At 61.7% G+C, this 57,671-nt stretch carries 40 protein-coding genes and 2 pseudogenes (2 of these 42 cut by a window edge); 17 read left to right on the top strand and 25 right to left on the bottom strand.

Annotation, left to right across the window (positions count from 1 at the left end; translation table 11 throughout):
- The 4 genes in view from cydB to ACZZZ4_RS20990 are tightly spaced (at most 27 nt apart) and all read right to left on the bottom strand, a layout consistent with a single transcriptional unit that may run on beyond the window.
- On the bottom strand, positions 1-340 hold the start of the coding sequence (cydB, locus tag ACZZZ4_RS21005) for a cytochrome d ubiquinol oxidase subunit II (RefSeq protein ID WP_463548657.1). 662 nt of this gene lie to the left of the window's left edge; 340 of the gene's 1,002 nt are visible here — the first part of the coding sequence; the start codon lies at positions 338-340; its stop codon lies off the left edge, out of view.
- A gap of 13 nt (positions 341-353) precedes the next feature.
- A complete protein-coding gene (locus ACZZZ4_RS21000; RefSeq protein ID WP_310405076.1) occupies positions 354-1,703 on the bottom strand; it encodes a cytochrome ubiquinol oxidase subunit I in 1,350 nt (449 codons plus the stop codon).
- 27 nt (positions 1,704-1,730) lie between these two features.
- Positions 1,731-2,120, bottom strand: a complete 390-nt coding sequence (locus ACZZZ4_RS20995) for a VOC family protein (protein ID WP_310405078.1) — start codon at positions 2,118-2,120, stop codon at positions 1,731-1,733.
- A 23-nt stretch (positions 2,121-2,143) separates the two neighbouring features.
- Positions 2,144-2,359 carry a hypothetical protein gene (locus ACZZZ4_RS20990; RefSeq protein ID WP_039758755.1) on the bottom strand — a complete coding sequence of 72 codons (216 nt, stop codon included), beginning with the start codon at positions 2,357-2,359 and terminating at the stop codon, positions 2,144-2,146.
- A 461-nt stretch (positions 2,360-2,820) separates the two neighbouring features.
- On the opposite strand from ACZZZ4_RS20990, the gene ACZZZ4_RS20985 reads away from it, so the two are divergent.
- The 3 genes from ACZZZ4_RS20985 (at position 2,821) to msrA (ending at position 6,623) form a co-directional block, all read left to right on the top strand.
- Positions 2,821-4,947 carry a TonB-dependent receptor family protein gene (locus ACZZZ4_RS20985; protein WP_463548656.1) on the top strand — a complete coding sequence of 709 codons (2,127 nt, stop codon included), beginning with the start codon at positions 2,821-2,823 and terminating at the stop codon, positions 4,945-4,947.
- 238 nt (positions 4,948-5,185) lie between these two features.
- Positions 5,186-6,037 carry an enhanced serine sensitivity protein SseB gene (gene sseB / locus ACZZZ4_RS20980; protein WP_463548655.1) on the top strand — a complete coding sequence of 284 codons (852 nt, stop codon included), beginning with the start codon at positions 5,186-5,188 and terminating at the stop codon, positions 6,035-6,037.
- Between the two features lie 79 nt (positions 6,038-6,116).
- Positions 6,117-6,623: a peptide-methionine (S)-S-oxide reductase MsrA gene (gene msrA / locus ACZZZ4_RS20975; protein ID WP_463548654.1), complete on the top strand. Its 507-nt coding sequence runs from the start codon at positions 6,117-6,119 to the stop codon at positions 6,621-6,623.
- Between the two features lie 18 nt (positions 6,624-6,641).
- Here the strand turns inward: msrA and ACZZZ4_RS20970 are convergent.
- Positions 6,642-7,858, bottom strand: a pseudogene (locus ACZZZ4_RS20970) (MFS transporter).
- Positions 7,859-7,988: 130 nt separating this feature from the next.
- Here ACZZZ4_RS20970 and ACZZZ4_RS20965 point away from each other — a divergent pair.
- A complete protein-coding gene (locus ACZZZ4_RS20965; protein WP_463548653.1) occupies positions 7,989-8,612 on the top strand; it encodes a TetR/AcrR family transcriptional regulator in 624 nt (207 codons plus the stop codon).
- 5 nt (positions 8,613-8,617) lie between these two features.
- Here the strand turns inward: ACZZZ4_RS20965 and ACZZZ4_RS20960 are convergent, their stop codons facing one another.
- Entirely contained in the window at positions 8,618-9,844 is a 1,227-nt protein-coding gene (locus tag ACZZZ4_RS20960; protein ID WP_463548652.1) for an MFS transporter, read from the bottom strand.
- A 62-nt stretch (positions 9,845-9,906) separates the two neighbouring features.
- On the opposite strand from ACZZZ4_RS20960, the gene ACZZZ4_RS20955 reads away from it, so the two are divergent.
- On the top strand, positions 9,907-10,905 hold the full coding sequence (locus ACZZZ4_RS20955; protein ID WP_463548651.1) for a cupin domain-containing protein: 999 nt from the start codon (positions 9,907-9,909) through the stop codon (positions 10,903-10,905).
- A gap of 40 nt (positions 10,906-10,945) precedes the next feature.
- Here the strand turns inward: ACZZZ4_RS20955 and ACZZZ4_RS20950 are convergent, their stop codons facing one another.
- The 3 genes from ACZZZ4_RS20950 to ACZZZ4_RS20940 all read right to left on the bottom strand — a co-directional run bounded on the left by ACZZZ4_RS20950 (position 10,946) and on the right by ACZZZ4_RS20940 (position 13,210).
- Positions 10,946-11,707, bottom strand: a complete 762-nt coding sequence (locus ACZZZ4_RS20950; protein WP_463548650.1) for a carboxymuconolactone decarboxylase family protein — start codon at positions 11,705-11,707, stop codon at positions 10,946-10,948.
- Positions 11,708-11,719: 12 nt separating this feature from the next.
- The gene (locus tag ACZZZ4_RS20945) at positions 11,720-12,064 is read right to left on the bottom strand and encodes a cyclophilin-like fold protein (RefSeq protein ID WP_463548649.1); all 345 of its coding nucleotides are present in this window, start codon (positions 12,062-12,064) and stop codon (positions 11,720-11,722) included.
- A gap of 117 nt (positions 12,065-12,181) precedes the next feature.
- Positions 12,182-13,210 carry an alpha/beta hydrolase gene (locus ACZZZ4_RS20940; RefSeq protein ID WP_129998527.1) on the bottom strand — a complete coding sequence of 343 codons (1,029 nt, stop codon included), beginning with the start codon at positions 13,208-13,210 and terminating at the stop codon, positions 12,182-12,184.
- Positions 13,211-13,344: 134 nt separating this feature from the next.
- On the opposite strand from ACZZZ4_RS20940, the gene ACZZZ4_RS20935 reads away from it, so the two are divergent.
- Positions 13,345-14,253 carry a LysR family transcriptional regulator gene (locus ACZZZ4_RS20935; RefSeq protein WP_463548648.1) on the top strand — a complete coding sequence of 303 codons (909 nt, stop codon included), beginning with the start codon at positions 13,345-13,347 and terminating at the stop codon, positions 14,251-14,253.
- A 1,410-nt stretch (positions 14,254-15,663) separates the two neighbouring features.
- Here the strand turns inward: ACZZZ4_RS20935 and ACZZZ4_RS20930 are convergent.
- The 4 genes from ACZZZ4_RS20930 to ACZZZ4_RS20915 all read right to left on the bottom strand — a co-directional run bounded on the left by ACZZZ4_RS20930 (position 15,664) and on the right by ACZZZ4_RS20915 (position 17,709).
- The gene (locus tag ACZZZ4_RS20930; RefSeq protein ID WP_129998524.1) at positions 15,664-15,906 is read right to left on the bottom strand and encodes a hypothetical protein; all 243 of its coding nucleotides are present in this window, start codon (positions 15,904-15,906) and stop codon (positions 15,664-15,666) included.
- The gene (locus tag ACZZZ4_RS20925; RefSeq protein WP_463548647.1) at positions 15,906-16,436 is read right to left on the bottom strand and encodes a hypothetical protein; all 531 of its coding nucleotides are present in this window, start codon (positions 16,434-16,436) and stop codon (positions 15,906-15,908) included. The genes ACZZZ4_RS20930 and ACZZZ4_RS20925 overlap by 1 nt, the downstream gene beginning before the upstream one ends.
- A 47-nt stretch (positions 16,437-16,483) precedes the next feature.
- Positions 16,484-16,708 carry a DUF2188 domain-containing protein gene (locus ACZZZ4_RS20920; RefSeq protein ID WP_016774410.1) on the bottom strand — a complete coding sequence of 75 codons (225 nt, stop codon included), beginning with the start codon at positions 16,706-16,708 and terminating at the stop codon, positions 16,484-16,486.
- 83 nt (positions 16,709-16,791) lie between these two features.
- Positions 16,792-17,709: a LysR substrate-binding domain-containing protein gene (locus ACZZZ4_RS20915; RefSeq protein ID WP_463548646.1), complete on the bottom strand. Its 918-nt coding sequence runs from the start codon at positions 17,707-17,709 to the stop codon at positions 16,792-16,794.
- 193 nt (positions 17,710-17,902) lie between these two features.
- Between ACZZZ4_RS20915 and ACZZZ4_RS20910 the strand changes: the two genes are divergently transcribed.
- From ACZZZ4_RS20910 to ACZZZ4_RS20870, 9 genes are all read left to right on the top strand, one after another.
- The gene (locus ACZZZ4_RS20910; protein WP_129998521.1) at positions 17,903-18,652 is read left to right on the top strand and encodes an SDR family NAD(P)-dependent oxidoreductase; all 750 of its coding nucleotides are present in this window, start codon (positions 17,903-17,905) and stop codon (positions 18,650-18,652) included.
- 100 nt (positions 18,653-18,752) lie between these two features.
- A complete protein-coding gene (locus ACZZZ4_RS20905) occupies positions 18,753-20,051 on the top strand; it encodes an MFS transporter (protein ID WP_039758792.1) in 1,299 nt (432 codons plus the stop codon).
- A gap of 17 nt (positions 20,052-20,068) precedes the next feature.
- Positions 20,069-20,917 carry a transketolase gene (locus ACZZZ4_RS20900; protein ID WP_463548645.1) on the top strand — a complete coding sequence of 283 codons (849 nt, stop codon included), beginning with the start codon at positions 20,069-20,071 and terminating at the stop codon, positions 20,915-20,917.
- A complete protein-coding gene (locus ACZZZ4_RS20895) occupies positions 20,914-21,942 on the top strand; it encodes a transketolase family protein (protein ID WP_463548644.1) in 1,029 nt (342 codons plus the stop codon). Before ACZZZ4_RS20900 ends, ACZZZ4_RS20895 begins: the two co-directional genes overlap by 4 nt.
- Positions 21,943-22,003: 61 nt before the next feature.
- On the top strand, positions 22,004-22,948 hold the full coding sequence (locus tag ACZZZ4_RS20890; RefSeq protein ID WP_463549298.1) for an alpha/beta hydrolase: 945 nt from the start codon (positions 22,004-22,006) through the stop codon (positions 22,946-22,948).
- Between the two features lie 421 nt (positions 22,949-23,369).
- Entirely contained in the window at positions 23,370-35,096 is an 11,727-nt protein-coding gene (locus ACZZZ4_RS20885) for a BapA/Bap/LapF family large adhesin (protein WP_463548643.1), read from the top strand.
- A gap of 43 nt (positions 35,097-35,139) precedes the next feature.
- The gene (locus ACZZZ4_RS20880; RefSeq protein WP_463548642.1) at positions 35,140-36,576 is read left to right on the top strand and encodes a TolC family outer membrane protein; all 1,437 of its coding nucleotides are present in this window, start codon (positions 35,140-35,142) and stop codon (positions 36,574-36,576) included.
- Positions 36,573-38,735, top strand: a complete 2,163-nt coding sequence (locus tag ACZZZ4_RS20875; protein WP_463548641.1) for a type I secretion system permease/ATPase — start codon at positions 36,573-36,575, stop codon at positions 38,733-38,735. Before ACZZZ4_RS20880 ends, ACZZZ4_RS20875 begins: the two co-directional genes overlap by 4 nt.
- Positions 38,736-38,740: 5 nt before the next feature.
- Positions 38,741-39,928 (top strand): HlyD family type I secretion periplasmic adaptor subunit, encoded by a 1,188-nt coding sequence (locus ACZZZ4_RS20870; RefSeq protein WP_463538797.1) that lies wholly within the window; start codon positions 38,741-38,743, stop codon positions 39,926-39,928.
- Here the strand turns inward: ACZZZ4_RS20870 and ACZZZ4_RS20865 are convergent, their stop codons facing one another.
- On the bottom strand, positions 39,929-40,408 hold the full coding sequence (locus ACZZZ4_RS20865) for a trypsin-like peptidase domain-containing protein (protein ID WP_129998515.1): 480 nt from the start codon (positions 40,406-40,408) through the stop codon (positions 39,929-39,931).
- Positions 40,409-40,763: 355 nt separating this feature from the next.
- A pseudogene (locus ACZZZ4_RS20860) lies at positions 40,764-42,652 on the bottom strand (sigma-54-dependent Fis family transcriptional regulator).
- A gap of 245 nt (positions 42,653-42,897) precedes the next feature.
- On the opposite strand from ACZZZ4_RS20860, the gene ACZZZ4_RS20855 reads away from it, so the two are divergent.
- Positions 42,898-44,721 (top strand): NAD(P)-binding domain-containing protein, encoded by a 1,824-nt coding sequence (locus ACZZZ4_RS20855; RefSeq protein ID WP_463548640.1) that lies wholly within the window; start codon positions 42,898-42,900, stop codon positions 44,719-44,721.
- A gap of 114 nt (positions 44,722-44,835) precedes the next feature.
- Positions 44,836-45,852, top strand: coding sequence for an NAD(P)-dependent oxidoreductase (locus ACZZZ4_RS20850; RefSeq protein WP_415762742.1), 1,017 nt, complete (start codon positions 44,836-44,838; stop codon positions 45,850-45,852).
- A gap of 31 nt (positions 45,853-45,883) precedes the next feature.
- Here the strand turns inward: ACZZZ4_RS20850 and ACZZZ4_RS20845 are convergent, their stop codons facing one another.
- The 10 genes from ACZZZ4_RS20845 to ACZZZ4_RS20800 all read right to left on the bottom strand — a co-directional run.
- The gene (locus ACZZZ4_RS20845) at positions 45,884-46,213 is read right to left on the bottom strand and encodes an alpha/beta fold hydrolase (RefSeq protein ID WP_463548639.1); all 330 of its coding nucleotides are present in this window, start codon (positions 46,211-46,213) and stop codon (positions 45,884-45,886) included.
- Positions 46,214-46,407: 194 nt separating this feature from the next.
- A complete protein-coding gene (locus ACZZZ4_RS20840) occupies positions 46,408-47,436 on the bottom strand; it encodes a chemotaxis protein CheB (RefSeq protein ID WP_310405132.1) in 1,029 nt (342 codons plus the stop codon).
- A 226-nt stretch (positions 47,437-47,662) separates the two neighbouring features.
- On the bottom strand, positions 47,663-48,838 hold the full coding sequence (locus ACZZZ4_RS20835; RefSeq protein ID WP_463548638.1) for a PAS domain-containing sensor histidine kinase: 1,176 nt from the start codon (positions 48,836-48,838) through the stop codon (positions 47,663-47,665).
- Entirely contained in the window at positions 48,828-49,646 is an 819-nt protein-coding gene (locus tag ACZZZ4_RS20830) for an alpha/beta fold hydrolase (protein WP_463548637.1), read from the bottom strand. Before ACZZZ4_RS20830 ends, ACZZZ4_RS20835 begins: the two co-directional genes overlap by 11 nt.
- 142 nt (positions 49,647-49,788) lie before the next feature.
- On the bottom strand, positions 49,789-52,857 hold the full coding sequence (locus tag ACZZZ4_RS20825) for an efflux RND transporter permease subunit (RefSeq protein ID WP_463548636.1): 3,069 nt from the start codon (positions 52,855-52,857) through the stop codon (positions 49,789-49,791).
- Positions 52,854-53,993, bottom strand: coding sequence for an efflux RND transporter periplasmic adaptor subunit (locus ACZZZ4_RS20820; protein WP_463548635.1), 1,140 nt, complete (start codon positions 53,991-53,993; stop codon positions 52,854-52,856). Before ACZZZ4_RS20820 ends, ACZZZ4_RS20825 begins: the two co-directional genes overlap by 4 nt.
- Positions 53,994-54,062: 69 nt before the next feature.
- Complete coding sequence (locus ACZZZ4_RS20815; RefSeq protein WP_415762748.1) at positions 54,063-55,334, bottom strand: OmpP1/FadL family transporter; 1,272 nt, start codon at positions 55,332-55,334, stop codon at positions 54,063-54,065.
- 169 nt (positions 55,335-55,503) lie between these two features.
- Positions 55,504-56,130, bottom strand: coding sequence for a TetR/AcrR family transcriptional regulator (locus tag ACZZZ4_RS20810; protein ID WP_463548634.1), 627 nt, complete (start codon positions 56,128-56,130; stop codon positions 55,504-55,506).
- A gap of 130 nt (positions 56,131-56,260) precedes the next feature.
- Positions 56,261-56,800, bottom strand: coding sequence for a DUF488 domain-containing protein (locus ACZZZ4_RS20805; RefSeq protein WP_463548633.1), 540 nt, complete (start codon positions 56,798-56,800; stop codon positions 56,261-56,263).
- Positions 56,797-57,671, bottom strand: the 3' portion of a protein-coding gene (locus ACZZZ4_RS20800; protein ID WP_463548632.1) for an APC family permease. Its footprint extends 451 nt past the window's final position; the window shows 875 of its 1,326 coding nt (coding positions 452-1,326); its start codon lies off the right edge, out of view; its stop codon occupies positions 56,797-56,799. Before ACZZZ4_RS20800 ends, ACZZZ4_RS20805 begins: the two co-directional genes overlap by 4 nt.

Here is a 57,671-nt window from a genome sequence, read left to right as displayed (position 1 = left end):
TGCGCTGTTCGTTCGCTGCGTAGTCGCGAAACTCCAGCGCCATGGCCCGTGCAATCAATGCCAGGAACATGACGATAAAGGGCACGTAAAGAGCCGGCAACAAGATCGCATAGGCCAGCGGAAACAACGCCAACAGCCCTCCGCCACCGAGCACCAGCCAGGTTTCGTTGGCATCCCACACTGGCAGAATCGTCACGGCCATCGCCCGCCGCTGCTGGCTGGATTGCGTCAGGCCCATCAGCATGCCGACGCCCAGATCAGTGCCGTCGAGCACCACGTAGTTCATCACCGAGAACGCCAGCGCCGCCGCGCACAAAAGGGTCAGCCAGTCCGTGTCCATGTCTGCGCCCTCCTCAGTGTCCGGTTTCGTCGCCAAGGGTGGGCTGCGGCCCGGGTTGATCCTGCTGTGGCGGCTCGCGCAACAGACGCAGCAATACCCACAGGCCGATGCCGAAGATCAGCAGATAAAACAGCAGAATCAACCAGGTCGACCCGACGACTTGAGCCCTCGACACTGACGACAGACTGTCTGCCGTGCGCAGCAATCCGTAAACGGTAAACGGCTGTCGCCCCACTTCGGTGACAACCCAGCCGCTGAGCATCGCCAGAAACCCGGCCGGCGCCAGCAGCACGCACGCGCCCAACCACCGACGCGCCGTGTACAGGCGATTACGCCGGCGCAGGATCAGGCTGACCACGCCCTGCCCGAGCATCAACAGGCCAAGCCCGACCATCAGCCGAAAGGCAAAAAACACCGGCGCCACGGGAGGAATGTCTTCTGGCGGGAATTCATCAAGCGCAGCGATGGTGCTGGTCAGGTCGTGATGCAAATACAGCGAACCGATTCGCGGAATAGCGACCTCCCAGTGGTTGCGGCGCTCTTGCCTATCCGGCCAGGCGAACAGCCGCAGCGGCTCTCCGGCCCCTTGCGCGGGGCGCGTCCATGAAGCTTCGATTGCCGCCACCTTCTGCGGCTGTGCTTGCAGACTGTGCCGCCCATGCAAGTCACCAATGACAATCTGCACAGGAATCAGCACCGCTATCACCCACAGCGCCATGGAAAATTGCAGGCGAGCGCGGGGGTTTGCCGAGGCCTTGCGCAACTGCCAGGCGCTGATGCCGGCAATCAGCGTCGCACTGCCGATAAACACGGCGAGCAGCATATGCGCCAGCCGATAGGGAAACGAAGGATTGAAGATGATTGCCCACCAGTCCGCGGCGAGGAAACGCCCGTCCGCGCCAATCGAATAGCCGGCGGGGGTTTGCATCCACGAGTTGGCCGAAAGTATCCAGAACGCGCTGATCAGCGAGCCCACGGCCACCGCGCAGGTGGCGAAAAAATGCAGACGCGGGCCGACCTTCTTCAGGCCGAACAGCATGATGCCGAGAAATCCCGCTTCGATGAAAAATGCCGCCATCACTTCATAGAACATCAGCGGGCCGAGGACATCACCGGCCTGCACCGACAGCCGCGACCAGTTGAGGCCGAACTGATACTCCAGAATCAATCCAGACGCCGTGCCCACCGCGACGTTGAGGGCGAACACCTTGAGCCAGTAGCGATAAACGTCCAGGTAAACCTGGCGCCCGGTCTTCAACCACAACGCTTCCAGCACCATGAGGAAATTCGCCAGACCGATGCTGAACGCCGCCAGCACGATGTGGAAGCTGATCGTGATCGCGAACTGGGCGCGGGCGGCCATCAGGGCCGAATCAACAGGCTCCATCCATCAGCCGCTGTAGAACACAGCAAGCTTGTTGCCTTCGGGGTCGCGCAGATAGGCCACGTAAAAGTCCGGCGTGTAGGCCTCGCGCGTGCCCGGCGCGCCTTCATCGCTGCCGCCATGATCGATCCCGGCCTTGTGCACTTGATCGACCTTTTGCCGCGAGTCGGCGCGAAACGCCGGCATCATGCCGTTGCCCGGTGTGGCCGGTTCGCCATTGAACGGTTGCGATATGTGCACGCTGCCGGGGCCGTTGGACTTGTCGGCGCAATCGGGCAGGTAAAAACAGTAGTGTTCTTCGCGATCATGCCGGTAGCCGAGCGGCGTCAGGATCGCCTTGTAAAAAGCCGCCGAACGCTCAACATCGTTGGCGCCGATAAACAGATAACTGAGCATGAGACGTCCTCCGATGGCAGCTGTCAGCGCTGTGGCTGTTCCTCGTTCAGGGTAAAAACGTTACCGGCGTCGCGTACCAATTGGCGCCATTCGGCACTGGTAATCAGGCCTTGCTCCTCCATCTGATCGGCGGCCTTGAGCAGTTCGTCATATTGTTGTTCCGGATCCAGATCGGCCTCGGCCTGCTCCGCCATCTTGCGCCATGCCGCCAGTGATGCCTTTTTTTGCTGATCGAACATACGGAATCTCCTGAGGGACTTACCCGGTAGAAAAATCAACGCGAAGGAGGTTCAGGGCAGACGACGGATGGACTGTTTATGCAGAAACCTTTGCAGGAGTGAGCCTGCCCGCGACGGCGGTGAATCTGCAGTGAAGGTGTTGACCGGTCTGGCCCATTCGCGGGCAAGCCCGCTCCCACAGAGATTGGGGTGTATTCAATATCAGGTGCATCACTGAACACTGTGGGAGTGGGCTTGCTCGCGAAGGTGTCCGCACATCACAGATTCATGGCTCTGATCTTCGCGCGCTTCAACAGGCCGCAGAAATTGTTTATTGACCACAAAGGCCTGATCCGCGAGGTTAGCCGACGTTCGGTTGTCTGCGATTGCCGGGCAAAAAACCCGGTTCGCCATGTGTTTCCCGCGTGTGTTCCGACGTCGCACTGTTCATTGTCCGATCCCCTGTTTGCTGGAGTTTCTCGATGCCGTCGCCCAAATCATTGCCCACTGCCCTGCTCGGTCTGGCCCTGGCCTGCCCGCTGATGGCCGAGGCCCAAGGTCTGGAACTGGGGCAAGTATTGATTTCGGCGGATCAGCGCAGTGGCGCAGATGCCTCGGTCGAAGAAGCCAGGGAACGCCTCGAACAGGTACCCGGCGCCACCAACGTGGTCGACATGCGCCAGCCGTTGCAGGGCCGCGTTGCCAGCAATCAGGATGTGCTCGCCTATCAGCCGGGGGTGTATGCACAGTCGGCGGGCAACGAAGGCGTGAAGGTTTCCATCCGTGGTTCAGGCATCAACCGCGCACCCGGCGCCCACGCCTCGGGGCTCTACACGATGCTGGATGGCTTGCCCCTCACCGGCCCCGGCGGCACGCCGTATGAATTGCTCGAGCCGTTGTGGGTCGACCATGTCGAAGTGCTGCGCGGCGCCAACGGTTTCGATCGCGGCGCGCTGGCGCTGGGCGGCGCTATCGATTACGTCAGCCACACCGGTTACACCGCGCCGAAACTGCAACTACGCTACGCCACCGGCAGCCATGGCTATCAGCAGCGCCAGGTCAGCTCCGGGCAAGTGCTGGGGGATTTTGATTACTACGTGTCGCTGACCGATGCCAATGCCGACGGCTATCAGGACCACACCGCCAGCGAGAGCAAAGGCCTGATCGCCAACTTCGGCTATCGCTTCAACCCGAATCTGGAAACCCGCTTCTACTTCCGCTATCGCGAAACCGACAACGACCTCGCCGGCCGCGTGACCAAGCATTCCATCGAACACAGCCCACGGGCAGCCAACCCGGCTTATGTGGCCCGCGATGACAGCCGCAAGCAACCCGGCAGTACCTTCATCGGCAACAAGACCACCTTCTACCTCGACGATGATTCAAGCATCCAGACCGGCCTCGTCTACCACGACTACCCGATGGATCTGCGCGAAGGCCCGAACCGGCTGAAAGTGGCATACACCGACGTCAGCGGCACCTTCGACTACAAGCGCCGCGACAGCCTGTTCGGCATGGAGAGCCGCAGCACTGTCGGCCTGCGCGTGACCAAGCATCTGCCCAACGATGGCGCCAGCGAGTTCGTGCGCATCCCGAGTGGCAACACCGCCAGCTATGCGCCCGGCACGCGGATGCGTAATTTCACTTATCAGGGCTCGGACACCGTGCTGCATTTTGGTAACGACCTGGAAATTGCCGACGACCTGTGGCTGACCACCGGCCTTGCCGCCATCTACACCCGCCGCGAAAGCGCCGTGACCTATCCGCAGGGTGGCGGCAAGACCAGTCTCAGCGATTGGGACTATGCACCGCGCATCGGCCTGCGCTACCAGATCACCCCGGACGTGCAAGTGTTCGGCAACCTCAGCCGCTCCGTCGAAGCACCGCACCCGTGGTCGCTGATCTACAGCTCCAACGTGCGCTTCCCTGCCGGCAACGGCGCTGCAACCGGCACCCAGCGCGACCCGATCGAACTACAAAACCAGACCGCAACCACTCTAGAACTCGGCGGCCGTGGCGACAGCCATTTGGGCGAATGGAGCCTGGCCTGGTACTACGCGCAAGTTCGTCACGAATTGCTCTCGGTGTTGCCGGACGCCAATGCCGTTACGCCCTACGAACTCAACGCCAGCCCGACGGTGCACCAAGGCATCGAGGCCAGCTTGAACAGCAAACTCTGGACTGCCGACGACGGGCGCCAACTGAGCTTGCGCCAAGCCTACACCTTCAGCGACTTCCACTACCGCGACGATGAGCGCTTCGGCGACAACCGCCTGCCCGGTTTGCCGATGCACTACTATCAGGGCGAACTGCGTTACGACTGGCCGCAGGGCTTCTTCGCCGCCGTGAACACGCAACTGGTGTCCAAAGTTGCCGTGGACTACGCCAACAGCTATTACGCCGACCCGTACGCCCTGTTCGGCGCCACGCTCGGCTACAACGCGCCGAAGGGCGACTGGCAAGGCTGGGTGGACATGCGCAACCTGACCGGCAAGCGCTACGCGGCAACGGTCACGCCGGGGTATGACGACAAGGGAGCGGATGCCGCGCGCTCGACGCCGGGTGAAGGGATGGGGGTTTATGTTGGGGTTTCGTGGAGTTTGCTATAACACCCAACGCGAGATTCAAATGTGGGAGCGAGCCTGCTCGCGAAAGCAGTGGATCAGTCGCGAATCATTTCGACTGACACGACGCCTTCGCGAGCAGGCTCGCTCCCACAGTTGGCTTTGTGCTTTTGGTTAGAACGGCGCAGGATTCGAAATCTTTGACGAGTATCATCGTAAGGGCATGTCTCTGCGAATCGTCCCGGTAATCATCGCTTTCCATAGAAAATAACGGATTAATCTCATGGATACTTCCCAAGAAAACCCTCTGGAAACATCACTCCGACTGGCCGCCGACGAACCCGCTCATCGCCCTGAGTTCTATCGCACGCTTCTTGATTCGACCATCTACATCCTCGGCACCGCCGGTGCAGGGCAAGGCCATGTCAATCTCGAGGCCGGCAGCAATATCAGCATCGCTCATTGGCAGAAGCCCGATGGCACGCCGGTCATTCCGTTCTTCTCCTCGCTGCCAACGCTGCAACAATCCATCGACAGCGAGCAGAGCTATGTGGAGATACCGGCCCGATCATTGTTCGAAATCACGCTGGGCGCGCTGCTCTTTCTGAATCCGAAGTCGCCGTACGGCAAGGAATTCCTTCCGGAGGAAGTGCAACGCCTGCTCTCAGGCGAAATCGGCCGGCCCGCCATGCAGCGCACCGTTGAAAAAGAGACCAACGTGTTGCTCGGACAGCCTTCGGACTACCCATCGACGATGGTCCATTCGCTCTCGCAACTGCTGGCCAAACACTCCAATGTGAAACGCGCGTTCCTGGCGCTGATGCACGACCCCTCGGTTGATGAAAAGCCGCACCTGATCGTCGGCATCGAAGCGGATGGCGATATCGAGCAGGTCATGCGCGAAGCCGGCAATGTCGCTGCGGAGACAGCTCCTGATGGCGGGCCGGTTGATTTTTGTCGCGTGCTGATGGGAGAAGCCGGGCTGAGTGATTACTTCCTCAGGGAGACCAAGCCTTTTTACGAACGCAAGTCACCGAGCAAGCTGCGTTCTTTTTTGGGTTTGGTTGAATACGTTCTGACGAAGATCGCAGTCGGCTGCATCTCGCTTGATCATCTGGCCAGTGGTCGATTCTGATGAGCGCGCCCTTGGATTCTTTTAACCCGCCCTCATAACAGTGGGTATCCCCCATCGTCTCCGAGAGGAAGCACACATCATGACCACTCATACCGAAACTGCCATTCTCGCCGGCGGCTGCTTCTGGGGCATGCAGGATCTGTTACGCCGCTACCCGGGTGTGCTGAAAACCCGCGTCGGCTACACCGGCGGCGATGTGCCGAATGCGACCTATCGCAACCACGGCAACCATGCCGAAGCCATCGAGATCGAATTCGATCCGGCGGTAATCAGCTACCGGCAGATCCTCGAATTTTTCTTCCAGATTCACGACCCGAGCACGCCCAACCGTCAGGGCAACGACCTTGGCCCGAGCTATCGCTCGGCGATCTACTACCTCAACGAAGAGCAGCGCGCCGTCGCCGAAGACACCGCTGCCGACGTCGATGCATCGCAGCTGTGGCCCGGCAAAGTGGTCACTGAAATCGAGCCGGCCGGCCCGTTCTGGGAAGCGGAACCCGAGCACCAGGATTACCTGGAGCGGATTCCGAACGGCTACACCTGCCACTTCATCCGGTCAAACTGGAAACTGCCGAAGCGCGGTTGAAGAAGCTGCGGGCTGGGTTCAATGCCCCGCCACGACCGAAGCTCCTACAGAGCGCGGACCCGACTTGAAGCCGTGGGCCCGGGCACCCCAGGCGATGGCGAAGCCGACAGCGACCAGTGCCAGCATGGCCCACGGAAATGAGGCGACGCCCCACCGATCCAGCAGCACGCCGCCGACGACACCGCTGCCAGCGATCGCGCTGTTCCAGGCCACCACGTTCAGCGACAAGGCGACATCCGCTCCGTCGCCCGCCGCGTCAGCCAGCGCCGTTTGCAACAGTGTCGCCGCACCGCCAAAGGTCAAACCCCATACCGCCACGCCGAGATAGATCACCTCTGAATTGCCTCCGCCAAAACCCAGCGCCACGCAGACGGCGGCAAAGGTCGCCAAACTCAGCAGAACCGTCGAGCGCAGCAGCGGCTCGACCAGCTTCGCCGTCAGCCATATCCCGACCAGCGCGGCGATGCCAAAGATCAGCAACACCACATCCACCCGCTTGGCCATGCCAGCCGGCGCCACGAACGGAGCGATATAGGTGTAGAGAATGTTGTGCGCCAGCATCCAGCTGATCACCACTGCCAGCACAGGACGCACGCCCGGGGTAGTCAGGACTTTGCTCAGCGATAAGCGTTGATGGGCCGGCTGCGGCGGGTAGTCAGGCACTTTCACCAGCACCCAGACGATCAGCACCAAGGTCAGCGCCGACATCAGACCGAATGTAGTGCGCCAACCGACCAGCCCACCGAGCCACGTACCCAGAGGCACGCCCAGCGACAGCGCGATCGGTGTACCAACCATCGCCAAGGCCAACGCCCTGCCCTGCTGCTCGGGCTCGACCATGCGTCGCGCATAGCCGGCCAATAGACTCCACGCCAGGCCCGCCGCTACCCCGGCGAAGAACCGCGCGACCAGCGTCACGCCGTAGTGCGACGACAGCGCGGTAATCGAATTGAACAGCAGGAAACCGACAATCGTCAGCATCAGCACGTTGCGGCGCCGCCAGCCACGGGTGGCGATAGTCATCGGGATCACTGCCAGTACGGAACCCAATGCGTACGCGGTAACCATTTGTCCGGCCATGGAGGGCGAAATCGCCAGGCCTGCACTGATCAGCGGCAACAAACCAGCCGGCAGGGTTTCGGTGACGATGCAGATGAAGCCAGTCATGGCCAGCGCCAGCAAAGCGCCGATGGGCAGGCCTTTGGCGTAGCCGTTAATGTGATTGAAGGTGTCACGGGTAGCTCCTCGAAAAAACCGATTCAGATTTAAATACCGATCGATCTAAATCCTGAGGGCGCATGTGCAGCGTTGTCAACAATTTCTGTATCGACTAGTCTGTATATGAAATCAATGAGGAGTTGGGTCATGGCGAGAACCGGTCGCCCCCGTCAGTTTGATCGCGACGACGCCGTCGATCAGGCTCTGCAACTGTTCTGGCAACACGGCTACGACGCGACATCGCTGGCCCAGTTGAAGGCAGGCCTGGGTGGCGGTATCTCTGCACCTAGCTTTTACGCAGCATTCGGTTCCAAGGAAGCGTTGTTCGATGAATGCGTGCAGCGTTATCTGACCACCTATGCGCAAGTCACCGAGTGCCTGTGGGACGACAGCCTGCCACCACGCCAGGCGATCGAGACCGCTTTGCGCCAATCGGCACGCATGCAGTGCGACGACACGCACCCCAAGGGCTGCATGGTTACTCTCGGCGTCATGAGTGCTCCGAGTCCGGAAAACGCCCATGTGGTACAAGCCCTGACCCGCTCACGGCAGCGCACCCGTGCCGGCATTCAAGCCTGCGTCGAGCGCGCTGTGAATGCCGGCGAGTTGGCCAGCGGCACGAGTACGGCGGCGATGGCGACGGTATTCGACAGTTTCCTGCAGGGCATATCCATCCTCGCCAGAGACAATACCGCGCTGGATAACATTGATGCTGCCATCACTCAGGTCATGCAAACCTGGGATATTGCCGCCACGCGTAAGGCGGATTGATCAAATCACAAATGCACCGGCACCGCTGGCGCCGAGCCCGGCTCCGGCACATCGACGTTGACCTTCAGTGCAATCAGCAGCGCGGCCAGCAACATCAGAATTCCAGCCGCTACAAACACGCCATTGATCCCGCTGAAGCTGAACACCGAACCGCCGGCGGCAGCGCCTGCGGCAATCGCCGACTGCACCGATGCGACGACCATGCCGCCTGCGCTTTCGGCCTGATCGGGTATGGAGCGCGCCACCCAATTCGACCACGCCACTGGCACGCCACCGAAGGCCATCCCCCACAGCGCCAGGAGCAATGCCTGCCCGGTGACCGACGCCGGCAACCCGACCAGCGCCAGAGCGGCAACGCCCACCAGCACCGGCATCAGCACCAGGGTTGCGCGTGGATTGCGCTGCAACAGCCAGCCGGCGAACAGCGTGCCGGCAAAGTTCGCCACGCCGAAACCCAGGAGCATCAGTGCCAAGGTCTGCGCGCCGACGCCGGTGGTGCTTTCCAGAAATGGCCGGATATAGGTGAACAACGCGAAGTGGCCGGTGTGCACCAGTACGCAGCCGAACATGCCGATGGCAATGCCCGGTCGCAGCAACACCTCGAGCACCGTGCGCAGGCGTGACGGGCGATGCGGCGCCAGACTGGGTAGCGTGAACATTTGGAAGACCAGCGTCACCACGCCCACCGCTGCTGCGGCGTAGAACGCACTGCGCCAGCCAAACTGGCCGCCGAGATAACTGCCCAGCGGCACCGCCACTACGGTACCCACGGCGATCCCGCTGAAGATGATCGACAGCGCGCGTGGCAGCAGCGCCGCCGGCACCAGGCGCATCGCCACGGCCGCCGCCATGCTCCAGAATCCGCCGAGGGCTATGCCCAAAAGAATACGCATGATCAGCAATACGGCGAGGCTGGACGACAACGCCACCAGCAGATTCGACGCGATCATCAGTGCCGAAAAGCCAAGTAATACGAGCCGCCGATCAAGGCTGCGCGTCAATCCTGGCACCAGCAATCCGGCAAACAGCGCGACCACCGCTGTCACGGTAACGGCTTGCCCCGCCAACGCTTCACTGACGCCGAGATCGAGCGCCATTGGTGTCAGCAGGCTGGCCGGCAGATATTCCGCCGTGAGCAGACCAAACACGCCCATCGCCAGTGAAAACACCGCCATCCATGCAGGCACCATCGGCGCCTCTTCAATTCGCCCATCACCTACACGTTCATTCATTTCAAGACTCCCTCGGACATTTCGAGAAGGCAGTCTATTGAGGGCAATCCGGATGATCTATGATGCGCAGTCTTGAACTTTTGATCGAAACCCCGAACATGGCGAGCATTGATCCCTTCTCTGTGTCTTCAGACCTGATCACCGAGTTGTTGCGCAGCATGCGTCTGCGTGGCGTGCAATATCGGCGGATCCATGCAGGTCCGCCGTATGGTCTGGGTTTCAGCGACAAATCGGGTCATGCGTATTTCCACTTCGTCGCCGCTGGATCGACGGTGCTGCGGCTGGAGGACGGCAGCGTTTACGAATTGTCGGCGGGCAATGCGGTATTCATTTCCCATGGGGCCGCGCACCAGTTGCTGTCACACGCAGGCGCGCAAGTGCAGGACATTGACAGCGCGGTTGCCGCGCCACTCGGCGACACGGTCTGCGCGGTGCAGGTCGGGCAAAGCAGCGATTCGCCCGACAGCGCGCTGCTCTTCAGTGGCTGTATGGAGTTCGAGCTCGGCAGCCTGCAAGGCCTCGGTCGGCTGATGCCGGGTCTTATGCTGATCGACGCCGGCGGCCAGCGCTATCCGGGCCTGATGCCGATTCTCGCCACCATGGAGCGCGAAGTCAGCGCCGCGCGCATCGGCTTCGCCGGCATTCTCGCGCGCCTGGCCGACGTAGTGGCGGCAATGATTGTTCGTGGCTGGGTCGAATGCGCTTGCGGCAATGCCTCCGGTCTCGTCGCCGCCCTGCGCGACCCTCGCCTGGCGCAGGCCTTGCTGGCCCTGCACCAACAACCGGGGCGCGACTGGAGCGTCGCCGAACTGGCAACGCTGTGCAACACCTCGCGCTCGGTCTTCGCCGAACGCTTCCAGACCACCCTCGGCACCCCGCCGCTACGCTATGCCACCGAACTGCGCATGCGCCTGGCCAGTCAGTGGCTGACCCTGGAAAGACTGCCGATCGAAGAAGTGGCGCAGCGCCTGGGCTACACCTCCCAAGCGGCGTTCAGTCGTGCCTTCAAGCGGATAACGGGAAGCTCGCCGGGAGCGAGTCGGCGCCAGCGCGCACTGTAAGAATCTGCATTAACAGCGCGGCAATGAATCCGAACCGCCCTCACCGCTGGACTTTCTCCAGCCCCGCGACCACCCGCTCCGCTGCCTGCGAATCCCCACGCACCTCCAATTCCTGCGCAACCTGGCGCAACTGCTCAACCGTCAACCCCACATTCAGACTGATCTTCAAATGCGACTCCAGCTGTGATTCCACCCCAGCCATCGCTGCCAGCGCACCAACCGTTGCCAGTTCCCGATCCGTCCATTGCAGGTTGTCGCGGGCGAAGATATCGCCGAACAAGTGCGTTTTCAGAAACTGATCGATCGCCGGGGCGAATTCGAACAGTGGGCCGGACACCGGCGCTCCGACCAGACGAGTCTGATGGTCGGTGCCGAGTTCGAACAGCGCATACCCCGATGGCACCGGACCGGGCTCACGTCCTGCTGCGTCATCGATGCCGCGTGCAGCGCGTTCCTGCGCAACCTTCATCAGCAAGGACAAGGCGTTGAGGCTGCGCGGGAATCCGGCGTAGGCGTACAGCTGCACCAGAATTTCCTTGGTCTCGCTGATGCTCAGCCCGGCATCGAGACCACGATTGAGTGCGTCGTGCAAACGCGGCATGTCGCCGATTGCAGCGTTGGCGGCAATCGGGGCGATCGCCAGTTGTTTAGGCGTCAGAGGCTGTTCTTTCATGATCGGTTTCTCCGGTGATCGGGAAGGATTGGCGCAAAGGGGATTCACGCAGGCTGCACTGGCAAGGACCGCGCAGCCGAGGGCGACGATGCGCAAAAGACGCCCTTGATTTAACGATTTCTGGTTCATCAATGACTCTCCTCACTCATGCAGAGTGAACGTCACCCGCACATCGCCGCGCCCCAAGGCTTCGGCCAAGTCCTGCGGCCGGTCGATGCGACCAAGACGCGAATAGGGGTAGGACGAATCGAAGGTCTTGTAGAAGACCACCAACGTATCGTCGCCATACAAAAGGAAATCGCCGTTGTGGATCGTGCCCGGCCGGTAGGGCTGGGTGGGCAATGGCGGCTGCACGGTGGCGTATTTTTCATTGCCGTGCAGGTCGGCCATTTCCAGGCTCAGCGGCAATCGCGTGAGCAATTGCCGGGTACTCGGGTTGTCATCCAGAGCAATGGCAAAACGCTGTTCTCCGACGGTCATCCACATCGTGCTGTCCTCCGTAGCGGTCGTTGCAGACAGAGCAAATGGCAGCCATGCCAACAGTACGAATCCCTTCCAGCCGTTGGCAAAAATCCGCATCGCTTCGCTCCGTCGCGTTGAAAGTTACTTCAGGTTGCTCTTGAAGAACTGTGTCAGCTTGGCAAAAGGAATCAGCTCGACCCGGTCGTACAGATCGACATGGCCAGCATTCGGCACGATCACCAGTTCTTTCGGCTGCCCCGCCAACCGGAACGCCTCTTCGCTGAACTCGCGGGAGTGCGCGTCGGCACCGGCAATAAACAACATTGGGCGCGGCGAGATGCTCTCGATATCGACGAATGGATAGAAGTTCATGAACTTGGTGTTGCTGCTCAGCGTCGGCCGCGTGGTCTGTTGCGGCGTCGAGCTGGCTGGGGTGAATTCGCCGCGCGGGGTGCGGTAGAAATCGAAGAATTCACGCTGGATCGGATGCGTGTCGGCCTTCAGTTCCAGCACCGTGCCGCCGGTGTATGCGACCTTGCCGCCGGTGAATTCGGCGTAACGCTGTTCGGCCGCTTGGGCGATGATCTGTTTGCGCTGTTCGAGGCTTTGCGAATGCTTGAGGCCGTCACGGTTGGCCGCCCCCATGTCGTACATGCTGACGGTGGCGATGGCTTTCATGCGTGGGTCGATTTTCGCCGCGCTGATCACGAAGCTGCCACTGCCGCAAATGCCCAGCACGCCGATGCGCTCGCGGTCGATGAATGGCCGTGTGCCGAGGTAATCGACGGCGGCGCTGAAGTCTTCGGCATACATGTCCGGCAGCACGGCATTGCGCGGCGCGCCCTCGCTTTCGCCCCAGAACGACAGATCCAGCGACAGGGTGACAAAGCCCTGCTCCGCCAGTTTCTGCGCATACAGATTGGCGCTCTGCTCCTTTACCGCGCCCATCGGATGGCCAACGATAATCGCCGCGCTGCGTGCTGCCGGGTCGAGTCCTTTGGGGACAAACAGGTTGCCGACCACGGTGAGTTGGTATTGATTTTTGAAGCTGACCTTCTGCACGGTCACCTTGTCGCTTTTGAAGAAATTATCGGCACCGTGGGACATGTCAGCTCCGAATGCAGTGAATGAACTCAGGACAAACCCGAGCAGTATGAACAGTCGTTTCATGGGGGCGTCCTTGATCGGGAACCCAGGCGAGGCCGGGATGGAGGTATTGTTGCGCAGGCTTGAGGCTTTGATTAGCTAATGAGTGCTTAATGCGGTTATAAACCACGCTAATCAATAAACCCGAGCGTTGCGCCATGGCCAAACCCAACTTCAACGACCTGCTCGCCTTCGTCACCGTGGCCCGCAGCGGCAGCTTCACCCGCGCGGCGGTGCAACTGGGCGTGACGCAATCGGCGGTGAGCCAGGTAGTCTCGGCGCTGGAAGCGCGTCTGAAAATTCGCCTGCTGACCCGCACCACGCGCAGCGTGTCGCTGACGGCGGCCGGCGAACGCTTGCTGCACGCCATCGGGCACCGCTTCGATGAAATCGAAGCCGAGCTGGACGCCCTGACCGAGTTGCGCGACAAGCCCGCCGGCACCGTGCGGATCACCTGCGGCGACAACATCATCAAGACCACTCTGCTGCCAAAGCTGACGCCGCTACTGCTGCAGTACCCGGACATCAAGCTCGAATTCGATATCAACTACGGTTTCCGCGACATCGTTGCCGACCGCTTCGATGCCGGCGTGCGCTTCAGCGACACCGTCGCCCAGGACATGATCGCCGTGCCGATCGGCCCGCCGCTGCGCATGGCCGTGGTTGCCTCGCCCGGCTACTTTGCCCGGCACCCCGCCCCGCAACACCCGCGCGATCTGTCGGCACACCGCTGCATCGATATTCGGTTTCCGACCTACGACGGTGTCGATGCCTGGGAATTCGAGCGGCAGGGCAAAAAGCTGAAAGTACGGGTCGACGGCCAATTGGTGTTCAACTCCACCGTGCACATCGCCGACGCGGCGGTGAACGGGTTAGGGATTGCCTACCTGCCCGAAGACGAATTCGGCGCGCACCTGGCTGAAGGGCGTTTGGTCAGAGTGCTGGAGGACTGGTGCGAACCGTTCGGCGGCTTCCACCTCTACTACCCCAGCCGCCGCCAACCGTCGCCGGCGTTTTCACTGGTGGTGGAAGCGTTGCGCGTGGTCAGAGATCCAGCCCCATTGTAGGAGCGAGCCTGCTCGCGATAGCGTCGGCACATCCAGGAGAGTAAGTGCCTGACCCACCGCTTTCGTGAGCAAGCTCACTCCTACAGATATGCGTCAGCCCCGGGAAATAATCGATTCACAAATACTTTGTGGGAGCGAGCTTGCTCGCGAAGGCGTCAGGCCAGTGAATTGATGGCCAGGCTGACCCAGCGCTTTCGTGAGCAAGCTCACTCCCACAGATATTTGCGTCAGCCCCCGGAAATCAATCGATTCACAAATCCTCTGTGGGAGCGAGCCTGCTCGCGAAGGCGTCAGGTCAGCGAATTGATGACCAGGCTGACCCAGCGCTTTCGTGAGCAAGCTCACTCCCACAGATATTTGCGTCAGCCCCCGGAAATCAATCGATTCACAAATCCACTGTGGGAGCGAGCTTGCTCGCGAAGGCGTCAGGTCAGCGAATTGATGACCAGGCTGACCCAGCGCTTTCGTGAGCAAGCTCACACCCAGATATTTGCGTCAGCCCCCGGAAATCAATCAATTCACAAATCCTCTGTGGGAGCGAGCCTGCTCGCGAAGGCGTCAGGCCAGTGAATTGATGGCCAGGCTGACCCACCGCTTTCGTGAGCAGGCTCACTCCCACAGGGATTTGCGTCAGACTCCGGAAATCAATCGATTCACAAATCCTCTGTGGGAGCGAGCCTGCTCGCGAAGGCGTCAGGTCAGTGAATTGATGGCCAGGCTGACCCAGCGCTTTCGCGAGCAGGCTCACTCCCACAGGGATTTGCGTCAGACCCCGGAAATCAATCGATTCACAAATCCTCTGTGGGAGCGAGCCTGCTCGCGAAGGCGTCAGGTCAGCGAATTGATGACCAGGCTGACCCAGCGCTTTCGTGAGCAAGCTCACTCCCACAGATATTTGCGTCAGCCCCCGGAAATCAATCGATTCACAAATCCACTGTGGGAGCGAGCTTGCTCGCGAAGGCGTCAGGTCAGCGAATTGATGACCAGGCTGACCCAGCGCTTTCGTGAGCAAGCTCACACCCAGATATTTGCGTCAGCCCCCGGAAATCAATCAATTCACAAATCCTCTGTGGGAGCGAGCCTGCTCGCGAAGGCGTCAGGCCAGTGAATTGATGGCCAGGCTGACCCACCGCTTTCGTGAGCAGGCTCACTCCCACAGGGATTTGCGTCAGACTCCGGAAATCAATCGATTCACAAATCCTCTGTGGGAGCGAGCCTGCTCGCGAAGGCGTCAGGTCAGTGAATTGATGGCCAGGCTGACCCAGCGCTTTCGCGAGCAGGCTCACTCCCACAGGGATTTGCGTCAGACCCCGGAAATCAATCGATTCACAAATCCTCTGTGGGAGCGAGCCTGCTCGCGAAGGCGCCAGACCAGCCACATCATCTCTGCATGCCCGCCCCGCGACACCCTCACAACTTCGGCACGTCCCCGGTAGCCTCGGCAATCGTCGCCAAGGTTTCCTCCATGCTGGCGATGTCTTCATGCAGCTTTTGAAACACCAGATCCAGTGACTCGGGGGCGTCCACGGTCTGATGGCCACGAAGCGACTCGACGCTACCGCTCTCCACGTGCTGGAGGATGTCCACGCTTTCTCGCAGTGCCAACAGCTGATCGAAGATGGCGGCAATCTGCGCTTGGCTGCGGGTGCTCATCATTTCCACCCAAGCCTGGCAATGATCTCACGCCGATACGGCGTGTCGATCTGCGCCGGTACCTGCTCGATATAGTCGCGCGCTTGTTCGTGCGCTGCGCCGCTCAACCCCGCCAGATAGGAGACCGCGTCGTCGACATTTGGCACCAAGCCTTCAATGTTCTTGAATCTGCCGGGCAGCGCCGTCCAGATCACCGCGTCCAGTTGCCGAGGGATGGCCCATTCAGCGAGCACGCCCATTGCCGAGGTACCGATGGTGAAGCTGCCGATGCCGTCCTCCCTGCCCTCAGGCACGCCCTCGCGAAGACGCAAGACTTCACGGGCCTGATCAAGGTCGGTGACATCCAGTACCGACCACAGCACTTTGCACGGCGGCGCGTTCGCGCTTATGGCGGTAGTCAACTCGCCAGTGTCACTGACGCGTACGAAGTCGATCGGTACCTGCGGCCCGTCGGCAAACCACTCGCTCGCCAGCGGCAAACCGTCCGGCTTCCAGATCACTGAGCCCCATCCCAGACATGCGATGACCATAAATCAGACCCTTCTGCAGAAACGATGAATACAGAGAAAAACGCGGCTCAGCCTTTGGTTTTTCGCGGGTCGGCAGCGCGCGGAAAGGTGCGCTCTTCCTGGATCGTCCCGTCCTCTTTATGGATTTTCAGCGAGGCGGTCTTGTCCTGCAGATAGTCGCTGGCGATCTGGGTGATTTCGGCTTTGGTCGCAGCCGTTTTCGACGCACGCTGCGCGCCCTCTTTGACCAGTTCCCAGCGCTGCTGGTTTTTGTTGATGTGGTAGTTATCCATTCCTTCACCTCTGATATGAATGACAAGATCGATAATGGATTGACCTTGAGCGGATCAGAGAGTTTGAAAGAATTGAGCTCGACTCAATACGCGAACTCGTGGCCCAACTCGCTTTCCATCCACGCCAGAAAACGCCTGACCCGTGGGAAGCTGGAATGCGCTTTGGGAAACACCAGATGATGCGCCGCCACCGCAGCACTCAATGATTCAGGCGCTACTTCAACCAGCGTGCCCGCGGCCAGATACTTCTGCGCCAGCAATGTGCTTTCCAGCGCGAAACCCAGGCCGTGACTCGCGGCTTCCAGCGACATGTACGAGCGATCGAAGCTCAATGCGTAAGGCCGCTCCGGACGCGCCAGACCATGCTGGGCAAACCATTGCGGCCATTTGAGCAGCGTGGCTTCCGACAGAATCAGATCGCATTCCAGCAGATCCGCCGCGCCGCGTACCGGGCGTTGCGCGAGCAGTTTCGGTGAGGTCAGCACGGCGAATGTCTCGTTCCTGACGGTGCGCACCTCATAGCTTGGCCAGTTCGGCAGACCGTGGCGGATATCGACGTCGATCTTGTCGCGACTGAAGTGCAGCGATTCATAGGAGCACGACAGGTTGATCTGTATGTCCGGATGACTGGCGCGAAACGCTTCCAGACGCGGCATCAGCCAGAGCAGGCCGAAGCTGGGCGACGAGTGCAAGCGCAGGCAGTCCAGGCTGACATCGCTGGTCGCACGCTCGGTGGCGACGGCGAGGCTGTGCAGAATCCCGGAGACTTCCTTGAGGTATTGCTCGCCGACCGGCGTCAGCGAGACGCCTCGAGCAGCGCGAACGAATAATTGCCGGCCGATCATCCCTTCCAGTTTCGCCAGTTGATGGCTGACTGCCGAGGGGGTCAGGCCCAGCACTTCCGCCGCTCTGGCGACGTTGCCGAAGCGCGCGGTTTGTTCGAAGGCCTGAATTGCTTTCAGCGGTGGCAGGATGATCGATGCCTCAGTGTCAGAGCGCATGGGGACTCCGTGGTGATTTCTGGTGATGTACGGACCGGTTTCATTCAAGCATTTGCGAAACGGCCTGACGAGTGCTGAATTTTTTCAGCATTGAGTGACTTCCGCGTTATTGCTCACGCTCGCCCCGGAGGACAAGCTGAGTCATCGGTTACTTACACACCGACCCAATAAAAACAATTCGAGGGAATCCTCCATGCTTCTTCAAGGCAAAGTCGCAATCATTACCGGTGCCGCATCTGCCCGTGGCATTGGCCGCGCTACCGCCAGCACATTTGCGCAACAAGGCGCTCGCGTGGTCATCCTCGATCTGGATGCCTCCGCAGCACGTGACGCCGCCGCCGCACTGGGCGAAGGTCATCTCGGCCTGGCGGCCAACGTGGCCGACGAAGCGCAGGTCCAGCAAGCTGTCGCCACCATCATCGAACACTTCGGGCGCATCGATATTCTCGTCAACAACGCCGGCATCACCCAGCCACTGAAGACCCTCGATATTCGCGGTTCGGACTACGACAAGGTGCTGGACGTCAGCCTGCGCGGCACTTTGCTCATGTCGCAGGCGGTGATTCCGCTGATGCGTCAGCAGTCCTCCGGCAGCATCGTCTGCATGTCCTCGGTGTCGGCCCAGCGCGGCGGTGGCATCTTCGGTGGCCCGCATTACAGCGCGGCCAAGGCCGGCGTTCTGGGGCTGGGCAAGGCCATGGCGCGGGAACTGGGGCCGGACAACATCCGCGTCAACTCCATAGCTCCCGGGCTGATTCACACCGACATCACCGGCGGCCTGATGCAGGATGAACGCCGCCACGCCATCATCGAAGGCATTCCGCTGGGGCGCCTGGGTCAAGCGCAGGACGTTGCCAACGCCGCGCTGTTTCTGGCCAGCGACCTGTCCGCTTATCTGACCGGCATCACCCTCGATGTGAACGGCGGCATGCTGATTCACTGAGTCACTCTGGGCGGGCCTGCGTGGCCCGTGCGGTTCTGGATCGATGACGCAGCCGGGCCTGATGGCCTGGCGGTCAATAAAAACAAGAGATCAGGCCATCATGACTACCCTGTCGCTCGAAGCGGTTTCGACCGTGCGCTCTTCTGCCTACCGCAAAACGGCCTGGCGGCTGATGCCGTTCCTGATGCTGTGCTATTTGTGCGCATATCTGGATCGGGTCAACGTCGGTTTCGCCAAGCTGCAAATGATGAACGATCTGGCCCTCAGCGAAACGGTCTACGGACTGGGTGCCGGGGTGTTTTTCATCGGCTATTTTCTCTGCGAAGTGCCCAGCAACATCATCCTGCACAAGGTCGGCGCGCGGGTGTGGATTGCGCGGATCATGATCACCTGGGGCATCGTCTCGGCGCTGTTCGCCTTCGTCGAAACCGCGTGGCAGTTCTATGCCCTGCGCTTTCTGCTGGGGATTGCCGAAGCCGGCCTGGCGCCGGGCCTGTTGCTCTATCTCACTTATTGGTTTCCGTCCTATCGGCGGGCGCGCATGACCGTGTTGTGGTTCATCGCCATTCCGCTGTCGGGCATGGTCGGCGGCCCGCTGTCGGGCTGGATCATGAACCACTTTGCCGGTGTGCACGGCTGGGCCGGCTGGCAGTGGATGTTCGTGCTCGAGGCGGTGCCCACCGTGGTCGTCGGCCTGCTGGTGCTGAGCTACCTGAAAGACGGCGTGCATCAGGCGACCTGGCTCAATGACGATGAAAAAGCCCTGATCACTCGCGAACTGGCTGAAGACGACCAGCAAAAAGTCACCCACGCCTCGATCGGCGAGTTCATCCGCGACCGGCGCTTGTGGCTGCTGGCGGCGATCTACTTCTGTGTGGTCATGGGCCAGTATGCGATCACCTTCTGGCTGCCGACACTGGTGCGCAACGCAGGGGTTTCCGACCCGCTACACATCGGTTTCCTGACCAGCCTGCCTTATCTGTGCGCCATCGCCGCGATGCTGCTGGTCGGACGCAGTGGCGACAAACATCGCGAGCGCCGCTGGCACCTGATCGTGCCGATGATCGCCGGTGCGATCGGTTTGAGCCTGGCAGCGATGATGGGCGGTAATTCGACCTTGTCGATCCTCAGTCTGTGCCTGGCCGCCTCCGGCATTCTGTCCGCCACCTCGTTGTTCTGGATGCTGCCGACCACGCTGCTCGGCGGCGTGTCTGCGGCGGCCGGCATCGCGGCGGTCAACAGCTTCGCCAACCTCGCCGGGTTCTGCTCGCCTTATCTGATCGGCTGGATCACCACCCTGACCGGTTCCAGCGCCATCGGCATGTACCTGATCACCGGCGTGCTGTTCCTCGGCGCGAGCCTGGTCCTGCGCATTCCCGCCGCTTTGGTCAATCGTTGAGTCAACGGAGTTTCATCATGACGACTAATCTCTCACACACTGCATCGCCGAGCCTGGCGGAGCGCGCGCACAACATTCGCCGCCATGCATTGCGCATGGGCCAGGTTCAGGGCCAGGGCTATGTGGGCCAGGCGCTCGGCGCGGCTGACCTGCTGGCGGTCTCCTATTTCCATGCAATGAAACATCGCCCGACAGATCCCGAATGGGAGCAGCGCGATCGCTTCTACCTTTCCATCGGCCACTACGCCATTGCGCTGTACGCAGCGCTGATCGAAGCCGAGATCATTCCGCTCGACGAGCTGGAAACCTACGGCTCGGATGACAGCCGCCTGCCGATGTCGGGCATGGCCGCCTACACCCCGGGGATGGAAATCACCGGCGGTTCGCTGGGTCAGGGCCTGGGCATCGCAGTCGGCGCCTGCCTGGGCCTCAAGCGCAAAGGCTCGGCCTCGTTCGTTTACAACCTGCTCTCCGATGGCGAACTCAATGAAGGCTCGACCTGGGAAGCAGTCATGTCGGCTTCGCACTGGCAGCTCGACAACCTGATCGCCATCGTCGACGTGAACAACCAGCAGGCCGACGGTTACTCCAGCGAGATTCTCTCGTTCGAACCGATCGTCGATCGCTGGCAAGCCTTTGGCTGGTTCACCCAGCGCGTCGACGGCAATGACCTCGACGCACTGGTCGCTGCATTCGATGCCGCGCGCAATCACCCCGGCGGCCAACCGCGCGTGATCATCTGCGACACCAAAATGGGCAAAGGCGTGCCGTTTCTGGAAACCCGGGAGAAGACCCACTTCATTCGCGTCGAAGAACACGAATGGGACCTGGCACTGAGCAACCTTGAAGAAGGAAAAGACCAATGAGCAACGCCGCCAACACTGCGCCTTCGACTGCTACGGGTGAGCCAGTGAAAAAGCGCCTGACCACCTCGGCGATGATTGCCTCGATTGCTTCCGAGGGTCAGGCGACCCGCTCGGCACCGTTCGGCCATGCGCTCGCGGCGCTGGCAGAGCAGCGCGCGGACATCGTCGGCCTTTCTGCTGACCTGTCCAAGTACACCGACCTGCACATTTTCGCCAAGGCGCACCCGGAGCGTTTCTATCAGATGGGTATGGCCGAGCAGTTGCTGATGAGCGCTGCCGCCGGCATGGCCCGCGAAGGGTTCGTGCCGTTCGCCACCACCTACGCGGTGTTCGCATCGCGCCGTGCTTACGACTTCATCTGCATGGCCATCGCCGAGGAAAACCTCAACGTCAAAATCGTCTGCGGCCTGCCCGGCCTCACTACCGGCTACGGGCCGAGCCACCAGGCCACCGATGACCTGGCCATCTTCCGCGCCATGCCCAATCTGATGATTGTCGACCCGTGCGATGCGCTGGAAATCGAACAGGCCGTGCCGGCCATCGCCGCTCACCAGGGCCCGGTCTACATGCGCTTGCTGCGCGGCAATGTGCCGTTGGTGCTGGACGAGTACGGCTATCAATTTGAGATCGGCAAGGCCAAGACCCTGCGCACGGGCAACGACGTGCTGATCATCTCTACCGGGCTGATGACCATGCGTTCGCTGGAAGCGGCCAAGCAATTGCAGGCCGACGGCATCGATGTGGCCGTGCTGCACGTGCCGACCATCAAGCCACTGGATGAGCAAACCATTCTCGCCGAAGCGCGTAAATCCGGGCGATTGGTGGTCACAGCCGAGAACAGCTCGATCATCGGCGGTTTGGGCGAAGCGGTTGCCGGGTTGTTGTTGCGCAACGGCGTGACCCCCACCTTCAGACAGATCGCGTTGCCCGATGCTTTCCTCGACGCCGGCGCCCTGCCGACGCTGCATGATCGCTATGGCATTTCGACGCCGGCTGTCTGCGCGCAGATCAAAGCCTGGCTGTAACTCCACCGTGAGCGGCGCCTCCATCCGAGGCGCTCGTTCATTCGCACACAGGAAGCAGAACGTGAAAGCACATGAACTGCTGGATCCCGACTTCAACAGCTTTTTAACCCCCGGCGCAGAAGCCTGGACATTGGAGACGCTGCCCGCGATCAGGGAGCGTGTTCACGCGACATTCAAATCCCCAGAACAAGCGCGCGGTGAAAGCCTATGGATAAAGGCCCACGACGGTGAGGATCTGCGCCTGTGTCTTTACCAGCCCGCCGGCGCGGTACTGGGTGTTCACTTTCCGGTGATCCTGTACCTCCACGGTGGAGGTTTCGTCTTGGGCTGCCCGGAAATGGCAGACGATTATCTCGCCGATCTCGCTGAAGCACTGCAGGCGATCATCGTCGCCGTCGATTACCGTCTCGCGCCTGAACACCCCTTCCCCATTCCTCTCGAGGACTGCTACACCGCCCTCGCCTGGGTTTTCGCCCACCAGCAATCGCTGAATATCGACGCCGACAAAGTAATCCTCATGGGCCACAGTGCCGGCGCCGGGCTGGCAGCAGCGCTGGCAATGGTGGCGCGGGATCGCGGCGAATTCCCCATCGCCAGCCAAGTGCTGATTTATCCGATGCTTGATGACCGTTCGGGCAGCCCGGCCGCGCCTCAGCAAAACGATACGACCGGAGTGATTGGCTGGCCGGCGCAAGCCAACCAATTCTGCTGGCAGTGCCTGCGCGCTGACCAAGCGCTGGATGATCAGCAGATCGGCTGGTTTTCTCCGGCCCTGCAGGATGATCTGCGTGACTTGCCACCGACGTTTCTGGCGGTCGGGGCCCTGGATCTGTTTCTTGAAGAGGACGTTGCATTTGCCCTGCGCCTGTCGCGCGCCGGGGTTGCCGTCGAGCTGCACGTCTACCCTGGGGCGCCACATATGTTCGATCAATACCCCGGGTGTGTTACCGATCAGTCGGCGCTGGATGTGCTTCGATCACTTCGGCGATCGATAGCTAGCGCATGAAGTATTTTGAAGGCGAAAAGTCCGCTGAAACGAAACAGCCCGATTTCTTATACAGAGCCTGTCGCGCTTCCTCTGCTTATTGATTAATACCTTCGCAGATGGACGTCTGCGGCCGGGATGGTCAACTTTTCAAAGTTCCAATATTGATTAGCCATCACTCATCGCACTTTGAATCCCGGTGTTTCTCCACGTTTTTTGCCTGTGTGAAAAACGACACATTTTGTTTCATCCAATCATGGCTTGGATCCAACGTTCCGACAAACGGTAACGAATAGATATCCCTTATTTTTCAGTCAGTTGATCGTTAGAAAAACGCCACATCGGCTACTCGCCAGAAATCAGGCATGCTCATTTCAAACTCCCTATCTATGGTTTTAAAACCATCCGTGGACGTCCGCCCAGCCATATACAGGGAGTAGTAATGGACAACATCGTCATTGCCGACAAAGCCAATTCTCAGCTCACTGCCCAGAACTGGGGCAATGTTCAGCTCAATCAGCCTTCCGTTGTACAAATGCCGGTCCGTCCCGACCAACTGGCGTCGACCAGTCGCAGCGGTCAGGATTTGATCGTCAATCTTAAGTCTGGCGAGCAAATCAAAATTTCCAATTTCTTTGTCACCAGCCCTGACGGCGTGCCCAATGACATTGTCTTTCAGGGTGACGACGCGACGCTGTGGCAGGCGCGCTACAGCGCCGAACCGTTCAATGGCTTTACCTTTGACGAAATCGATTCGCTGGACGAACTGATCGCCGGCGTCGGCGTGGTCGACGGCGCAACGCCTGCGTGGGCGATTGCCGGGCTCGGCCTGTTGGGCGCGGGTGGGGCGGCGGCCGCAACGGGTGGTGGCGGCGGGGGCGGCGGAGGTGGTAGCGGCGGCACTGGTGACGCAACGCCTCCTGCGCCTGCGACCGGATTGACCCTATCGTCCGATGGCCGCGTGCTGACTGGGTTTGGCGAAGCTGGCAGTGTCGTGCAAGTGCGCGACGCGGCGGGCAATCTCCTGGGCTCCGGAACGGTTGGCGCCGACGGCAGTTTCCAGGTCGACCTGGGTACACCGCAGAACAATGGCCAGCCGCTCGACGTGACGCTCACCGACCCTGCGGGCAACGTGTCCACGCCCGGCTCGATCACCGCGCCGGATACCACCGCGCCAACCGCCCCGGGCAACCTCAGCGTAAGCGCCGATGGCACGCAACTCGGCGGCACCGGTGAAGCCGGCGCCGCCATTGAGGTGCGCGCCGCCGATGGCACCCTGCTCGGCAGCGCCGTTGTGGCGGCAGACGGCACCTTCAGCGTCGCCCTCAGCCCCGCGCAAACCAGCGGCCAGCCGCTAACCGTGAATGCCACCGATGCGGCTGGCAACACATCCACTGGCGCAACGGTCAGCGCGCCGGCAGTCGTCGAACCGCAGACGCCAACCGATCTCGGCTTGAGCAGCGACGGCAGCCAACTGACCGGTATTGCTCGCGCAGGCACCACCATTGAAGTCCGCGCCGCCAATGGCGAATTGCTCGGACGCGCAGCGGTGGCTGCTGACGGCACCTTCCTGCTGACGCTGATCCGCGCGCAGGCCAATGGCGAAGTCATCAGTATCGTTGCGGTCAACAGCGCCGGTGCGCAATCACCGAGCGTGACCTTCAATGCGCCGGACATCACCGGCCCCGGCGCTGCAACGGATCTGGCCGTGAGCAGCGATGGCCTCTCGGTCACCGGCCGTGGCGAGCCCGGCAGCACAGTCAGCGTCACCAACGCGCAAGGTACGCTGCTCGGCACGGCTTTAGTCGCAGCTGACGGCTCGTTCACCGTGCAACTCAATGCCGCGCAAATCGATGGTGAGGCGCTGAGCGTGCTGGTCACTGACGCCGCCGGCAACCCGTCGCCAGCAACGACCGTTATCGCCATGGACCTTGATGGCCTGACTCAGCCAAGCGACGTTGTCCTGAGTGTGGACGGCCTGCTGATGAAAGGACGCGGCCAGGTCGGTTCAACGATCACGGTTCGCGATGCGAACGGCAATGTACTCGGCTCGGCAGTCGTTGCTGCGGATGGCACGTTCACGGTGCAATTGAGCAGCCCGCAAAACAATGGCGAAGCGTTGCAGATCAGTGCCAGCGATGCGGCTGGCAATACCTCTGCCCCATTGACCTATGTAACGCCTGACACGCAAGGCCCGGCGCCGCTGACGGGCGTTACGCTCGACGGCCAAGGGCAGACGCTGACCGGCACAGGCGAAATCGGCGCTTCGATTACCGTGCGCGATCCGGCCGGCAACATCATCGGCACCGGTACCGTGGGTGCCGATGGCAATTTCACGGTAAACCTCTCGACTCCACAGACCGATGCGCAACAGCTGCAAGTGATCCAGACCGACGCAGACGGCAATCCTTCGGCGCCGGTCAACGTGATCGCACCCGATCTGACCACACCGGTTGCCGTGACCGATGTAAGCATTTCCGCCAATGGCGCCGTGGTCTCCGGCGCGGGTCAGATCGGCGCCACCGTTACTGTCACTGACACCAATGGGACCGTGCTGGGAACAGCCGTCGTCGGCAGCAACGGCCGGTTCGAAGTCACCCTGTCCTCGCCACAGACCAATGGCCAGAATCTCAGCGTGGTGCAGACCGATGGCTCGCCTTCAGGCTCCCCGGCGGTACCGGTTGAAGCGCCGGATATCCAGGCCCCCACGGCCCCTTCGGATCTGACGCTGAATGCAGGCGGCACTGAACTGAGCGGTACAGGCGAGCCCGGTGCCACGGTGACGGTCAAGGATTCGGCCGGCAATACGCTGGGCACCGTGATCGTCGATGGCAGCGGGACTTTCACGGTGGCGCTGAACAGCCCGCAACTCAACGGCCAGCAACTGCAAGTCAGCCAATCGGATGGCGTGAACGTTTCTCCCAACGCGCCACTGACGGCAGCGGACACCACCGCGCCGCTGGCGCCGGACAACGTCGTGCTCGCCAGCAACGGCGTGACCTTGACCGGCACCGGACAAGCCGGCAGCACCGTCACGGTCAGCGCACCGGACGGCACGGTAATTGGCACGACAGTAGTTGCCAGCGATGGCAATTTCAGCGTCAACCTGAGCCCGGCTCAGCTCGACGGTCAGGTATTGAGTGTCATCCAGACTGATGCGAGTGCCCTGCCCTCGCCGGCCACTCCGGTTACGGCACCGGACATCACCGCGCCACCCGCACCGACCGGGTTGGTCGTCGATCCTGCAGGGGCGACGGTCACCGGCACCACGCAGCCGAACAATACCGTTGAGGTGCGAGACGCCGACGGCAACATCATCGGTACCGCAACTGCTGACGGCTCTGGCGCCTTCACGGTCAATCTCGATACCGCGCAAACCAATGGCGAAGCCTTGCAAGTCGTGGTGTCGGACGGCGCCAACAGTTCGCTTCCCGGCAGCGTCACCGCGCCGGACAGCACCCCGCCGGCAGCGGTCAGCGATCTCGCGCTCAACCCGGCGGGCACCCAAGTGTCTGGTCTTGCCGAACCGGGCACCACGGTCACCGTCAGCATTGCCGGCGGTGGCGCTGTGCTGGGCACCGCGACGGCGGACGCGGATGGCCGCTTCGTCGTGACCCTGAATCCAGCGGCCGAGCCTGGCGGCAATCTGGAAGTGATCAGCACGGATGGCGGCGGCAATGATTCGCCCATCGTGCCGCTGGCGGGTCTGGACGGTACGCAAGTTGCGACCCCGACCGATCTGGCCTTGAGTGCCGACGGTTTCACCCTGACCGGCGCCGGAACGCCCGGTTGCACCGTAACCGTGACCAACAGCAGCGGCGCTGTGCTCGGCTCCGGGCTGATCAATAGCTTTGGCCGTTTCACCCTGTTGCTCAGTGCCAAACAGATCAATGCGCAAGTACTGCAAGTCACTGCCATCAGTCCCGACGGTGACGTGTCGATTCCGGGCACGGTGACGGCGCTCGATGGCACGGCCCCGGACGCGGTGACCAATCTGGCGCTGAATGCCAACGGCACGACACTCACGGGACGCGGCGAGGCCGGGGCGACGGTCACTGTCACCGACGCCACAGGTACCGTGCTCGGTACGGCACTGGTCGCCAGCAACGGCACGTTCAGCCTGACGCTGACGCCGGCGCAGCTCAATGGCCAGGCGCTTACGGCGATCCAGAGCGACGCCGCCGGCAACCTGTCGCAACCCGCCGGCATCATTGCCAGCGATCTGCAACCGCCAGCCGCAGCGACTGGCGTTTCGATCAATGACGTCGGCACCGTGGTCAAAGGCCAGGGCGAAGCCGGCAGCACCGTGACGATCAGGGATGCCGCCGGCAATGTTCTGGCCACCGGCGTGGTCGATCAGAGCGGCAACTTCCAGGTCACCTTGCCCAACGCGCAGAACACCGGCGAGACCCTGCAGGTCAGCCTGACCGACGCCAACGGCAACACCTCGACTTCCACTGGCGTGATCACCGTCGACGGCACCCCGCCGGCCGCCGTGCAGAATCCACTGATCAGCGCCGATGGCAGCACCCTCAGCGGCACGGGTGAGGCTGGCGCGACAGTGAATGTCAGCACCGCCAACGGCACCGTGCTCGGCAGCGCTGTGGTTGCCGCGAACGGCTCGTTCACTGTGACCCTGGCGCCAGCGCCGACCAATGGCGAGGCGTTGGCGATCAGCCAGACCGACCCTGCCGGCAACGTTTCGCCCTCGACCAGCGTCAACGCACCCGACATCAGCCCACCCGCCGCACTGACCCAAGTCGCAGTGAATGCCGACGGCGTCACCGTCACCGGCCACGGCGAACCGGGCGCCACCGTGTCTGTGCGCAGCGCCGACGGCACCTTGCTCGGCACCGCGCAGGTCGGCAGCGGCGGCGCGTTCACCGTCACCCTGAACGCAGCACAACTGAATGCCGAAGTGCTGACCGTCACTCAGGAGGATCCGCCGGGCAACGTTTCGACGGCGGTTGAAGTCATCGCCGTGGATTTGACTGCGCCGGCGATTCCTAGCGCTCTGACCCTGAACGCGGCTGGCGTGCAACTGGCCGGTAATGCAGAGGCCGGCAGCACGGTGACCGTGCGCGACAGCCAGGGCAATCTTCTCGGCACCACCACGGCGACGGCGAATGGCACGTTCCAGGTAACGCTCAACAGCCCACAAACCAATGGTCAGGCGCTGAACGTGACGGCTACTGACGCGGCGGGCAATCCGTCTGCTCCGGCCATCGTCAATGCCCTCGACAGCACCGCGCCGTTGGCGGCCTTCGATCTGGCAGTCAGCGCCAACGGTGCAACCCTGACCGGTATCGGCGAAGTCGGCGCCAACGTGGAAGTGCGGGATGCCGGCGGTGTTTTGCTGGGTACCGCAACCGTTGGCAGCAACGGCAATTTCAGCGTCACGCTGTCCCCGGCGGCGGTGGCCGGATCGAATCTTTCCGTGGTGCAGATCGATGCAGCCGGCAACACCGGACCGGCGGCGCCGGTAACTGCACCGGGCAATCTGGCGGAAAGTGCACCGACCAATCTGGCCCTCAGCGCCGACGGTCTGACCCTCACCGGCTCGGCCACCGCCGGCAGCACCGTGAGCATTCGCAATGCCTCGGGCGTGTTGCTCGGCAGCGCGGTGGTGGCGGCCAACGGCACTTTCAGCGTCACCCTCAACGCCGCGCAACTCAACGGCGAACAGCTGTCTGCGGTGGCGACGTCGAGCACTGGCATCAATTCCTCTCCGACTGACTACACCGCTGCCGATATCGCTGCGCCAACCCCGCTGAGCGAACTGAGCCTGGCACCCAATGGCACCGCCCTGACCGGGCGCGGTGAAGCCGGCGCTACCGTCACTGTGCTCGGCACTGGCGGAGTGGTTCTCGGCAGCGCCGTGGTGGCGGCCAACGGCACGTTCAGCGTCACCCTCAGCCCGGCACAGACCTCGGGCCAGACTTTGAGCCTGAGCCAGGCTGACGCCGCCGGCAACGAATCCAACAGCGTCAATCTGATCGCGCCGGACCTGCTCGCGCCCAATCCACCGGCGGCGCTGGTGGCAAGCGCGGACGGCACCTTGCTCTCGGGTACCGGTGAGGCCGGCACCACGGTCAACGTGTACAACGCTGCCGGTACGCTGATCGGCAGCGGCACCGTGAGCATCGACGGCACATTTGCGATCACCCTGACCACGCCGCAAGCCAACGGCCAGGCGCTGACCGTGTCGCTGACGGATGCGGCGGGCAACACCTCGGCAGCCACGCCGTTCACTTCGGTCGACAGCACACCGCCAGCCGCTGTTTCGCAATTGAGCATCGGTGGCGACGGCGCAAGCTTGACCGGGCGCGGCGAGCCGGGGGCGCAGGTGCGGGTCATCGACAGCGACGGCAATGTGCTTGGCACCGCTGTGGTCAGCTCGACCGGTACCTTCAGCCTCGCTCTGAACCCTGCGTTGACCAACGCTGAAGTAATCACCGTGGTCCAGGCCGACGCGGCGGGTAATGACTCACCGGCAGTGAACCTGACCACACCGGATTTCACCCCGCCTGATCCACTGGACAACGTCGATATCAACTCGTCCGGCGCGTTGGTCATCGGTACTGGCGAACCCGGCGCGACCGTGACCGTGCGCGATGCCAACGGCACTTTGCTCGGCACCAGCGTGGTGCTCGGCGACGGCACGTTCAGCGTCACCCTCAATCCGCCGCAGATCAACGAACAGATCCTCAGCGTGCAGCAGGCCGATCCACCCGGCAACGTCAGCGCCCCGGTGTCGGTCACCGCACCGGATCTGACCCCGCCAGCGACACCGGCCGATCTGCAACTGAATGCCGATGGCGACACGCTCACCGGTACCGGCGAAGTCGGCGCCATTGTCCGCGTGACATCGGCGGACGGCACCGAACTGGGCACCGGCACCGTGGGCAGCGATGGCCGTTTCCAGGTGTCCGTAACCCCGGCGCAGACCGATGGCCAAGCGCTGTTCGTGGTGTTGGCGGACGCGGTAGGCAATGCCTCGCCTGCCGGCACCCTGACCGCACCGGACAGCACGCCTCCCGCAGCACTGACCGATGTCGACATCGACGCCAGCGGCAGCCTCATCACCGGCTCCGGTGCGGCTGGCGCGCAAGTGGTCGTTACCAACGCGGTGGGCACCATCGTCGGCACCGGAACCGTCGCGGCCGATGGCAGTTTCAGCGTGACCCTCGACCAGCCTCTGCTCAACGGTGAAGCCTTGTCAGTGATCCAGCGCGATGCGGCGGGGAATCCCTCGCCAATCGTGCCCGTTACTGCACCGGACACCACCGTGCCTGCTGCGCCTGCCAGTCTTGTTCTCACGCCCGATGGCGTGACGCTGACCGGTACCGGTGAAGCCGGCGCCACCGTGCGCGTGCTCAGCGCGACTGGCACGGTACTGGGCTCGGCAACCGTGGCCGGCAATGGCTCGTTCAGCGTGACCCTCAATCCGCCGCAGGTGAATGGCGAGTTGTTGAGCGTCAATCAGACCGATCTGGCGTCGAACACGTCGCCAACCGCGCCCGTACAAGCAGGCGACACCACCGCTCCGCTGGCAGTCGCTGATCTCAACGTCAGCCAGGACGGCTTGACCGTGACCGGTACCGGTGAGCCCGGGGCGATCGTCACCGTGCGCGACGGCACGGTGCTGCTCGGCACCGCGACCGTGGCCGCAGACGGCAGTTTCAGCGTCAACCTGTCAGCTGCGCAGCTGGACGGCCGCGCACTCTCTGTGGTGCAAGCCGACGCGAAAAACAACCTGTCCGAGCCAGCCTTGGTCGACGCGCCGGACAGCACCGCACCGATCGCACCGACGGTCACATCGCTGACCGGCGCCGGCACCTTGCTCGCCGGTACCGCCGAAGCGGGCAGCACCGTCACGGTATTGTCGGCTGACGGTACCGTGCTGGGCACGGCAGTGGCGCTGGGCAACGGCAGCTACACCGTCGAACTTGATCCGCCCCAGGCCAATGGCCAATTGTTGTCAGTAATCGCGACGGACGAGGCACAGAACTCATCGCCGACATTCCTCTTCCCGGCACCTGACATTACCGCTCCCGATGCCGTCACCGGCCTCACCATCAGCGGCGATCTGAGCCAGCTCGCCGGGCGCGGCGAAGCCGGCGCGAGTGTCGAGGTGACCGATGCGCTGGGCAATGTTGTCGGCACTGGTACGGTCGCGGCCAACGGTACATTCCTGATCGATCTGGCCACGGGCATCACTGCCGGCCAGGTGTTGACCGTGACTCAGACCGACGTCGCAACCAATGTCTCGGAAGACGCCATCCTGGCTGTTCCAGCAGTGCCAGCCCCGGCTGCGCCGGACAATCTTGTGCTGACAGCCGACGGCGTGACGCTGACCGGCACGGCGGCGATCGGCACCACCATCAATGTTTATGGGCCTGACAACAGTCTGATCGGCACCGGCGTCACTGGCCCGGATGGCACGTTCAGCGTGGTGCTGACGCCCGCGCAAACCAACGGCCAAAGCCTTGAAGTCACCGCCAACACTGCGTTGGGTGGCGCCTCGCTGCCGACTGAAATCACCGCAGGTGACACCTCGGCGCCGGCGCCACTCAGCGATCTGGCGGTCAATGCCAGCGGCACACTGGTTACCGGTCGCGGCGAAGTCGGCGCGTCGGTGACCATCACCGGCGCTGGCGGCGTGGTGCTGGGCAATGCGACGGTCGGTGCCAATGGCACCTTCAGCGCGCAGCTCAATACGCCGCAGGTCAATGGCCAGGTGCTCAATGCGACTCAGACCGATGCGGCACTCAACACGTCGTCGGGGCTTAACGTCACGGCGCCAGACATCACCCCTCCGGCGGCTCCGACGGCTCTCGTCCTCAGCGGTGCCGGCCTGGTGCTCGGCGGGCTCGGTGAAGCCGGCGCCACCGTCACCGTACGCGGTGTCGGCGGTACGGTATTGGGCACGGCGACGGTGGCGGGCAATGGCTCGTTCTCGGTGACCTTGTCCTCTGCACAACTCAACGGCCAACAGCTGAGCGTTACGCAGAGTGATGCGGCAGGCAACATTTCGCCGGTGACCAACCTCAGCGTCGCCGATACCACCGCGCCGGCGCCGCTGAGCAATCTCACCTTGAACGGCACTGGCCTGGCGGTCAGCGGCACAGGTGAAGCCGGCGCCACGGTCAGCGTGACCAATGCGGCCGGTACCGTACTCGGCACCGCCGTGGTCAATGCTGGCGGCACCTTCACCGTGCAACTGTCCAGCGCGCAACTGAACGGCCAACAGCTCAACGTCCAACAGGCCGACCCGACGGGCAATCTGTCGCCGGTATTCAACCTGACGGCCCCTGACGTACAGGCGCCGATCGCGGCCAGCGGTCTGACGCTCGCGGCCAACGGTCTGAGCCTGAGCGGTACGGGCGAAGCCGGTGCGACGGTCAACGTCTATGGCCCCGGCGGCGCGCTGCTCGGCACCACCACCGTGGGCAGTGGCGGCACGTTCAGCTTCAACCTGAACACCGCGCAATTGGATGGGCAGCTGTTGACCGTGCGGCTGGTCGACCCGGCCGGCAACCTGTCGCCCAATGCCAGCCTGACCGCACCGGACATCACCGCACCCGGCGTGCCGACTGGCGTCAGCGTCAATGGCAGCGGCACCTTGCTCACTGGCGTCGGTGTGCCCGGTTCAACCATCAGCGTACGCGGCGTCGGCGGTGTGGTGCTCGGCACCGCCACCGTCGCCGCCAACGGCAGCTTCTCCGTGGTGCTGGCTTCGGCGCAGATCAACAGCCAAGTGCTCAGCGTCACCCAGGCCGATCCGAGCGGCAACGTATCGGCAGCGGCGACCGCGACGGCGCCAGACCTGACGCCGCCCGCTGCGGCCACGGCGTTGCTGGTCGGTGCCGATGGCCTCAGCGTCACCGGTACCGGCGAAGCCGGCGCAACCGTCACCATCAAGTCGGCCAGCGGCACTGTCCTGGGCACCGGCACGGTCAACAACCTCGGCGTGTTTACCGTCACCCTTAGCAGTGCGCAGATCAACGGCGAAAAACTCACCATCAACCTCAGCGACGCACGCGGCAACGTATCGGTCGCCGCCAACGTCATCGCGCCGGATGTCGACGTCAATGCGCCGGTTATCGCCAGCGACAACCTCGCCGTCGGCACCGTCACCCTGGCCCCGGTCACCGCGTCGCAGACCTTCAACGACTCGTTCACCACGCTGTTGGCCGGGTTCTCGAAAACCTTTACCTTCACCGTGGCCGGCGGTACGCGTCTTGATCCGACCCTGACGCTGACCACCAGCAGCCTGATCTCGCTGATCGACGGCGTGGTCTACACCCTGCAAGTCAAGGATGCCAGCGGCAACTGGGTGACTCTGGATGTCAACGGCAGCGGCGGCCTGCTCGACCTGATCGCGCTCGCCGGCCAAGGCGTGCGGGTCGACATCGGTAACCTGCTGTCAGGCGATTATCGACTGACGGTTTCAAGCACCGGCATCGGCGTGCTGACCACGGTCAATACCCAGCTGCAACTGGATGTCAGCAGCCTGACCCAGTTCAACGGCATTGCCGGGCCAGCGGTGACTGGCAACGTCATCACCAACGTCGGCGTCGATGGCACGGCCGATCAGACCGGCCCGGACAACGGCGCGCAGTTGCAGATCTTCAAGAACGGCGCCTGGGTCAGCGCCGGCGCCGGCACCACGGTGCAAGGGTTGTACGGCACGCTGACCATCGACGCCAACGGCAACTACAGCTACAAACCGAACGGCAGTGTCGGCAGCGTCGGCAAAGTCGACGTGTTCAACTATCAACTGGTGCACCCGAACGGCTTGAGCGACACCGCCAATCTGTACGTGCGCATCGACAGCCCGCAAGCCAGCGAAGTGTGGAATGACGCCAACCTTGGCAGCCCGGCACTGGTGGTGGATGCCACAGCGGACATCGCCTCGACTGACGTCACCCTGATCAACCGCGAAGTCACCACCAACTCTGCCCTTGGCACGTTCAATGTGCTGCTGGGCGGCGGCAGTGGTAACTACAACACGGTGGTTGCGGCCGACACCGTCAGTGACCTGACCGTGGTGGTCAACTCGAGCAACTTGCTGGCGCTGCTCGGTTCGATGACGGTCGGCCTGTACAAGCTCAACACGGCGACCAACCAGTACGTACTGGTCAAGAGTTACGGCGGCAACGCGCTGGTCAGCCTCGGCGGTGGCAACTACGGGATCAAATTCGACGACCAGACCGCCGGCAGCTATCAAGTGCGGGTGGCAGTGGGCGGCCTCGGCTTGCTGACCAGCGTCAACACCAGCCTGATCAACGTCGCAACCTACAACAACCAGTTCGTGGTCGGCAGCTACACGCCCGTGTCAGGCAACCTGCTCACCGACACCGCAGGCGGCGGCGCCGATGTGTTGGGCTCGGTGTACACCTTGCTCAGCGTACTGGTCGCCGGCAGTTACGTGGCGCCGGGTTACAACGGCGTGTCGCTGGTCGGCAACTACGGCACATTGGTGGTTCAGGCCAACGGCAACTACACCTACACGCTCAAGGCCGGGCTGACCGATGCGGTGATCGGTCAGGAAGACACCTTCACCTATCAACTCACCCACCCCAACGGCACGGTCGACACCGCAACACTGACCATCGACCTGAACAAGGCCGGCGCATTTGCCAGCACCGCGTTCTCGGCGCTGGCCAGCGATGACCTCGGTCTGGCCCATGTCGCTGGCAGTGAGTTGATCCAGGGCACCGAGGGCAACGACACCCTCGACGGCTCGCACGGTGGCGCCGTTACCCTGCAAGGCGGAGGGGGCGACGACACGCTGATCATCGCCGACCAGCAGTTCGCCTCAGTCGATGGCGGCAGCGGCACCGACACCCTGCTTTGGGCCGGTGGCGACGTATCGATCAACCTCGGCGATCTGCAGAGCAAGATCCACAACGTCGAAATTCTCGACCTCAACCATTCCAGTGCGGTTGCGCTGACGCTGAACCTCAGCGATCTGCTGGCGATCACGTCCTCGGACAACAACACCCTGCTGATCAAGGGTGACGACAAGGACAGCGTGCACATGACCGATGGCTGGGTCGCCGATGGCACGCAAGAGGCCGACGGCATCGACTATGTTCAATACACGGCACAGGAGGATCCGAGCCACCACTTGTGGGTACAGAACGGCATTCAAGTGGTTTGAAGCAAGACATCAAACGTTGGTCTCTCAACAGTAAGGGAAGTCTGTGGAGTCAGTTTTTCGCCAGAAATGGCCGGTGGTCCTGTTGACCATCGGCCTCTACCCCGCTTTCACCGTCGACGTTCGCGCCGACGACAATCTCGACAGCAGCTTGCGCAGCATCAGCCCGTCGCAACTGCAACAACCGGCAGGCAATGACAATCGTCAGCGCCCTGCCCTTACTTCCAAAGCGTCCGCCGATGCGGACGCGTTGGGTCTGGAACAAGCGGTCAGGCTCGCCGTGGACTGGCACCCACGGATCGGCGAGGCCATCGGCACCCTGTTCCAGCAAGGCGAAGGGGTCAACGTCGCCGAATCCGGCTATTACCCGCAGGTCACCGGCGGCATCAAGGGTGGTTACACCAGCGGTTACGGCAGCGATGCGGGCAGCCAGTCGGTGAACATTTCCCTCAAGCAGATGCTGTATGACTTCGGCAAGGTTTCCAGTTCGGTCGACGCCGCCCGCGCCCGGGTGGCGCGCAGTCAGGCCGGAATCCTGTTGGCGATCGACGACATCGCCCGCGACACCGCCGGGGCCTACATCGAAGTACAGCGTTATCAGCGTCTGCTCGAGGTTGCGCGTGAGCAGATTCAGGGCATCGGCGGCATCGTCGACCTGGCCAGGCAACGCAGCGACATGGGCGCCAGCACCCGCTCCGATATGGTCCAGGCGCAGTCCCGGGCCGAAGGCGCGACGGCCACATTGCAGGAATTCAAGGCGCAATACGCGCGCTGGCAAGCGACGCTGACCAGCCTGCTCGGACGGCGCACGCCGCCGGCAGTCAGCGACGCTGCCGCGCCGACGCTGACTCAGGCCTGTGACGCCTCGCAAATCTCCGACACCCTGCCCGCTGTTCTCCAGGCGGCCGCGCAACGCACCCAGGCCCAGGCCGAACTGGCCCAGGCCAAGGCCGAAGCCTATCCGACGCTGTCGCTGCAACCGTCGGTCAACCAATACCTGGACGACCACTACGACGATCAGAACTCGCGCGCCGATCGCACTCAGGTCGGAATCTTCCTCAACCTCGAAGTGCCGATCTATCAGGGCGGTGCGATCAGTGCGCGCAGCCGCGCCGCCGGACATGCGCTGACCGCAGCGGATTCGGCCGAAGACTTCGCCCGCCTGCAAGCGCGCCAGGGTCTGGCTGAAGCCCAGGCGCAAACCTCGGGCCTGAACCGACGGCTGCGTTCGCTGGAGTTTCGCCAGAGCAGCATCACCGAGGCGCGCATGTTGTATGGCCGCCAATACCTGGAACTGGGCACGCGGCCGCTGCTCGACCTGCTCAACGCCGAGCAGGAAATCCATCAGTCGCGCTTCGATCTGGTCAACACCCAGGCTGATCTGCAACGCCTGCAGATCGACTGCTTCTACAACAGCGGTGCGATTCGCCGGGTCTTCGGCATCGACCACAGCGCCATCCAGAATGTCGAGATCCTGCCATGACCGATGCCAGCATCACTGTTCCCGAACCCGCCGCTGCCGAAGCTCGCGAAGATTATTCGCCGTGGCTGGAAGCCGTTCTCAAGGTCGCCCGCCACTACCGACTCGACGTCTCGCCGGAAAGCGTGCGCCTGGCCTCGGTGCACAGCGAAGGCCGCGTCGAAGAAGTGGTTCGGCACATGGCGCGTCAGGCCGGTTTGAGCGTGAAATTCGCGGTATTCGACAACAAGAGCCTGAGCCGCTGGCGCACGCCGCTGGTGGTGCAACTGCGCGACGGTCAGGTCGGCGTGCTCGAAAGCATCGGCGAAACCGGCGAGCTGGGCATCTGCTTCAGTGGCGATCAAGGTTTGCAGAGTCGCATGGAGGCTGGCGCGCTCGCCGAGCAGGCCCTACGCACGGTGATTCTGCGTCCGACGCAACCGGTGGCCGACGTGCGCACCAACGATTACATCAAGCCCTACGACGAGCACTGGTTCCGGCGCATCGTCCTCACCGATCTGCGCCCTTACAGCCAGGTGATGATCGCCTCGCTGGTGGCGAATCTGCTGGGCATGGCCGGGGTGCTGTTTTCCATGCAGGTGTACGACCGGGTGATTCCGGCCGAATCGCTGCCGACCCTGTACGTGCTGTTCGGTGGGGTGATGCTGGCGCTGCTGTTCGATTTCGTCATGCGCATCCTGCGTCTGCGCATCACCGATGTGCTGGGCAAGCGCGCCGACTTGCGCGTCTCCGATCTGGTCTTTGGCCACGCCTTGCGTCTGCGCAATTCCGCGCGGCCGAAATCCACCGGTTCGTTCATCTCGCAACTGCGCGAGCTGGAGCAGATCCGCGACCTGATCACCTCCAGTACCGCCACGGCGCTGGCGGACATGCCGTTTTTCCTGCTGTTTTTGCTGGTGTTCTATTTGATCGGCGGGCCACTGGTGCTGATTCCACTGGTGGCGCTGGTGTTCATGTTGCTCCCCGGGATCATCGCGCAACCGCGTCTGGCGCGACTGGCCAATGCCTCGATGCGTGAAGCGGCGCTGCGCAACGCCATGCTGGTAGAAAGTATTCAGGGCCTCGACGACATCAAGGCATTGCAGGCCGAGCAGCGTTTCCAGCAACAGTGGAACCAGTACAACGCCGCCTCGGCGGACAGCAGCCTGCGCCTGCGCACCTTGACCAACAGCCTGGTGGCGTGGACGCAGAACGTGCAAGGCGGAGTGTTCGCAGTGGTCATCGTGTTCGGCGCGCCGATGGTGATTGCCGGCGACCTGACCACCGGCAGTCTGGTCGCGGCGTCGATTCTGTCGTCGCGGATGATGGGGCCGATGGCGCAACTGACCCACGTGCTCACCCGATGGCAGCAGGCCAAGGTCGCGCTCGAAGGCTTGAACCGGATCATGCAGATGCCGGTGGATCATCCCGAGGGCAGCCAGCGCGTGCACCTGCCGGCGATTCGCGGCGACTACCGCATGCGTCAGGCAAGTTTCCGCTACAGCGAGGAATCGACCCCGGCGCTCAACAACATCGACCTCAGCATTCGCCCCGGCGAGCGCATCGCCCTGCTCGGCCGCAACGGCGCCGGCAAGTCAACGCTGCTGCAGGCGCTGGGCGGCGCGATGGATCTGAGCAGCGGTGAAACCAGCCTGGACGGCATCGCCCTGGCGCATCTGGATCCGGCCGACCTGCGCCGCGACGTCGGACTGCTGTCGCAACAGGCGCGACTGTTTCATGGCACCTTGCGCGACAACATCACCCTCGGCGCCGGTCAGGCCAGCGATCAGGAAATCATCGCCGCATTGACTGTCACTGGCGCGCTGGATTTCGTTCGGCAGCTGCCCAAAGGCATGGATCATTTAGTGCTTGAAGGTGGCTTGGGCCTTTCGGGCGGTCAGCGTCAGAGCCTGTTGCTGTCGCGCTTGTTGATCCGCCAGCCACAAGTGCTGCTGCTCGACGAACCGACGGCCGCGCTCGATGACGTCACCGAACGGCTGCTGCTGGAAAAACTCGCGACCTGGACCCGGGGCCGAACGCTGGTGGTCGCCACGCACCGGGTCAGTGTCCTGCAACTGGTCGAGCGGATCATCGTTCTCGACAACGGACGTATCGTCATCGACGACCATCGCGACGCGGCACTGGCGCGGTTGCGCACACCGGGCAAAGGAGTGACGGTATGAAGCCGATGATGACCGACGTGCCGGACCCGATGTCCTACCTCGACGGCCGCGATGAGCGCGCACTTGCCGGTGGTGCAAAAGTGATCTGGGGTTGCGCGCTGATGCTCGCCTGTTTCATTGCCTGGGCGGCGTGGTTTGAGATCGTCGAAGTCTCGACCGGTACCGGCAAAGTGGTGCCCAGCTCGCGCGAGCAGGTGATTCAGTCGATGGAGGGCGGCATTCTCGAACAGCTCAACGTCAGCGAAGGCGCTTTGGTCGAGCGCGGGCAGATTCTCGCGCAACTGGACCCGGTAAAGAACCAGTCCAACGTCGGCGAAAGCGCGGCCAAGTACCGTGCAGCGCTGGCCAGCGTCAACCGCTTGCAGGCCGAGGTCAGCGAAAAGCCCCTGACTTTCGACGCATCGCTGCAAGAATTTCCCGAGTTGATCCGCGCCGAAACCGAGCTCTACCAGACCCGGCGCAAAGGTCTGGCAGAAACCCTCGACGGCATTCAAAGCTCGCTGAAACTGGTGCGCAGCGAACTGGCGATCACTGAAAATCTGGCGAAGATCGGTGCCTCGAGCCGGGTCGAAGTGCTGCGCCTGACCCGTCAGCGCTCGGAGCTGGAATTGAAGGCCACCGAGGCGCGTTCCGATTACATGGTCCGCGCCCGCGAAGACCTGGCCAAGGCCAACGCCGAAGCGCAGATGCTCGAAGCGGTAATCCGTGGTCGCACCGATTCACTGTCGCGTCTGACCCTGCGCTCGCCGGTGCGCGGCATCGTCAAGGACATCGAGGTCAGCACGATTGGCGGCGTCATTGCACCCAACGGCCAGGTCATGCAGATCGTGCCGCTGGATGAACAACTGCTGATCGAGACGCGTATCTCGCCGCGCGACATCGCCTTCATTCACCCGGGCCAGGCGGCGAAAGTGAAAATCACCGCCTATGACTATTCGATCTACGGCAGCCTTGACGGCGAAGTGGTGACGATCTCGCCGGACACGATTCAGGACGAAGCCAAGCCGGAAATCTTCTACTACCGCGTGTTCATCCGCACCGCGTCGGATGAACTGCGCAACAAGGCCGGAAAACGCTTCGCCATCGTGCCCGGGATGATCGCCACGGTGGACATCCGCACCGGCGAAAAAACCGTGCTGGACTACCTGATCAAACCGCTCAACCGCGCCCGCGAAGCATTGCGCGAACGCTGATCAGCGACTGGCCAGTTTGGTCGCCGGCGGCGCTGTCGGGGTGATGCTGGCCTGATAGCGCGACCACTCGCGATTGATCTCCGCGTACGGCAAAAAGATGCTTACGCGCGGTTGATCGAGCAGGTCCTTGCGCTTGAGGCGGCTGACGTCGTCACGGGTGAGGAACGCCACGTTGATGCCGACCACTTTGCCATCGGCGGAAAACACCGGCCCGCCGGACATGCCTTTGGCCAGTGCGCCATTGTGGGTGCCGTAAAGCACGTTGCCCTCTTTGACGTCGAGGCGAACCATGGCCGGTAAAGCCTGGCCGGTGCCCTTGATTGACATGTACAGCGAATTGAATCCCACCGAAGTCAGCTCTTCGCCCGGCGTGTAGCCGCGCCACGCCGGCACACTACTGGCCTTGTGACGGAAGAACTGCACGTCTGCCTGCCCCTGGAAAACCGTGCCCGACAAGTAAGGAATGTGCTTCACCGTCACGGCAAAATCCTCATTCCATTGCACAGCCGAACCCATCAGCAAGTAAGGCAAAGGCGCGCCGGAGTGAACGACAAAGGCTTGGTCTAAAACAGGATCCTGAACAAAAGCGACTGGCATTCCATTGCACCCGCTGAGCAGCAACGACGCTGCAACAAGTGACTTGAGGGGGCGCATTTTCGGTACATCTTGAAGTGAGGGAAGGTGCTGCAATATGTCATTGCGCCATCACTTCTAGCAATAGCCTGAGCCTACCGCCTGTCGGCATGCGATATAGTGAATCAATGATTGGATCCAAGCAATTTCCCGGCAATGCGCGCGATCAACAGCGAATGGACGCAAATGATCGCGATTGTCTTCAACCAGGTCGAATGATTCCATGCTGACGCAGTTTGCGATACAGCGTATTGCGGCTGATGCCCAGACGACTGGCAACACGCGCGACATGCCAGTGCTCCGCCTCAATCAAGCTCAGCAACGTCTGGCGTTCGGATACGCCCAGTGGATCGTAAACAGGTTGGTCGTGACTTGCTGGCAGTAACTCCTGCACATCCTCCAGCGTGATCCGCCCGTGCACCGCTAACGCTACCAACGTCCGCAGACAGGTGCGCAGTTGCCGGACGTTGCCCGGCCAGGGCTGCGCCAGCAAGTGCTCTCGAACTCCCGCTTCCAGCCGCACATTGGCGCCCGCCATTTCTTCGCGCAGCAACAGGTCAAGCAGACGGCCCTTGTCGGAACGCTCGCGCAGCGGCGGCAGTTCCACGGCGAAACCGCCAATGCGATAAAACAGATCTTCGCGCAGGCGTCCGTCAGCCACGCAGGCTTGCAGATTCTGGTGGCTGGCGCTGATCAAACGGACATCGAGCGCGCGTGGCGTTGCGCTGCCCAGCGGCACGACCTGGCGCTCTTCGAGCACCCGCAGCAGGCGTGTCTGGAGCGCGAGGGGCATGTCGCCGATTTCGTCGAGAAACAGAATACCGCCATGGGCCTGCTCGAGCTTGCCGACCATGCCTTCCTTGCGCGCGCCGGTGAAGCTGCCGCCGCGATAGCCGAACAGCTCGCTTTCGATCAGCGTCTCGGGGATCGCCGCGCAGTTGATCGCGATAAACGGCTGGCCGGCACGGGAGCTGGCGCGGTGCAGCGCTGCCGCAAACGCTTCCTTGCCGGTGCCGGTTTCACCCTGCAGAAACACCGGCACGTCACGCTCAAGAACTCGCAGTGCGCGGGCGAATCCACGTTGCAGGCGCGGGTCTTCCAGGCATACGCGCTCATCCTCGATTGACGGAACAGGCGCAAGGGTCAACGGCGCGGAGCGGATCGGTCCGCGCAACTGGCCATAGAACAGGCGTCCATCTACCAGCCGCATCGGCCAGCAGACGTGGGCCTGAGCACTGGCCTGATCGAGCAACTGCTCCATCGGCGTTTCCAGCAGCAGGGTCAGCGACTGCCCGACCATTTGCTCGCGGCTCAGGCCCAGCAGATCCAGCGCCGCCGCATTCACCGAACAGATCCGCGCACTCTCGTCGAAGCTGAGCAGGCCTTCACCCAGCAGTCCGACAAACCCGGCATCCGGATGAAACCGCAGCAAATAGCGCTGCGGATCGTGGCCAAGGAAAAACAGCTCTCGATCAACCTGGCCGACAGATTGGTCAGGGCCATGGCCTTGAAGCGTTGCTCAAGGCTGCTCTCCTCGCGCACCGAAGACAGGTTGAGCACCGCGAGCAACTCGCCGCTGGCGTCGAATATCGGGCTGGCCGAACAGGTCAGGCCGACGTGCTTGCCACGGAAATGCTCGTCGCGGCGAATGGTCACGTGCTGACGCTCGACCAGGCAGGTGCCGACACCGTTGGTGCCCTCGTGCTCCTCGCTCCAGACCGAGCCGAGCCACAGCCCGGAGCGCTGGAATTCACCGCGTTCAGCCTCATTGAACACGCTGTCGATCGCCACGCCGCGTGCATCGGTGAGCAGCACGACATGGCCGTCACGCCCCAGTTGCTGGTGCAGGCTGTTCATCTGCCAGTGGGCGATGGAAATGATGTGTTCCAGCGGCGCACGGTGTTCGCGCAAGCGTGCCTGTTCAAGCACATCCGGCGCGCGGCGGCTGGCCGGATCGAGCTGGTATTGATCCAGGCAACGCCGCCATGAGCGAGTGATCGCCAGGTCTGCCGCCGCGCCGGGACTGGCTACAGTGCCCTGCACGGCTTGCAGCACCTGGCGTGCGTGGGCGTTGATCGAGGCCGGTTTCATTGTTGTTGTGCTCCGCTTCGGTGAAGACACGGTCTGTCCGCAGCTTAGATGAAAAGCTCGCCGCGAGGGAATCTCGCGCCGAGTGACACAGTGTCATCCTCGATTCCCGAATTCGTGACAGGGCGCCCTCTGCACCTCGCTCCGATTTTTGCATCAGACGCTCTGGCCAGCGCCTTTCAAAGAGCTGGCCCAAGCCTTGCTCTGGTGCCATGGCTTACCAAAACAACAAGATCGGGAGTGGCCCCATGAACATCGCTATCGAAACCCCTTTGCAAACGCCAACAGCGCAACTTGCCGCTTGGGTCGAACGCCTCGGCGAACGTCTGGCGCAACGAGATGTGGACGGCACGCTGGAGCTGTTTGCCGAAGAATGCCACTGGCGTGACTTGCTGCTGTTCAGCTGGAACCTCGTCACGCTGGAAGGCAAACCGGCGATTCGCGACATGCTCGAAACACGCCTTGAGCAGACCCGGCCCGAGCGCTGGCAACTCGAAGGTGAAGCCACGCTCAGCGACGGCGTGCTCGAAGGCTGGATGAGCCTGGAAACCGACACGGCGCGCGGCAAAGGCTACGTGCGCCTGAAGGACGGTTTGTGCTGGACGCTGCTGACCACCATGCGCGAACTCAAAGGCTTCGAAGAACCCAGCGGCCGCCGCCGGCCGATGGGCGCGAGCCACGGCCATGCCCACGCTGACAAGCGCAACTGGCTGGAGCGCCGCCGCGATGAAGAAGCGGCGCTGGGCATCACCACGCAACCGTACTGCCTGATCGTCGGCGGCGGTCAGGGCGGGCTCGGCCTCGGCGCGAGGCTTAAACGCATGGGTGTACCGACGCTGATCATCGATAAGGCCGAGCGCCCCGGCGATCAATGGCGCGGTCGCTACAAGTCTTTGTGCCTGCACGACCCGGTCTGGTACGACCACATGCCCTACCTGCCCTTCCCCGACCACTGGCCGGTGTTCACCCCGAAAGACCAGATCGGCGACTGGCTGGAGATGTACACCAAGGTCATGGAACTCAACTACTGGCCGCGCACTGAATGCCTCGGCGCTACGTTTGACGAACAGACTGACCGCTGGACCGTGGAGGTCCTGCGCAACGGCGAGCGCATCACCCTGCAGCCGACGCAACTGATCCTCGCCACCGGCATGTCTGGGGTACCGAATGTGCCGGTGTATCCCGGCGCCGAAGACTTCAAGGGCCAGCAACATCACTCCAGCCGCCACCCCGGCGGCGATGCGTGGAAAGGCAAGCGCGCTGTGGTCATCGGCGCGAACAACTCGGCCCACGACATCTGCGCCGATCTGGTGGAAAACGGCACCGAGGTGACCATGGTGCAACGTTCGAGTACGCACATCGTGCGTTCGGACAGCCTGATGGAACTGGTTTTCGGCGGCCTCTATTCCGAAGAGGCGCTGGAGTCTGGCCTGACCACGGACAAGGCCGACCTGCTGTTCGCCTCGATTCCGTACAAGGTCATGCCACAGTTTCATCGGCCGGTCTTCGACGCGATCAAGGAGCGCGACAAGGACTTCTATGAACGCCTGGCCCGTGCGGGTTTCATGCTCGATTTCGGCGATGACGAATCGGGTTTGTTCATGAAATACGTACGCCGTGGCTCGGGTTACTACATTGACGTCGGCGCCTCGGAATTGATCGCCAACGGCACGATCAGGCTCAAGAGCGCCCCCGGCCTCGGTGTCGAACGCATCGAAGCGGATGCGGTGGTGCTCACCGATGGCAGCCGCTTGCTGGCCGATCTCATCGTTTATGCGACAGGTTATGGCTCGATGAACGGCTGGGCGGCGAAACTGATTTCCCAGCAAGTCGCGGACAAGGTCGGGCGCTGCTGGGGCCTGGGTTCCGGCACCACCAACGACCCCGGCCCGTATGAAGGTGAACTGCGCAACATGTGGAAACCGACCCAGCAGCAGAACCTCTGGTTTCACGGCGGCAACCTGCATCAGTCACGGCACTATTCGCTGTACTTGGCGTTGCAGTTGAAGGCTCGTTTCGAAGGCCTCGACACCGATGTTTATCGCCTTGCAGAGCGGCATCATCTGGGCTGATTCCGCAAGTGGTCGTTCGTCGGTGCGCCGGCCAGGCGCACCGGCGAACTGGAAAGTGCGTGCTAGGGTGTCTAGCCAGAGCACCTTTCAAACCAGGAAAAATGCGGAGGATTCATGCCACTTCATCCCATCCTGTTCATGGGCGGTTCCGGCGCTATCGGCCACCAGACGGCCCGCGCATTGCGCGCGGCGCATCCCGACGTACCCTTGCTGATCGGCGGACGCGACCTCGCCAAGGCTGAGCAAACCGCCGAGCACATCGGCAATGCCCAAGGTGTGGTCATCGATGCTCGCGCAGAAGATCTGGGGCTGGGTGATCGCCCGGTCAGCGCCATCGTCCTGTTCTACATGGACCACGCCCTCGCCGGGCTGCGCTTTGCGCAAAAGCGTAAGGTGCCGCACCTGAGCATCTCTTCCGGCGTGTTCGAAATCGCCCCGCAAATCGCCAGTTTCATTCACGCGCCTGACGCGTCTCCCATTGTCCTCGGCTACGAATGGATGGTCGGCGCCACCACAGTTGCGACGCTGCACATCGCCAAGGCATTCGCCCGCGTGCACGACATCCGCATTCATGCGCTGGTCGACGAACAGGACGGCGGCGGCCCGACTGTAGCCGTCGATTTCGAGCACCTGAACAAGATGCTGCCCGCTGCGCTGACCCGCCGCGACGGCAAATTCATCTGGCGCGAAGGCGACGACGCCAAGGTCAGCTTCCGCGCCGTCGACGGTACGACCCTGCAGGGCGCCGGCTTTTCCTCGATCGACGTCACCGGCCTGGCCGCCGCCACCGACGCCCCGAACGTCGAGTTCAACCTCGCCAGCGGCATCAGCTCGACCCGGCGTCAGGGCCAGCCGATGTCGACGGAAATCCTCATCGAACTCGAAGGCACGGATCGCGATGGACAGCCGTTGCGCACACGGCATGCGGTGGTTCACCGCGCGGGTGCGGCGGCGTTGACCGGGCTCAGTGTGGCCATGTTGCTGGAGCGATTGGTTGGGCTGAATGGGCAAGCGCCTGTAAGGCCGGGGCTGTATTTCCCGTATCAGTTGCTGGATGCCCGAGTGTTTTTGCAGCGATTGAGAGACGACGGCGGTGAGTTGATTGAGCTGGACGGGGATGTGAATGGATAAAAAATACACGTCAAAAATGGCGGTTGAAAGTTCACAAGTGGTTGGCGATCTGGAAGCGGCTTGCACTTAGAGACGCATCCTGTTCTTCGTCTTGATGTCGGCCAAGGAAACCAAGCATCAGCTCGGCAGTTCGCCGAGCGCTGGTCACCACAAAAAAATGCCCTTCCCCCTTCAGCACGCGCAGTTCGGCTTGTGGAATCGAACGTCGCAGAATGTGCGCGTTGTACGGCTGTACCAAGGTGTCACGGTCGCCGATAAGAATGAGCGTGTGCGCGCGCAAACGGGGTAGCCGCAGCAGGCTGGTCCAACCTGCCAAAGCGGCTAGCTGGTGGTAATAAGTTCGTGGGTTGACGCTGAGCATGCCCCTGGCAACACCGAAGCGGCAAGGCATCGAATGTTCTGATCAGACCACCCAAACCGTTAAGCAGCAGTAACGGCGGGCCCTCGCCGGAGATTGAGACGTTTACCTGCAAATCCTTGACGGTCAGCTTTCGGATCGGCATGAGAAAGTTCCTACCTCGCTACTTTGACCGGAGTAAATGCCCACCGGCAGCTTTAGATTTGGCTTGTCAGTGAAACCGGTCGTAACGATGCGATCAATGCTCGAAGCGTCTCCTTGTGACTTTCGAGCCCCTGACTTGCGAGTTCGTATTCTTGTAACGCGCCAATGCGGCCGCGATCCTTGCTGCTTTGAATCAGCCGCCCCAGGAGTAACTGTTTTTCATGCAGGGCTCTAACGGCCACCCAGAGCGCTTCCTCCAACGTCTCATTCTGGGCGTGAAATAACGCGGCGGCGGTGTAGGCATGACCGGTATGGCAGCGAAAGCGTGGTGAGGACGCCTCTACCTCCCACAGCGCGCCTCCGCATTCAGGACAAGACATGCCAGCGATTTCACCTATCTCGTCCAGCGCTCTGGAGCCGCCTTTGCTGAAATCCTCGGTGAGATCATTTTCAGTGGCGAACGGCTCGATGCGTTGTGCCTCCGCAGGGAGGTTCGCCTCGGCTGCACGCTGTTCGATGATCTGTACCAGTCTCTTGCCCAATTCTCTGAGCGGAAGGCATCCGTCCACATTCACATGACGAAGGGCGCTCGACGGCATTGACGGTGCTTCGGCAGTCTCGGGATCTTGCACAAAAGCCAGTCCGCCATAGGCCTTTATTGCCTGGAGCCCGACTACACCGTCATCAAGATCACCGGTCATCAACACCCCTATGGCATTGCTTGCGTAGCTGATGGCCGCCGATCTGAACATCGGGTCAATTGCAGGCCGAGAGTGGTTTTCCCTGGCACTGCGAGAAACCTGAATAATTCCTTTTTTGACCAGTAGATGCTTGTCCGGAGGCGCAACGTAGACACGCCCCGGCTGGATCTGCTCTTCATGCACGGCGAAGGCGACGGGTAATGGGCTCGCCTGGACCAAAAGGTTTGGCAGAACGCTAGGTTGTTCTCCGATGTGCATTGTGACGAACACGGCCGCATGCAAATCGGACGAAAGCTCGGCTACAAATTCACGCAACGCAGCGAGTCCGCCGCTGGAAGTGCCGATAACGATGACTGGGTAATTGTGGCTTTCTTGCTGCATGGATCAATCCCGGGTTGCGCGCTGACGCATGCACCTACATACCTCAGCGCCCCCATCCAGCCATGTGAATGAGTGTTTTGTCTGTGTTCGCCGTCAAGCGATAACCTCTCCTTCGTGTTGATAGGTATTTCGCTGAAAAGGTTCGAAAAAACCACCATGTTTGGTCTTGATCAAAGGAATTGGCTTGTGTTCCAGGCACCCGTAAAGGCTGATGTGTGGAGCCTGATCAGTTTGCTTGAGCAGGAAAATTCACCGTAAACGTAGTGCCGTCATCAGCCGTCGAGCGCACGGAGATATCGCCTGCATGGGCAGTAACGATTTCCCGGACGATGAAGAGACCAAGCCCGACGCTGCGAACGTGATCATCCTGGTCTGAGCCACGGGTCATGGGCTCGAAAAGCTTCGCCCGAGCTGACTCGGCAATCGCCGGGCCGAAGTTGTGAACCGAAATGCTTGCCCGGTTGGCATCAAGCGTGGAAATTACAGTAATCGGCCTTTTCTGGTCGCCGTAGGCGGCACTGTTGGCGACCAGGTTACCGATGATCTGTTGCATGCGATCAGCGTCGAGTTCGACATCTCCCCGCCCAACCGATTGATGCTCGATAGCGACATCTGGAAAAGCCACCCTTAGCTCAGCGACACTCTGAGCCACCACCGAATGCAAATCGATGACCGTGGGCGAAACGGATAGCCCTCGGCCGACTCTGGCCGAAGCGAAATCGAGCAGATCAGATATCATTCGATGCGCTCGATCCGTTGAGCTGCCGATGTGGCTCAGCATCAGCTTTTCCCTCCCCTCAGGCATTTTCCGACCGAGCATTTCTGCCGCCATTTTGATAGCCGTCAGCGGGTTCTTGAGGTCATGGCTGACAATGGCAACCATTTGCTCAGCAAATAGCGCCCGACGCTGCGCTTTTTCATAAGCTTCTTTCAGCTCCATCTGCGCCTGCGACAATGCTGTTTCAGCGGCCACTTTATTCGCCAGAAGCCCTTCAGCCAGTTGCCGGGCTTTCAATAGCTCACGTTCGTACTTGTCCCGGTCGGTGGTGCAGAACAACGCCAACTGATAGACAACGCCGGACTCGTGCTGCTGACGAACGCCATTGAGCAACATGGGTATCAAGGCCTTGTCGCGACGCACCAGATCCAGTTTCACCTCCGACACCGAGCCTTGCATTTGTATCAGCGGAGACCAATGAGTCTGGTGAAAAATCCGTCCGCCCATGGTGAGCAAATCCTGAAAGCGCCGGCCTTGCAGATCGGGGTTTTCCCAACCGATCCAGGTACAGAAAGTCTTATTCGCACGCAGGATGCTGCCGTCTTCGCCGGTAACGATCAGGCCGCATGGCGCGTCGTCAAAAAGCGCCTGAGGATCGGGAATCAGGGAGGGTTCAGCGACCATCTGCGTCTTTCGTCCAAGGCAGAAGAAAGCGGTCCATGGCTGCCGAGCAGGCGCAGGGGACACTCATATGCGGACAGTGACCGACATTGTCAACCAGACAGAGCGTGCTGTTGGGCATGATCCGGTGCAGATATTCACCTACGACAACAGGGGCGATGATGTCATCCGTGGACTGCAAAATCAGTGTCGGCGTGTCCAGACCAACGACGTCATCGCGGTTATCCGACATGAATGTCACCCGCGCGAACTGCTTGGCGATTTCCGGATCAGTCCGGCAAAAACTGTTCGTCAGCGTCTCACCAAGCGCCGGTTGGCCGGGAGCCCCCATGATGACGGGGGCCATGGTGCTCGACCAGCCGAGATAATTGCTGTCGAGGGTATCCAGCAGAGAGTTGATGTCTTCGAGTGTGAATCCCCCGACGTAACCCCCGGAGTCGACATAGCAAGGAGACGGGCCAATCATCACATGAGCTGCGATACGACCCCGATGCGCTCTGTCAGTCAATGCGCCAATCATGGCACTGACGGAGTGACCGACGACGATGACCGGGCCGACAGCGAACTCATCGATGATTTCAGCCAGATCTTGCGCGTAGCCTTCCAGTGAACTGTATTTCTGCGGGTCATAAGCCGTGAGATCAGACTGTCCGGCCCCGACAAGGTCATAAAGGACGACCCTGAAGCGATCGGTAAAATGCTCCACGAGGTAACACCACATGGTTTGATCGCAGCCAAACCCGTGGGAGAAGACCAACGTTGCCGAGCCATCGCCTACTACGTTCACGTTATTGCGATGCTGGACAGACATGCTGGACGCTCCGAATCACCCGAAGGATTTTCAGGTGCAGCGCGCAGTGTAGACAGCTGCGCGCTGCACGTCACCGTCAAGGGCTTGCCCAGCACGAAAGTTCAGATTCAAACCTTCTTCATACGGACCTTCGACAGCCCCGCTACTGCTGTTTGTTCTCAGGCCGAATCCTGAACCAGATCGCGTACATCGCCGGCAGAAACACCAGCGTGATAATCGTGCCAACAAACGTGCCGCCGATCAGCGTGTAGGCCAGCGTGCCCCAGAACACCGAGTGGGTCAGCGGAATGAACGCGAGAATCGCTGCAAGCGCGGTCAATAACACCGGGCGCGCCCGTTGCACTGTCGCTTCGACTACGGCATGGAACGGCGCCAACCCTTCCTGCTCGTTGTGATGAATCTGCCCGATCAGGATCAATGTGTTGCGCATCAGAATCCCCGACAGCGCAATCAACCCGACCAGCGCATTGATGCCGAACGGCTGGTTGAAGATCAGCAGCGTCGGCACCACACCGATCAGGCCTAACGGCGAGGTAAGGAAGACCATGATCATCGCTGAGATCGAGCGTACCTGGACGATGATGATGAGCAGCGTCATGGCGATCATGATCGGCAACAACGGCAGAATCGCTTTGCCGGCCTTGCCGGATTCTTCGATGGCGCCCGCCTGTTCAATCCGGTAGCCGGAAGGCAGGTTTTCGACGATCGGCTGCAACTGCTGGATGATCGCGCCGGAAACGTCCGGCGGCTGCAAACCTTCGGCGATGTCGCCACGCACAGTGATGGTCGGCGTGCGATCGCGGCGGCGCAGGATCGGGTCTTCCATGCGCACTTCGATCTGGCCGATCTGCGACAGCGGGATGCGCTGCCCCGCCGCTCCGACCAGCGTAAAGCCTTCGATCTGCGCCGGATCCAGCCTGATATTGCCCGCCGCGCGGCCGACGACCTGGACGGAACGGATGTCCTCGCGAACCGCCGTGATCGACACGCCGCTGAGCAGAAACTGCAACTGCTGGGCGACCGCGCTGGACGTCAGCCCCACCGCCTGCAAGCGGTCCTGATCCAGGTTGAAATGCAACGTCGGCGTCAGCGGCCCCCAGTCAGTGTTGACGGTTCTCATCATCGGGCTGTCCTGCATCACCGCCCTGACCTGCTCGGCGATGTCGCGCAGTTTCGCCGGATCAGGCCCCATCACCCGGTAGGCCACCGGGAATGGCGAGTACGGCCCGAAGACGATTTGCGTGGCCCGAATGCGCGCTTCTGGAGCAAGCCCTTCGGCGACCGCTTCACGCAAACGCAACTTGAGGATTTCACGGGCGTCCTGGCTGTCGGTCAGCACGACGATTTTGGCGAATGATGGATCCGGTAATTCCGGCGCCATTGCCAGGAAAAACCGTGGCGCACCCTGACCGATATAGGCGGTGACGATTTTGGCCTCTTCCTGCTTGTGCAGCCAGGCTTCGACTTTGGCCGCCGCGGCGCTGGTCTGCTCGATGGACGTGCCGTAGGGCATCTGCACTTCGATCATCACTTCCGGGCGGTCAGAGGTCGGAAAGAACTGTTTCTTCACCAGCCCCATGCCTGGGATCGCAACGGTGAACAACACGACAACCACGCCCGCCACCAGCCATTTGCGCGTAATCACCCACGCCAGAATCCGCCGGAAACGGTTGTAGCGCGGCGTGTCGTAGATCGCCGCATGCCCGCCTTCGACTTTCTTGATATCCGGCAACAGCTTCACGCCCAGGTACGGCGTGAAAACCACGGCGACGACCCACGACGCAATGAGCGCGATGCCGACAATCCAGAACATGTTGCTGGTGTATTCACCTGCCGTTGATTGCGCGAATCCGTTGGGCAGAAAGCCAATCGCCGTGACCAGCGTACCGGCCAGCATTGGCGCTGCGGTATGGCTCCAGGCATAGGCCGAGGCCTTGATGCGGTCGTAGCCCTCCTCCATTTTCACCACCATCATTTCAATGGCGATGATCGCGTCATCGACCAGCAAGCCGAGCGCCAGAATCAGCGAACCCAAGGTGATCCGGTCAAAGTTCTTGCCAGTGGCCGCCATCACCACAAACACGATCGCCAGGGTCAACGGCACTGCCGCTGCGACCACCACGCCGACACGCCAGCCCATGCTGAGAAAGCACACCAGCATGACCACCAGCAGCGCGACAAAGAATTTGACCATGAACTCGCCGACCGCCGAGTCGATATTCACCGCCTGATCGGTGACTTTCGAGAGGGTCATGCCCAAGGGCATTTCTTCGTTGATCCTGACTGTCTCGGCATCCAGCGCCTTGCCCAGATCGAGGCCGTTCCAGCCCTCGCGCATGATCACGCCGAGCAATAACGCTTCTTCGCCGTTGTTGCGCACCAGAAAGGTTGCCGGGTCTTCGTAGCCGCGCTCGACCGTCGCGACATCAGACAGCTTCAGGGTGCGTCCCTGCGCGACAACCGGCGTGTCACGAATTTTCTGCAACGTGTCGAACGCGCCGTCGACGCGCAAAAACACCTCTGGCCCTTGGGTTTCGACCGATCCGGCGGGCGTCAGCACGTTTTGATTGTTCAGCGCGGCGAAGATGTCCTGCGGCGACAAGCCCAGCGTCGCCAAGCGATCATGGGAAAACGAAACGAATATCCGCTCGGCCTGCTCGCCGATGATGTTGACCTTTTTCACCCCCGGTACGTGCAACAGGCGTTGGCGTAAAGTCTCCGCGTCGCGCACCAGCAAGCGCTGCGGCTCGCCCTTGGCTTTCAAGGCGAAGAGCGCGAAGGTCACGTCGGAAAACTCGTCGTTGACCATCGGCCCCATGACACCCGCCGGCAGCTTAATCGCTTCGTCGTCGAGCTTTTTCCGTGCCTGATAAAACTCTTCCTGCACCTGCGATGGCGGTGTGCTGTCGAGCAACGAGACCACGGTGAATGCGAGACCCGGGCGGGTGTAGGTTTCCGAGCGGTCATACCACTTCAGTTCCTGCAAGCGTTTTTCGAGGGGTTCGGCGACCTGATCCTGCATTTCCTGCGCGGTCGCCCCCGGCCACGCGGTAATCACTGTTAGCTGCTTGACCGTGAACGGCGGGTCTTCCGCCCGGCCCAATTTGAAGAACGACAGGACGCCGGCCACAGCGATCAGAAAAATCAGAAACACCGTGATTGCGCGCTGGCGAACAGCGATGGCGGAAAGGTTGAACCGGCCCTCGCTCATGGACGGCTCCCGGCAATCTGGCCATCGTCGCGCGCAAGCAAGCGCACTTCTTCGCCATCGCGCAGCAGATGCGCGCCCAGCGCAACAATCGGTTCGCCGACGTTGAGCTCGCCAGCGACACGGGCCGAATCATCGCTCAAGCCCAGCACCTCGACCGGGCGCCAGCTCACTTTCGCCGGTGTGCCTGCGATCACCCACACACCGGGGCCCTCGCCTGCGTTGTAGATGGCGGCGATGGGCACTTTCAATGCCTGTCTTGGCGTAGAACCCTGGCCGATATCAAGGGTGACCGTCGAGCCGATTGGCGCATTGGCCAACCTGCCTTCGAGCACATAGCGCGCCTCAAACGTACGAGTGGTACTGTCGGCCGAATCGGAAAGCAGTCGCAGTTTTGCGCTCACGGCAGCCGACGTATCGCCATACAGTTTTGCCTGAGCGGTGGAGCCCGGTGCGGGCCGCAGGGTCTCGGGCAAATGGATGATGGCCTCCCGCTGACCGGCCCGCGCCAGCCGCACCACCGGTTGTCCCGGGCTGACGACTTGCCCGGGCTCGGCGAGGGTTTCCACCACTACGCCATCAGCGTCTGCCACCAGAACCGCGTAACCCGAGGCGTTGCGCGCGACGTCCGCTTGCGCCACAGCGGCGTTGAGTTGCGCCCCGGCGGTGTCGGCCGCGGCTTTGAACTGATCGTAGGCCGATGCCGAAATAGCGCCGGCGGCGACGAGTTTGCGATTGCGCGCTTCGTCACCGGCAGTCTGTATGGCTCGGGCGCGAGCGGCGCTCACCGCTTCTTGCTGAGCTCGCGCCTGCAGGCCGAGGTCGATTGGGTCGAGGCGCATCAGTGGCTGGCCGCGCTTGACCGTCTGACCGGTATCAACCAGACGCTCAAGCACCTTGCCCGAAACGCGAAAGCCCAGATCGCCCTGGGTGCGCGCAGCGACGACGCCGGTGAATGATCGTGTTCCATCTTCTGCCGGTTGCACCGCCGCCGATCTGACAATCGGCGCCAAGGTACGTGGATCTTTTGCGCTGGAGGAATCCCCGCACGCCGTCAGGGCCAAGGGCAACAAACATACCGCGAGGGGAAAGGTCGGAGCCGGCGCATGGAATTCCTCTACTGAAAATAGGATGATCATCATATTCTCAGTCTTGTGACCGATGTCGTCAACAGTCACTATGTCGCCGGCCCGATTTTCAGCGCTGAATCAGAAGCGATAGCTGACGGAAGTACCGAGTCCACTGGCGCTGTTCTTGTATTTGGCGCTGTACGACCCTTTGCCTGCCGAGATGTCGTTGATCTCGACGCTCTCTTCCCAGAGATAGGAATAGGCGACGTCGATGGTGACATTCTCCGCTGGGGTCCAACCGGCACCGAGGCTGAACACCTTGCGATCGCCCGTGGGAATGCGCGGCCCGCGATTGGTGTTGTTCGCCGGCGATTGATCAACCGAGAACCCGGTACGCAGCACCCATTGGTTGTTCAACCGGTACGCCGCGCCGATGGCGTGCGCCCAGGTGTCATGCCAGTTCTGCTCTTCGCTGATCGTGCCCAACTGGGCGGCGAGCAATGGCGGCAATCCACTGTTTTCGATGGTCAGCTCTTTGAAGCGACTCCAGCGCGTCCAGGTGCTGCCGGCATACAGCGTCCAGTCGTTGTTCAGTTGATGGGTGACCGAGAAGTCCACGGATTCAGGTGTGTCGACGTCAAGCGACGCGTCATAGCTGCGACCGCTTACGCCGAGCACGTTGAAGATGCCATCGCTGAGTTTGCTTTTCGCGTCGAGGTGGTAACTGACTTTTGAATGATAGGTCAGGCCCAGGCGGGTCTGCTCGGTGGCCTGCACCATGACCCCGGCGTTGAAGCCCAGCGCGGTGTCGTCGCCGGTGCTTTTGACTTTGCCGTCGTTGCGCCCGGGGCTCAGCGGATTGGCGACCATCCCCGACAGCTCGCCGCTGATGCGGTTGATGGTCGGGCCGAAGCCGATCGACACCTTGTCGTTGAAGGCATAGCTGATCGTCGGCTGGAACGTCAGCGTGGTGACTTCGCTTTTGTTGGCGTAGTAGCGGCCGGCGAAACCACTGCCGTAGTCGGTGATCAGGCCAAACGGCACGTAAAACCCAACGCCGAACGCCCAATGCTCGTCGATCGGTTTGACGTAATAACCCATCGGCACCGTGGTGGTCGGCACCATGTCGCCGTCTTCCTTGCCGCCGAACGTGCTGCGGGTCTGGCTGATATCGGACTTCGCAAACAACGTCGCCTGCCCCACGCTGGCCTGCTCGCGCTTGAGCCGCGCCATGCCTGCCGGGTTGCCGAAAACGGTGCTGGCGTCTTCCGCCGAAGAAGAGCGACCGGCAAAACCCGATCCCATGCCGCTGACGCTTTGCTCATTGAGCGCAAAACCGCCCGCCAGAACGTTCGACGACGCAAGAACGACAGCCAGCCCCACCGGGTGCTTGAGCATTGTTTTTTTCATTGTGTGGACTCTATGGGTGTCTCGGAAATGGAATGACCAAACTGCGGCGCCATGTTATCCGAGTGACCATATCAGTCAACCGTCACTTCCAAAACAGCGGAAATGTCGTTGCGTCAGGAATAGGATTGGTTTTGGGGCGACTGATCCGACTCCTCGGATCAGCAGAGCGTCAAGGCATCAAGCTGCGCAAGATGAGGTTCGAAGTCAGCGTGGGCGCCACTTCGATGAAATCCAGGTTGTGTTGCAGCATCAGGGGATTGACGAAGGGCCGCAGGGCCAAGTGGATCGATTCGACGGTTTCATCCAGCGGCGTCCTGCGCTCGAACTCACCGGCCTCTCGCCCTTCACGGACAATGTCGGTGATAAAGCGCTTGATCTGCGCATCGTAACGCTGCGCACTCGGCCAGTTTTCGCCAGCGGCGAATGCGGCAATGTCGTAGAGCTTGCGGTCGTTGAAGAACAGGTTCACACCCGTGGCGATCACGGTTTTCACCAAGCGGCGGAAGCGCTCGGTCGGCGTCAGGTCTGCTTCATTGATCGCCTGCTCGACCGCCGCCACGATCTGCCCCAGACAGTTCGCGCAGATGGCTTCGCCTATCGCCTGCTTGGAATCGAAGAATTTATAGATGTACGCCTTGGAGAAACCGATGGCCTTGGCCAGATCGGACACCGTGGTTTTGGCATAGCCGTACTGGCTGAAATGCTCGTTGGCCGCCGCGACAATCTGATCACGAATGTCGTGTTCGACGGGACCACGCGGGCCGGGGAAGGATGGGGAAACTGAAGTCTGATTCATGTCGGCAGCTTACTCACCCGCCCGCCGACTGACAACGTGTGACACATTTCAATACCACTATCCACCCACTGTGGGAGCGAGCCTGCTCGCGAAGACGCCCGCCCAATCGACGAAGAACCTCAGTCGAACCCTACCCCTCCAAACGCCTCGGATAGCAAAGCTTATTCCCTGTTCGCTCGGCCGCAGGATTGAGTATTGCCTCCGTGGACTTGCCTATGTCCATGATGTGCAAGACCTCCACGCCTCGGCTCAGCAGGTAATCGGCAACTATTCGACGATGGCAGCGCCACCAGACAGCCTCCGAGCACATGATCGCGCAGCGTCTGCTGTCGCTGAGCCGCAACAGTTGATTCAGCCCCTGTTCAAACTCATCCGAAAAGGCGTAGTCCGCATAGTTGTGGAAGCTGCGGTTGTCCCAGAATGCGTTGACCTCATTCGGCACGGTTTTCGATTTCTTGCGCAAACCGCCGAGGCTGGCGATCTGGTAATGCTGGATGTCAGATTCGGCGAGCAGGTCTGGCAACACATCGAGGTTGTATTGCGGATTGGTCCGCGAGCGCGGCACGGTGCGGATGTCCACCACGGCGTTAACGTCGAAACTTTTCAGCATCTGGATGAAGACGTCGATTGGCCGGGTGGAATGGCCAATGGTGAAAATGACTGTGCTCATTGGCTGGGCTTGCTGATCGCGGAAAACTTCATGCGAGAGCAGCCGTGCAGCAACATCCCGACAATGAGCAACGCCCCCGCGCGCAACCACGTTTCCCAGCCTTGCTGACTGAGCAGCACCAGACACGAGACGATCGCAAGCACCGGGACAAAGGTCGGCACGCGGAAGTGATCTTCCTCAATCCTGTCGCGACGAAGGACGAGCACCGCCACATTGGTACTCAGAAACACGAACAACAACAGCAATACGACGGTCTCTGCCAGCGTTGCCAAAGTACCGGTGAGCGTCAGCGCAATCGCTACCAGGGTGGTTGCGACAATGGCAGCCCACGGGGTTTTTCGTTCAGGCAGCACCGCACCTAAAACACCCGGCAACAGCCCAAGGTTGGCCATGCCATAGGTCAATCGACTGGCCATGATCATGGTCAACAGCGCACCGTTGGCGACAGCGATCAGCGCAATGAAGGAGAAGAGTGTCGGTGGAATTTGGAGGGTCGATGCACGGACAACTTCGAGTAACGGCGCCGACGTGGCGACCAACTTCTCGGTAGGCAACACCGAAGAAGCTGCCACACCCACCGCCATGTAAACCACACCAGCCGTGAGCAAAGCCGCGAAAAGAGCACGCGGATAAACCTTGCGCACGTCCTTGATTTCCTCCGCCAGATTCGCCGAGGTTTCGAAGCCAACGAAAGAATAGAAGGCCAACAATGCCGCCCCCAGCACCGCCAGCATCGGACTGACGCCGGGCTTGAACGTGAGCGTCCGCCCCAGGTCCGCCTCGCCTGTGCGGAAATACCAGACCGCAGCCACGATCACCAGAATCAACCCGGACAGTTCAATCACGGTCATCACCAGGTTTGCCCCAAGCG

It is taken from the genome of Pseudomonas sp. AC252 (assembly GCF_979258105.1).
Note: the sequence above shows the minus strand (reverse complement) of the source record. Positions and strands in the feature narration are given on the sequence as shown.

What these genes read in the sequence shown, in the direction of transcription:
- ACZZZ4_RS21000 (WP_310405076.1), bottom strand. Translation starts at nt 1,703, where the DNA reads ATGGCCGCCCGCGCCCAGTTCGCGATCACGATCAGCTTCCACATCGTG.
- ACZZZ4_RS20995 (WP_310405078.1), bottom strand. Translation starts at nt 2,120, where the DNA reads ATGCTCAGTTATCTGTTTATCGGCGCCAACGATGTTGAGCGTTCGGCG.
- ACZZZ4_RS20990 (WP_039758755.1), bottom strand. Translation starts at nt 2,359, where the DNA reads ATGTTCGATCAGCAAAAAAAGGCATCACTGGCGGCATGGCGCAAGATG.
- ACZZZ4_RS20985 (WP_463548656.1), top strand. Translation starts at nt 2,821, where the DNA reads ATGCCGTCGCCCAAATCATTGCCCACTGCCCTGCTCGGTCTGGCCCTG.
- sseB (WP_463548655.1), top strand. Translation starts at nt 5,186, where the DNA reads ATGGATACTTCCCAAGAAAACCCTCTGGAAACATCACTCCGACTGGCC.
- msrA (WP_463548654.1), top strand. Translation starts at nt 6,117, where the DNA reads ATGACCACTCATACCGAAACTGCCATTCTCGCCGGCGGCTGCTTCTGG.
- ACZZZ4_RS20965 (WP_463548653.1), top strand. Translation starts at nt 7,989, where the DNA reads ATGGCGAGAACCGGTCGCCCCCGTCAGTTTGATCGCGACGACGCCGTC.
- ACZZZ4_RS20960 (WP_463548652.1), bottom strand. Translation starts at nt 9,844, where the DNA reads ATGAATGAACGTGTAGGTGATGGGCGAATTGAAGAGGCGCCGATGGTG.
- ACZZZ4_RS20955 (WP_463548651.1), top strand. Translation starts at nt 9,907, where the DNA reads ATGCGCAGTCTTGAACTTTTGATCGAAACCCCGAACATGGCGAGCATT.
- ACZZZ4_RS20950 (WP_463548650.1), bottom strand. Translation starts at nt 11,707, where the DNA reads ATGAACCAGAAATCGTTAAATCAAGGGCGTCTTTTGCGCATCGTCGCC.
- ACZZZ4_RS20945 (WP_463548649.1), bottom strand. Translation starts at nt 12,064, where the DNA reads ATGTGGATGACCGTCGGAGAACAGCGTTTTGCCATTGCTCTGGATGAC.
- ACZZZ4_RS20940 (WP_129998527.1), bottom strand. Translation starts at nt 13,210, where the DNA reads ATGAAACGACTGTTCATACTGCTCGGGTTTGTCCTGAGTTCATTCACT.
- ACZZZ4_RS20935 (WP_463548648.1), top strand. Translation starts at nt 13,345, where the DNA reads ATGGCCAAACCCAACTTCAACGACCTGCTCGCCTTCGTCACCGTGGCC.
- ACZZZ4_RS20930 (WP_129998524.1), bottom strand. Translation starts at nt 15,906, where the DNA reads ATGAGCACCCGCAGCCAAGCGCAGATTGCCGCCATCTTCGATCAGCTG.
- ACZZZ4_RS20925 (WP_463548647.1), bottom strand. Translation starts at nt 16,436, where the DNA reads ATGGTCATCGCATGTCTGGGATGGGGCTCAGTGATCTGGAAGCCGGAC.
- ACZZZ4_RS20920 (WP_016774410.1), bottom strand. Translation starts at nt 16,708, where the DNA reads ATGGATAACTACCACATCAACAAAAACCAGCAGCGCTGGGAACTGGTC.
- ACZZZ4_RS20915 (WP_463548646.1), bottom strand. Translation starts at nt 17,709, where the DNA reads ATGCGCTCTGACACTGAGGCATCGATCATCCTGCCACCGCTGAAAGCA.
- ACZZZ4_RS20910 (WP_129998521.1), top strand. Translation starts at nt 17,903, where the DNA reads ATGCTTCTTCAAGGCAAAGTCGCAATCATTACCGGTGCCGCATCTGCC.
- ACZZZ4_RS20905 (WP_039758792.1), top strand. Translation starts at nt 18,753, where the DNA reads ATGACTACCCTGTCGCTCGAAGCGGTTTCGACCGTGCGCTCTTCTGCC.
- ACZZZ4_RS20900 (WP_463548645.1), top strand. Translation starts at nt 20,069, where the DNA reads ATGACGACTAATCTCTCACACACTGCATCGCCGAGCCTGGCGGAGCGC.
- ACZZZ4_RS20895 (WP_463548644.1), top strand. Translation starts at nt 20,914, where the DNA reads ATGAGCAACGCCGCCAACACTGCGCCTTCGACTGCTACGGGTGAGCCA.
- ACZZZ4_RS20885 (WP_463548643.1), top strand. Translation starts at nt 23,370, where the DNA reads ATGGACAACATCGTCATTGCCGACAAAGCCAATTCTCAGCTCACTGCC.
- ACZZZ4_RS20875 (WP_463548641.1), top strand. Translation starts at nt 36,573, where the DNA reads ATGACCGATGCCAGCATCACTGTTCCCGAACCCGCCGCTGCCGAAGCT.
- ACZZZ4_RS20870 (WP_463538797.1), top strand. Translation starts at nt 38,741, where the DNA reads ATGATGACCGACGTGCCGGACCCGATGTCCTACCTCGACGGCCGCGAT.
- ACZZZ4_RS20855 (WP_463548640.1), top strand. Translation starts at nt 42,898, where the DNA reads ATGAACATCGCTATCGAAACCCCTTTGCAAACGCCAACAGCGCAACTT.
- ACZZZ4_RS20850 (WP_415762742.1), top strand. Translation starts at nt 44,836, where the DNA reads ATGCCACTTCATCCCATCCTGTTCATGGGCGGTTCCGGCGCTATCGGC.
- ACZZZ4_RS20845 (WP_463548639.1), bottom strand. Translation starts at nt 46,213, where the DNA reads ATGCTCAGCGTCAACCCACGAACTTATTACCACCAGCTAGCCGCTTTG.
- ACZZZ4_RS20840 (WP_310405132.1), bottom strand. Translation starts at nt 47,436, where the DNA reads ATGCAGCAAGAAAGCCACAATTACCCAGTCATCGTTATCGGCACTTCC.
- ACZZZ4_RS20835 (WP_463548638.1), bottom strand. Translation starts at nt 48,838, where the DNA reads ATGGTCGCTGAACCCTCCCTGATTCCCGATCCTCAGGCGCTTTTTGAC.
- ACZZZ4_RS20830 (WP_463548637.1), bottom strand. Translation starts at nt 49,646, where the DNA reads ATGTCTGTCCAGCATCGCAATAACGTGAACGTAGTAGGCGATGGCTCG.
- ACZZZ4_RS20825 (WP_463548636.1), bottom strand. Translation starts at nt 52,857, where the DNA reads ATGAGCGAGGGCCGGTTCAACCTTTCCGCCATCGCTGTTCGCCAGCGC.
- ACZZZ4_RS20820 (WP_463548635.1), bottom strand. Translation starts at nt 53,993, where the DNA reads ATGATCATCCTATTTTCAGTAGAGGAATTCCATGCGCCGGCTCCGACC.
- ACZZZ4_RS20815 (WP_415762748.1), bottom strand. Translation starts at nt 55,334, where the DNA reads ATGAAAAAAACAATGCTCAAGCACCCGGTGGGGCTGGCTGTCGTTCTT.
- ACZZZ4_RS20810 (WP_463548634.1), bottom strand. Translation starts at nt 56,130, where the DNA reads ATGAATCAGACTTCAGTTTCCCCATCCTTCCCCGGCCCGCGTGGTCCC.
- ACZZZ4_RS20805 (WP_463548633.1), bottom strand. Translation starts at nt 56,800, where the DNA reads ATGAGCACAGTCATTTTCACCATTGGCCATTCCACCCGGCCAATCGAC.